Raw genomic sequence first — 55,161 nt, 5'->3', positions numbered from 1 at the left:
CCAGCACTACCAGGACCTCGCCCGCTACCTGCGGCAACGTGTCCGGGAGCACCCCCTGCTGGAGCTGTGCACCAGCGGCCCGCTGCCGGTGGTCTGCTTCCGCCTGGCCGCCCGCCCGGAAGCAGGCCGACAGGGCCGGACGGACCCGCACGCGGCGGTGGCCGCCCGCGTCCAGGCCCGCGGCCACGCCTATCTGGCCACGGTCAGCCACGACGGGCAAACGGTCCTGCGCGCCTGCGTCTGCAACCACCTCACCACCACCGACGACGTCGACACCCTCCTCCACGAGGTCCTGGCCGCTGCCGACCACCTCCGGACCGTCTAGGGCCTGTCCGGCGGATCGTGGCCGGGGTCGGGCATCGTTGAAATTATTCATTCAGGATCTTGATGTCTGTTCATCTCTATGCCAGATTCAGCGCAGCCCACTGGTCGACGGAGAGGTCACCGACATGCCGGTCCAGCACGCCCCCGGGGAACGACTCGCCATGGAACGCCGCACCATCGAGGTCATCCCGGACGCCGAGCGGCACGGTACGCCGCGCAGCCAGTTCACCCTGTGGTTCGGCGCCAACATGCAGATCACCGCGATCGTCGACGGCGCCCTGGCCGTCGTCTTCGGCGCCGACGCGCTGTGGGCGATACCCGCGCTGCTGCTCGGCAACGTGCTCGGCGGCACCGTGATGGCGCTGCACTCCGCGCAGGGCCCGAAGCTCGGCGTACCGCAGATGATCTCCAGCCGTGCGCAGTTCGGCGTGTACGGCGCGGTCCTGCCGCTGCTCCTGGTGATCCTCATGTACCTCGGCTTCGCCGCGACCGGTAGCGTGCTGGCCGGGCAGGCCGTGTCCGAGATGCTGCACATCGACAACACGAACGCCGGCATCCTGATCTTCGGTGCGCTGACCGCCGTGGTCGCCGTCACCGGCTACCGGCTCATCCACATCGCCGGCCGCATCGCCACCGTCGTCGGCGTGCTCGGCCTCGGCTACCTGCTGGTGCGGGTCTTCACGCAGTACGACGTCGGCGCGCACGTCGGCACCAAGGGCTTCGATGCCGCGACCTTCCTCCTCGCCGTGGGCCTCGGCGCCGGCTGGCAGCTGACCTTCGGCCCGTACGTCGCCGACTACTCGCGCTACCTGCCGCGCGACACCAGCACGCGCGCGACGTTCTGGTCCACCTTCGCCGGCTCCGTCATCGGCTCCCAGTGGTCCATGACGCTCGGCGCGCTCACCGCGGCCGTCGCGGGCAAGGCCTTCCTGACCGACCAGGTCGGCTTCCTCGGCGAGCTGGCGGGCCCGGCGTTCCTCGCGGTGCTCGTCTACCTGGTGATCGTGGTCGGCAAGCTGACCGTGAACTGCCTGAACGCGTACGGCGGTTTCATGTCGATCCTGACCACCGTCACCGCGTTCGACGGCCGCTCCCGGATCTCGGCCGCCGCGCGCGCCGCGTACATCGTCGGCTTCACCGCGGTGTCCGTCGTCATCGCGCTCGCCGCCAGCGCCGACTTCCTCACCAACTTCAAGAACTTCGTGCTCCTGCTTCTGATGGTGTTCACCCCGTGGAGCGCGATCAACCTGGTCGACTACTACCTGATCTCCCGCGAGCGCGTCGACATCCCCGCGCTGTACGACCCGGAGGGCCGTTACGGCCGCTGGAACGTCACCGCGCTGACCTGTTACGTCGTCGGTGTCGTCGTGCAGGTCCCGTTCCTGGCCACCAAGCTGTACACCGGCGCGCTCACCGAGCGGCTCGGCGGCGCCGACATCTCGTGGATCGTCGGCCTCGTGGTCACCTCGGTCCTGTACAGCCTGTGGGCGCGGCGCACCGCCAACCCGCCCGCAGCGACCGTCCACCCCGCCGAGACCGGCGACCCGGCCGAGGCCGTCAACCCGGACGCCCCGGTCGCCACGGCCGGCTGACCAGGCGTCACCCGAGGGGCGTGACATCCGCCCACAAGGCGACGGCGTCGGGCGCGAGCGGCACGACCGCTCCGCCCGGCGCCGGCTCGTCCGCGTCCCACCACAGACCCTGACCGGACGCCAGGACGCGCCCGGCGGTCCCCGCCTGCCACCGTCCGTCCAGGACGTAGAGCACCCCGGCGTGCCCGGCGGGCGGCGCGACCGGGCCGGTGACCCGCTCCACCCGGGCCGTCGAGCGTCCGCGCCGCACCATGATGTTGAGCACCCGGCAGGCGCCGCCCGGCAGTTCGGCGGCGAGCGCGAGGTCCCCGGAGAACGCGAACGGCTCGCCCGCCCGCGCGAGGAGCCGGTCGAACGCCCCGGGGGCGGTCAGCCGCACGCCGGCGCCCGACAGCAGGGTGAGCGTCCGGTCGATGCCGGGGAACGCCGAGAACGGCCCGTCCCGGTCGATGTCGGCGATGCTCGCGCGCCACCCGAACTCCTCGTCGCCCACCGGCGCCGAGACGATTTCCCTGGTCGCGCCCCCGCCGTTGCGCCACCGGCCCGCCGTCAGCGTCTCGACATCGAAGTGGTGCATGGGGCGGGCTCCTGACGTCGGTCCGGTACGGATGTGGATCATACGGTCAGGTCGCGGGAGAGCCGTGTCCGCGCGAGTGGTTGACGAAAGGTCTGGACCAACCTACGGTCTCCTGCAGCGCGCGCCATGCCTAGGACCACCCCCCCCACGTCCCAAGGAGCACGCATGCCAGGCCCTCGGATCACCCGTGTCCTCGGAGCGGGGCTCGTCACCCTGCTCGCCGCCGCCACCCTCGCCGCCCCCGCCGCAGCCGACAGCGCGCGGCCCGAGCGCACCGCCGTGTCCGCTCCCGCCCCCGCGGCAGCCGCCGCGGACACCTGTGCTCCCAAGCCGAAACCCGCCGGGAAGGTGCTCCAGGGGTACTGGGAGAACTGGGACGGCGCGGCCAACGGCGTGCACCCGCCCTTCGGCTGGGCGCCCATCGACGACCCCCGCTTCACTGCCCACGGCTACAACGTCATCAACGCCGCCTTCCCCGTGATCCGTTCGGACGGGACGGTGCTGTGGGAGGACGGCATGGACAGCACCGTCCGCGTCGCCACCCCGGCGGAGATGTGCCGCGCCAAGGCGGCCGGCGCGACCATCCTGATGTCCATCGGCGGCGCCGCCGCCGGAATCGACCTGAGCTCGCGCGCCGTCGCCGACCGCTTCATCGCGACGGTCGTGCCCCTCCTGCAGAAGTACAACTTCGACGGGATCGACATCGACATCGAGACCGGCCTGGTCGGCAGCGGCGCGATCGGCACCCTCTCCGCCTCGCAGGCCAACCTGGTGTACATCATCGACGGAGTCCTCGCCCGCATGCCCGCCGGCTTCGGACTGACGATGGCGCCGGAGACCGCGTACGTCACCGGCGGCAGCGTGGCCTACGGGTCGATCTGGGGCGCGTACCTGCCGATCATCAAGAAGTACGCCGACAACGGGCGCCTGTGGTGGCTCAACATGCAGTACTACAACGGCAGCATGTACGGCTGCTCGGGCGACTCCTACTCCGCCGGAACCGTCGCCGGGTTCGTCGCCCAGAACGACTGCCTGAACCGCGGCCTCGTCATCCAGGGCACGACGATCCGCGTGCCGTACGACAAGCAGGTGCCCGGCCTGCCCGCCCAGCCGGGCGCGGGCGGCGGCCACATGGCGCCGTCGGCCGTGGCCCAGGCCTGGAACCACTACGGCGGGGCGCTCAAGGGCCTGATGACCTGGTCGGCGAACTGGGACGGATCGAAGAACTGGACCTTCGGCAACAACGTCAAGGCACTCCAGGGCCGCTAGGAGCGGCGTCACCCGGCCCGCCCCACCCGGGGCGGGCCGGGTGACGCCTTCGCGGTTTCCGCAGGTCGTACCGGTGCCGCGACGCCCGCCGGGGTTACGGTCGGCGCCATGGAAGGTGAACGTCAGGGCTGGCTCCGGTGTCTCCTCGCCGGAGCCGTGTTCGTCGTGTGCATGGCCGGAACCACACTGCCGACGCCGCTCTACCCCCTCTACCAGGAGAAGTTCGGCTTCTCCGAGCTGACCGTCACCGTCGTCTACGCCGTGTACGCCTTCGGGGTCATCGGCGTCCTCCTCCTGGCGGGCAACGCCTCGGACACGATCGGCAGGCGTCCGACGCTGCTCTGGGGCCTGGGGTTCTCGGCGGCCAGCGCCGTCTGCTTCCTCTGCGCGAGCGCGGTGGGCTGGCTGTACGCGGGCCGGCTGCTGTCCGGTCTGTCGGCCGGACTCTTCACGGGCGCCGCCACCGCGTACGTCATGGAGCTGGCCCCGCGCGGCGGCGCGTCCCGGGCGACCTTCGTGGCGACCGCCGCCAACATGGGAGGTCTCGGCTGCGGCCCGCTGCTCGCGGGCCTGCTCGCCGAGTACGCCCCCGAGCCGCTGCTCCTGCCGTTCGCCGTGCACCTCGTCCTCGTGCTCCTCAGCGTCCTCGTCGTGCTGAGGCTTCCCGAGACCGTACGCGAGCGCCGGCCCCTGTCCGCCGTCCGGCCGCAGCGGCCCGCGCTCCCCGCCCAGGTGCGAGCGGTGTTCGTGCCGGCGGCGATCGCGTCCTTCGTGGGCTTCGCCCTCTTCGGCGTGTTCACCTCGGTCAGCCCCGCCTTCCTCGCCCGCTTCCTGCACGTGGACAACCACGCCGTCAGCGGTCTGGTCGTGGCCCTGGCCTTCTTCGCCTCCACCGCGGGACAGCTCGCCGTCGGCCGCGTCGGCGTGGCGCGCTCGCTGCCCCTGGGCTGCGCCGTGCTCTTCGTCGGCCTCGTCCTCCTGGCGGCGGCGCTCTCCACGGACCTCCTGGTGTTCGTCGTCCTGTCGGCCGTGGTCGGCGGCGTCGGACAGGGCCTCGCCTTCCGCGCGGCCCTGTCCTCCGTCGCCGCCGCCGCGCCGGAGGACCGGCGCGCGGCGGTCATCTCGACCCTGTTCGTCGTCGCGTACACGGGCATCTCGATCCCGGTGATCGGCGTCGGGCTCCTGGCCGACCCGCTCGGACTCGAAGGGGCGGGACTGGTCTTCATCGCCTGCATGCTGGTGCTCGTCGCCTCCGCCGCCGTCTACCTGATCCGACGGCCGGTGCGGGTGGCGAGCCCCTGACCGCCCGCGCTCACCCCGGCGCCGATGCCAGGCCCAGGTCGGCCGCCAGCCGCGTACGGTGCCAGGCCGGCGGGCCGAAGAGCAGGGACGAGCCGTGGGCGCGCTTGAAATAGCGGTGCGCGTCGTGTTCCCAGGTGATGCCGATGCCGCCGTGCAACTGGATCATCTCGCCCGCCACCACCGAGAACGCCTCCGAGCAGGCGGACTTCGCGGCGGCCGCGCAGCGGGCCGCGTCCGGCGCCCCCTCGGCCGCCGCGAACGCGGCCCCGAGCGCCACCGAACGCGCCGACTCCACCAGGACGTACGCGTCCGCGAGCCGGTGCTTCACCGCCTGGAACGAGCCGATGGGCCGGCCGAACTGCACGCGCTGCCCCGCGTAGGCGACGGTGAGTTCGAGGCAGCGCGCGGCGGCGCCGACCTGCTCGGCGGCGAGCGCCACGCAGGCCGCGTCGAGGACCTCCCGCAGCACCCGCTCGCCGTCGCCCTCCGCCCCGACCAGCCGACCCTCCGCCCCGGCGAGGACCAGACGCGCCTGCCCCCGGGTCGAGTCCATCGTCACCGTCGGCGTACGCTCCACGCCCGCGCCGTCCCCGGACACCTCGAAGAGCGAGACCCCCGCGCCCGTCCGGGCGGCCACGAGCAGCACCTCGGCCCCGGCGCCGTCGAGCACGTGCTCCTTGACCCCGGTGATCCGCCAGCCACCGCCGGGCGCGGGCAGGGCCTCGGCCCGTACCGCCGCCGGGTCCCAGGAACCGGCCTCGGCCCAGGCCAGGGACCCCACCACGGCACCGGAGGCCAGTCCCGGCAGCAACTCCGCGCACGCCGCCGCGTCGCCCGAGGCGAGCAGCGCCCGCACCACGAGCACGGCGGAGCCGAGGAACGGGACGGGGCTCAGCTCCCTGCCCAGCTCCTCCATCACCACATGGACCTCACGGGCCCCACAGCCGGCGCCGCCGTACGCCTCGGGAACGGCGAGCCCCGCGACGCCGATCTGCTCGGTCAGCGGACGCCAGGCGGCGTCCCCCGCATGGCGCCCGAGCAGCGCCCGTACAGCGGACCGCAGTTCCTCTTGTTCCTCCGTCAGCCTCATGCGCTCTGCTCCTTCCCGTAGGGCTCGACACGACTCGGTACGGCAGCGGGGGCGGGGCCCGCCGCCGGGTCCTCCAGCGACAGGTCCCGGCCCCGGGTCTCGGCGACGCGCCACACGGCCAGCGCGGTCACCAGACCGCAGGCGAGCGCGAGGACCGCGAGGGGAGCGCTCCGCGCGCCGCCCGACGCGGAGAGCAGGCTGCTCGCGAACAAGGGGGTGAAGCCGCCGCCGATCAGCGCGGCCAGCTGGTAGCCGAGGGAGGCACCGGTGTACCGGACCCGTGTGCCGAACAGCTCGGAGAGCAGCGGGCCCAGCGGCGCGTACATCGCCGACTGCACCACCTGGCCGAGGACCATGCCGAGGACCAGCAGGGCGGGGGATCTGGCGTCGACCAGGGCGTAGACCGGGAAGGCGAGCAGGACGACACCCGCCGCGCCGCCCAGCACGACGGCCCGGCGGCCCACGCGGTCGGAGAGCGCGGAGAAGAACGGGATCGTCACCAGGCCCGTGACCGAGGTGAGGACGAGACCCGTCATCACCTCGGAGGTGGCGTACCCGATGGCCGTCGCATAGGTGAGCATGTACGTGCTGATCAGTGCCGTCAGGGCGAAGGGGCCGATGCCCACGGCGCACGCGAGCACGAGGTTCCGGGGCCTGCGCAGCACCTGTGCCAGCGGCACGCCGGGTTCCTGGCCCGCGCCCTCCGTCCGCGCCGCCTGCCGGAACAGCGGGCTCTCGGTGATGCTGACGCGCACGTACAGGCCGATGGCGAGGAGCACGGCGCTGAACAGGAACGGGACGCGCCAGCCCCAGGCGAGGAAGGACTCGCGGGGCAGCAGCGTGGTCAGGGTGACCGCGACCGTGGAGAGCAGGAAGCCGATCGGTGACCCCATCTGCATCACCCCGCTCCACAGGCCGCGGCGCTTCGGGTCGGCGTGCTCGACGACCATGAGCGTGGCGCCGGCCCATTCCCCGCCGATCGCGAGGCCCTGCACGACGCGGAGGAGGACGAGGAGGACGGGCGCCGCGACGCCGATGGCGCCGTACGTCGGCAGCAGCCCGATCAGCAGGCTCGCCACCCCCATGAGGACCATCGTCAGGACCAGCATGGACTTGCGGCCGAGCCGGTCGCCGAAGTGGCCGAAGACGGCGCCGCCGAGCGGCCGCGACACGTAGCCGGCCGCCAGCGTCCCGAAGGCGGCGATCGTGGCGACGGCGGGATCGGAGCCGGGGAAGAACAGCGGGCCGAAGACGAGCGCGGCCATCGTGCCGTAGAGCAGGAAGTCGTAGTACTCGATGACCGTGCCGAGCAGGCTCGACAGCGCCACGCGGCGCAGCAGCGCGGGGTCCGACGGTCTCTCGGGGGAGTGCGGGGACGGTGCGGAGGACATGGGGGCTCCCGGGTGCGGTGGGGAAGCGGGGGGTCGGTGAGCGGTGCGATGGCGTACGGCCCGTACGCGGCTCGCTCTCCCGGGCGGGTGGGCCGGGCGAGCGAGCCGGTGGCGTCGGCGGGCGGGGACGCGGGCGCGGGCGCGTCAGGGAGCGAGGACGCGGGCGCGGCAGGCGGCGGGGGTGCCCCAGGCCTCGCGCAGGGGACGTGCCTTGCGGATCCACAGGGACAGGTCCAGCTCGTCGGTGTAGCCGACGGCGCCGTGCAGTTGCAGGGCCGCGCGGGCGGCGGCGTAGGCGGCGTCGCCCGCCGCGACCTTCGCCGCGGCGATCTCGCGCCCGGCCTCCGGGCCGTCCCCCCCGGCCAGGGCCAGCGCGGCCGAGTGGAGCAGGGGGCGCGCGAACTCCAGGGCGAGGAGCGTGTCGGCCAGACGGTGCTTCACCGCCTGGAACGAACCGATGGCGACCCCGAACTGGGTGCGCTGCTTGACGTACGCCACGGTCCGGTCGAGCAGCGCGCGGCCCAGCCCCAGGGCCTGGGCGGCAGTGACCAGGGCCGCCACGTCGGCGGCGTGCGCGGCGGCCGCGGCCACCTCGGGGCCCCTCGCCAGGACGGTGCCGCCGAGGGGCCGGGCCAGCCGGCGCGCGGGGTCGGCGGAGGGATTGACGGGAGCGGCGTCCTCCGTCACCAGCAAGGTGTCGCCCTCCACGACCAGCACGGCGTCGGTCGCGTCCGCGTCCAGGGCGTAGGGGCTGCCGGCGGCCGGCACGCACAGCGAGACCACCGCCTTGCCGGAGGCGATCCGCGGCAGCCAGGCCGCCGCCGCCTCGTGGTCGCCGAGGCGGTCGAGCAGCGAGGCCGCGGCGACCGTCTCCACGAGCGGGCCGGGGACGGCGTGGCGACCCGACTCGGTGAAGGCCACGACCAGTTCGACGGGCAGCGGGCCGAGCCCGTCGTACGGCTCCGGTACGGCGAGGGCGAAGACCCCCGCCTCCGCGAGCCGGGACCAGAGCGCACGGCCCGGCGCGGTGTCACCGGCGGCCCAGGCACGTACGGCCCCCGGGGTGTCGGACGCCGTGAGCATGGCATCCAGCGAGCGGGCGAACTCCCGCTGCTCGTCGTCGAGGAGGAACCGCATCACCGGCGTCCCTTCGGCAGGCCGAGCAGCCGCTCGGCGATGATGTCGCGCTGGATCTCGTTGGTGCCTGCATAGATCGGCCCGGCGAGCGAGAAGGTGTGGCCCTCGGCCCAACTGCCGTGGGCGGGGGCCTCGGTGGCCTCGTCGGACAGCTCGCCGTACGGGCCGAGGACGTCGAGCGCGGTCTCGTGGAGCGCGATGTCGAGTTCGGACCAGAAGACCTTGTTGAGGCTGGACTCGGCGCCGAGCGTGTCCCCGTCGGCGATGCGGGAGGCGTTGGCGTAGGTGAACAGGCGGTAGGCGCGGGCCCTGATGACCGCGTCGGCGACCCGGTCGCGCAGGGCGGTGTCGGACGGGTCGGCGCCCTCCCGCCACAGCGCGGCAAGCCGCTCGGCGGCGGCCGTGAAACGACCGGGGCTGCGCAGCGTGAGCCCCCGCTCGTTGCCCGCCGTGCTCATGGCGACCCGCCAGCCCTGGCCCGGTGCGCCGATGACGTCCTCGTCGGGCACGAAGACCTCGTCGAGGAAGAGTTCGGCGAAGGCGGGCTTGCCGTCGAGCCGCCCGATGGGCCGTACGGTCACCCCCTCCGCGTCGAGCGGGAACATCAGATAGGTCAGGCCCTGGTGCGGCCTGCCCGCCTCCGGGTCGCTGCGGAAGAGGCCGAAGGCGCGGTCGGCGAAGGCCGCCCGGGACGACCAGGTCTTCTGCCCGCTCAGGAGCCAGCCGCCCTCCGTGCGGACGGCGGTGGAGCGCAGACTCGCGAGGTCCGAACCCGACTCCGGTTCGGACCAGGCCTGGGCCCAGATGACCTCGCCGGACGCCATGGAGGGGAGGATCCGGGACCGCTGCTCGTCGGTGCCGTGCTCGAAGAGGGTGGGGGCGAGGAGGTTGATGCCGTTCTGGCTGACCCGGCCGGGCGCGCCGGCCGCGAAGTACTCCTCCTCGAAGATCAGCCACTGAAGGACGGAGGCGCCCCTGCCCCCGTACTCCGCGGGCCAGGAGACCACCGACCAGCGGTCCGCGAAGAGGGTCCGCTCCCACTCCCGGTGGGCCGCGAAGCCGTCCTCCGTCTCCAGTGAGGGCAGGGGGACGGCGGGCACGTGGGCGTCGAGCCAGGCGCGGGCCTCGGCCCGGAAGGCGTCCTCCGCCGTGGTGAAGTCGAGGTCCATCAGGCTCCCGCCGCCTTCATCGCCCGGATGTCCATGCCGCCCAGCGCGTCGGGGGCGGTCTCCGCGTTGTGCGCGTGCGCGAGGTGGTGCAGCCCGAACACCGAGTCCATGCCGGTGTGCATGCCCTGGAGGTCCTCGGCCTGGTTGACCGCGCGCTTGGTCAGGGCGAGGCCCATGCGCGGCATCTCGGCGATCCTGTTGGCCAACTCCATGCTCCGGTCGGTCAGTTCCTCGCGCGGGACGACGCGGTTGACCATGCCGACCTCGTAGGCGCGGCGGGCGCTCATCCGGTCGCCGGTGTACAGGAACTCCTTCGCGATGCGCGGGGGCATCACCCACGGGTGGGCGAAGTACTCGACGCCCGGGATCCCCATGCGGACGACCGGGTCGGCGAAGAACGCGTCATCGGAGGCGACGATCAGGTCGCAGACCCAGGCGAGCATCAGGCCGCCCGCGACGCAGGCGCCCTGCACCGACGCGACCATGGGCTTGGGCAGTTCGCGCCAGCGCCGGCACATGCCCAGATAGACCTCGGACTCGCGGGCGAAGCGGCTCTCCGCGCCCTCCTTGTCCGAGTGGTCCCACCAGAGACCGGCCCTGCGCGCGAACGGCAGGTGCGCGTCCCGCTCGGGGGTGCCGATGTCGTGTCCGGCGGAGAAGTGCTTCCCCGCCCCGGCGAGTACGACGACCTTGACCTCGCTGTCGTCGGCCGCGCGGTAGAAGGCCTCGTCCAGGGCGTACGTCATCGCGGAGTTCTGGGCGTTGCGGTAATCGGGCCGGTCCATGGTGACCACGGCGACGGGGCCGAGGCGTTCGTACCGGACAGGCGACGTGGACGTCGATGGGGACGTCGATGGGGATGTCGATGTGGTGCGGGCAGCGGACACTCGCCCTCCTTCCCTAACAAGTGTTTGGTAGGTTAACGTACGGCCATGAGCAACGTCGAGGAGTTCCGCGCAGAGTTCCGCAGCTGGCTGCGCGCCCACCTCACCGGCGAGTTCGCCGCCCTGCGAGGGCGCGGAGGACCCGGTCGGGAACACGAGGCCCATGCCGAACGCCTCGCCTGGGAGCGGCACATGGCCGCCGAAGGATGGACCTGCGTCGGCTGGCCGAAGGAGTACGGCGGACGCGGCGCGACCCTGGAACAGCAGGTCGCCTTCCACGAGGAGTACGCCCTCGCCGACGCCCCCGCCCGCGTCGGACACATCGGCGAACAGCTCCTCGGACCCACCCTCATCGCCTTCGGCACGCCCGAGCAGCGCGAGCGCTTCCTGCCGCCGATCGTCGCCGTCGAGGAACTGTGGTGCCAGGGCTACAGCGAGCCGGACGCCGGGTCGGACCTGGCCAACGTACGGACCCGCGCCGAGCGCGACGGCGGGCAATGGGTGGTCACCGGCCAGAAGATCTGGACGTCACAGGCGCACGAGTCCGACTGGTGCTTCGTCGTCGCCCGCACCGAACCCGGATCGGTCCGCCACCAGGGCCTCTCCTATCTGCTCGTCCCCCTGCGCCGGCCCGGAGTCGACATCCGGCCCATCGTGCAGCTCACCGGCACCTCCGAGTTCAACGAGGTGTTCTTCGACGGCGCCAGGACGGACGCGGCGAACGTCGTCGGCGCCCCCGGCGGCGGCTGGAAGGTGGCCATGGCCACCCTCGGCTTCGAGCGGGGCGTCTCCACCCTCGGCCAGCAGGTCGGCTTCCGCCGCGAGCTGGAGGCCGTCATCGACCTGGCCCGGCGCAACGGCGCGGCGACGGATCCCCTGATCCGCGACCGCATCGCCCGCGCCTGGATCGGCCTGGAGACCATCAGGTTCAACGCCCTGCGCATGCTCGGCGGCGTCGCGGCCGGCGCCCCGGGCCCCGAGGCGTCCATCGGAAAGATCTTCTGGGCCACCTGGCACCGCGAACTGGGCGAACTCGCCATGGACGTCTGCGGCGCCGACGGCATGCTCGCGGCCGGCGAACCGTACGACCTCACCGACTGGCAGCGGCTCTACCTCTTCTCCCGCTCCGACACCATCTACGCCGGCTCCAACGAGATCCAGCGGAACATCATCGCCGAGCGCGTCCTCGGCCTGCCCAAGGAGGTCCGCCCGTGACCCGCACACCACCCCCCTACGTCCCGGGCCACGGGCTGCTCGCCGGCCGGAGCGCCGTGGTCACCGCCGCCGCCGGCGCCGGCATCGGGGGCGCCACCGCCAGGCGGCTCCTGGAGGAAGGCGCGCGCGTCGTCCTCTCGGACGCCCACGCCCGCAGACTCAAGGAGTCCGAGGCCGAACTGGCCGCGGAGTTCGGAGCCGACCGCGTCGCCGCCCTGCCCTGCGACGTCACCGACGAAGCCCAGGTGGCCGCCCTCCTCGACCTCGCGGAAGAGCGCCACGGACGCCTCGACATCCTCGTCAACAACGCCGGCCTCGGCGGCACCGCCGACCTCGTCGACATGACCGACGAGCAGTGGGACAAGGTCCTCGACGTCACCCTCAACGGCACCTTCCGCTGCACCCGCGCAGCACTGCGCCGCCTGAAGACCGCGGGCACCGGCGGCGTCGTCGTCAACAACGCCTCCGTGGTCGGCTGGCGGGCCCAGAAGGGCCAGGCCCACTACGCCGCGGCCAAGGCCGGCGTCATGGCGCTCACCCGCTGCGCCGCCCTGGAGGCCGCCGAGTACGGGGTACGGGTCAACGCCGTCTCCCCGAGCCTGGCCATGCACCCGCACCTGGCGAAGGTCACCACTCCCGAACTCCTCGAAGAGCTCACCGCCCGCGAGGCCTTCGGGCGGTACGCCGAGCCCTGGGAAGTGGCCAACGTGATCGTGTTCCTGGCCAGCGGGTACTCCTCGTACCTGACCGGCGAGGTCCTCTCGGTCAGCAGCCAGCACCCATGAGCCGCAGACCGTGGTGAGCCCGGCGCCCGAGCGACGCCACGAGCTCCTCGCCACCGCCGCCGAGGTCTTCGCCGCCCAGGGGTACAACGCCACCACCGTGCGCAAGATCGCCGACGCGGCGGGCATCCTCGCGGGCAGCCTCTACTACCACTTCGACTCCAAGGAGTCGATGCTCGACGAGATCCTCTCCGGCTTCCTGAACGAGCTGTGGAGCAGGTACGACACCGTGCTCGCCGCGGGCCACGGCCCCAGGGAGACCATCGAGGCCCTCGTCACCGAGTCCTTCCGCGAGATCGACCGGCACCGCGCCGCCGTCGCCATCTACCAGAGGGAGTCCCGGCACCTCCGGGAGCAGCCGCGGTTCGGCTACCTCGACGACTCGCAGCAGCAGTTCGAGAAGGCCTGGCTCGGCACCCTGGAACGCGGAGTGGCCGCCGGGGTGTTCCGGGCGGACCTCGACATCCGGCTGACGTACCGCTTCGTGCGCGACACCGTCTGGGTCGCCGCCTCCTGGTACCGGCCCGGGGGACAGCACAGCCCGGAGGAGATCGCCCGCCAGTACCTGTCCGTGGTGCTGGAGGGCATCGCACTCCGTACACGACACGCACGCGTGACACAGGAAACGTGACACAGGAAAGAGGAGCGGCCATGGCCGAGGCATACATCATCGAAGCGGTGCGCACCCCCGTCGGCAGGCGGAACGGCGGCCTCGCCGCCGTCCACCCCGCCGACCTCGGCGCCCATGTGCTCAAGGCGCTGATGGAGCGCGCGGGCGCCGACCCCGCGGCCGTCGAGGACGTCGTCTTCGGCTGCCTCGACACCGTCGGCCCGCAGGCCGGTGACATCGCCCGCACCGCCTGGCTGGCCGCCGGCCTCCCGGAGGAGGTGCCCGGCGTGACCGTCGACCGACAGTGCGGATCCTCCCAGCAGGCCCTGCACTTCGCCGCGCAGGGAGTCCTGTCCGGCACCCAGGACCTGGTGGTCGCGGGCGGCGTGCAGAACATGTCCCTGGTCCCCATCGCCTTCGCCAGCCGCCAGGCCGCCGCGCCGCTCGGACTGACCGACGGCCCGTACATCGGCTCCGAGGGCTGGCGGGCCCGCTACGGCGACCAGCCGGTCAACCAGTTCCACGGCGCCGAGCTCATCGCCACGAAGTGGGGCATCTCCCGCCGGGACATGGAGGAGTTCGCCCTGCGCTCGCACCAGCGGGCCGCGCGCGCCATCGACGAGGGCCGCTTCGAGCGGGAGATCGTGCCGTACGGCGACGTGACCACCGACGAGGGCCCGCGCCGCGACACCACCCTGGAGAAGATGGCGGGCCTCAACCCGGTGGTCGAGGGCGGCCGGCTGACCGCCGCGGTCTCCTCGCAGGTCTCCGACGGAGCCTCGGCGATGCTGATCGCCTCCGAGCGGGCCGTACGCGAGCACGGCCTGACGCCGCGCGCCCGCGTCCACCACCTGTCCGTACGGGGCGAGGACCCGATCCGCATGCTGTCCGCCCCGATCCCGGCGACGGCGTACGCGCTGAAGAAGGCCGGGATGACGCTCGACGACATCGACCTCGTGGAGATCAACGAGGCCTTCGCCTCGGTCGTCCTCGCCTGGCTGAAGGAGACCGGTGCCGACCCGGAGAAGGTCAACGTCAACGGCGGGGCCATCGCCCTCGGCCACCCGCTCGGCGCGACCGGCACCAAGCTGACGACCACCCTGCTCCACGAACTGGAGCGCACCGGCGGCCGCTACGGCCTCCAGACGATGTGCGAGGGCGGCGGCCAGGCCAACGTCACCATCATCGAGCGCCTCTGAACGACGGCCCCTGAACGACGGCCCCTCATGCGACATGCCCGCCGGGTGACGACACCCCGGCGGGCATGTTCATGAGGTCGGCCGCTCAGCCGCTCGGCCGCTCAGCCGCTCAGCCGCTCAGCCGTTCAGCCGGTGGCGCGCGGCAGCGACCGCAGCGTGGCCCGCGCCTCCGCCATGATCCGGTCGACGAGCTCGGCGCACGACGGCAGATCGTCGATGAGCCCCGCGACCTGCCCGGAGGCCATCACCCCGAGATCGGTCCGGCCCTCCACCATCGACGCCTTGAGCAGCATCGGGGTGTTGGCCGCGAGCAGGATCTGACTCCAGGTCATGTCCTTGCCGTGCTTCATCGCCAGACCGTCACGGACCATCCGCGCCCAGCTCATGTCCGTCTCGCGCCGGAAGGCCGCGGCGTGCCGCACCGCCCGCAGCAGCGACGCGGCCCGGCCCGAGCGCTCCAGCGCGTCGACGAGCTCGGAGCGCAGCATGCGGTGCGGCAGACCGTCGACGGCGGTGGTGACGGTGACGTCCTGGACCGTGGCGGCCAGATAGCGGGCCTTCACCGCGTCCGGCACGGTCGAGTCGGAGGTGAGCAGGAAGCGGGTGCCCATGGCCACCCCGGCCGCGCCGTGGGCGAGGGCCGCGACCAGGCCGCGCCCGTCGCGGAAGCCGCCGGCCGCGATCACCGGGATGTCCACGGCGTCCACGATCTGCGGGAGCAGGACGGTGGTCGCGACGCTCCCCGTGTGACCGCCGCCCTCGCCGCCCTGCACGAGCACCGCGTCGGCGCCCCACGCGGCGACCTTCTCGGCGTGCCGCTTGGCCCCGATGGAGGGGATGACGACGACGCCCGCGTCCTTGAGCCGCGCGATCAGCTCGCGCGACGGGGCGAGGGCGAACGAGGCGACCCGTACACCCTCGTCGATGATGATCTTCACGCGCTCGCCCGCGTCCCCGGCGTCGGCGCGCAGGTTCACGCCGAAGGGCGCGTCCGTACGGGACTTCACCTCGCGCACCGCCGAGCGGAGCTGCTCGACGGTCATGGTCGCCGACGCGAGGATCCCGAGCGCGCCCGCCGCGGCGGTGGCCGAGACCAGCCGGGGACCGGCCACCCACCCCATGCCGGTCTGGACGAGGGGGTGCCGCACCCCGACCAGTTCGGTGAGGGGGGTGGCGATCGTGACGTCGCTCATGCGGGGACCTCGCGGTCGCGCAGCCCCTTCGGGTCGATCTCCTCGCGGATCAGCCGCAGTTCCTCCGCGGTCGGCTCACGGGTGTAGGGCACCTCTTCGGGGATCGTGAGCCCGAACCCGGTGGCCTCCGTGACCTGTTCGACGGTGACACCGGGGTGCAGCGAGCGCAGCCGCATGGTGCGGTCCGGGGTGTCGAAGTCGAAGACCCCCAGATTGCTGACGACTTCCGGGATGCGGTGGTAGCGGGTCGCCGAGGGGCCGGCCGCGGCGGCGCGGTCGTAGCCGACCCCGGAGACCATGTCGACCCGCTCGACGAAGACCCGCGCCGAGTGCTTGGGGACCCAGTAACTCGTCGGGTTGTTGAGGGTGTTGACGGGCGCGCCCCGGACGCCGAGCAGCTGGCGCTTGGGTCGCGCCCAGTCGCCGATGCAGCTGATGTTCTGGTTGCCGTACCGGTCGATCTGGCTCGCGCCCATCATCACGTGCCGCCGCCCGGTGGTGACCAGCGCCAGGTGCTGGCGGTACGGCAGCCAGCCCTCCACCACCCGGGGCGGGGCACCGACCGCCGGCACGTCGCCGATGAGCAGCGCCTCGCCGTCGGTCAGGAGCAGGTCGGGGGAGAAGGTCAGCCGGGCGAGCCGGGCCCCGATCGTCGGGACGGTGCCCATCGGGCTGGCCAGGATCTCGCCCGCGTCCCGCCACGCCTCGGCGCACGCCACGACGCAGTACTCGGCCCGCGTCGCCGTCGTCGCTTCCGTCGTACGGCTGCCGCTCATGCTTCCTCCTCGTGGAACGCCGCGACCGCGGCCTGGTACGCGTCCTCGTCGCCAGACAGGAACCGCTCGGTGAAGACCCGCCAGGCCTCCGGGTCGCGGGCGGCGGTGACGTAGGCCCGCTGGAACGTCTCGTCGCGGTCGTAGTCGGGGGCGCAGGAGGTGAAGTGCGCGCCGTTCGGGGTCTCGACGACGCCGCTGACGAACGCGCGCTTCACGAGCAGGGACTGCGGCCCGGAGTCCTTCAGCAGCTCGGAGGTCTCCACGACCCGCTCGCACGAGACGTACGCGGTGTCCGCGGCCTCGCAGAAGAGGTCGTCGAAGTACGGGTCGGGGCCCAGGTACTGCCCGTTGCCGTGCACGTCGGCGCGGTTGAGGTGGACCAGCGCGGCGTCCAGGCGCAGCGCGGGGACGGCGACGAACTCCTCGCGGTCGTCGTACGGCGAAGTGACCGTCCGCAGCGAGGGGTTGACGCTCATCAGGTCCGATCCGAGCCCCGCCCGGACGGGCATGAACGGCAGCCGCTGCGCGGCGGCGGTCAGCCCCCACATGACCATGGCCTCGTCCAGCTCCACCATCTCGAACGCACCGCTCTGCCGGGCCGCGACGAAGTGCGGCTCCAGGGGCACCGAGTCGAGGGTGGCGAAGGCGGCGACCAGCTTGCGGACCTTCCCGGCGGCGGCGAGCAGCCCGACGTCCGGGCCGCCGTACGAGACGACGGTCAGATCGGTGAGGTCCGAACGCAGCAGCACCCGGACCAGAGCCATCGGCTTGCGCCGCGAGCCCCAGCCGCCGATGCCGATCGTCATCCCGCTCTCCAGGCGGCCGACGACCTCCTCGGCGGTCATCGTCTTGTCCCTGCTCACGACTGCTCCTCCTCGATCGTCTCGTCGGACTTGTTCGCTTCGTTCGCTTCGTTTGCTTCGTTCGCCTTGTCCGTCTCCTCCGGCGTGCTCGGCTTCCCCGCGCCGAAGGTGTCCCGGACCCGGTCGGCGACACCGCTGAGATTGGCCTCGAAGGTGAAGCCCTGCTCGAAGCGGTAGCTGCGGTGGACGTCCACCGGGTCGATGCCGTTGATCGCGGCCTTGGCGAGCCGGATCAGCTGACCGTCCTTGGCCGCGATCTCCCGGGCCACCTCGAGGGCCGCCTCCCGCAGCCCTTCGCGCGGGACGACCCGCCACACCGAGCCGTGCCCGTGCAGCTCCTGGGCGGTGACGGTGCGGGAGGTGTAGTACAGGGCCCGCATCAGATGCTGGGGGACCAGCCGCGAGAGGTGGGTGGCCGCGCCCAGCGCGCCCCGGTCCAGCTCGGGCAGACCGAAGGTCGCGTCGTCGGAGGCGACGACGACGTCGGCGTTGCCGGCCAGGCCGATCCCGCCGCCCAGGCAGAAGCCGTGCACGGCGGCGACCACCGGCACCTCGCAGTCGTAGACCGCGCCGAACGCCTCGTAACAGCCGCGGTTGGCGCCGAGGAGGGCGTCGTGCCCGGTCGTGCGCTGGATTTCCTTGATGTCGACGCCGGCGTTGAAACCGCGGCCCCCGGCGGCCAGGACCACGCAGCGCACCTTGGGGTCGGCGCCGGCGGCGCGTACCGCGGCGGCCAGGTCGTACCAGCCCTGTACGGGGAGGGCGTTGACCGGGGGGAAGTCCACGGTGACGACGGCGATGCCCTCTTCCGGGGCGGAGGTGGAGACACCCATGAGCAGATCAGCTACCTTTCCACCTAACGTTTGTTAGGTGGAAGATAGCAGCGGTTCGCGCGCTGCGGGAGGTGCCCATTGACAGCGATCATCGATCTGTCGGGATCCGTCGCCGTCGTCACCGGCGGAACACGGGGTGTCGGCGCGGGAATCACCCGCGCCCTGCTGGAAGCCGGCGCGGAGGTCGTCACCTGCGCGCGCCGGCCTCCCGACGAGCCCGTCGAGGCGGCGGGACGCACGGCCCGCTTCCTCCCCGTCGACCTGCGCGACCCGGACGCGGTCCGCGGCTTCTTCGACCGGGTGCGCGACGACCACGGACGGCTCGACACCCTGGTCAACAACGCCGGCGGAACCCCGTTCCGGATGCTCGACGACGGCGGAGCCGAGCGACAGGCCCGGGTCGTCGAACTGAACCTCGTCGCCCCGCTGACCGCCTCCCTCGCCGCGTACGAGGTGATGCGCCACCAGACCGGGGGAGGGGCGATCATCATGATCGGCAGCGTCAGCGGCACCCGCCCGTCACCCGGCAGCGCGGCCTACGGAGCCGCGAAGGCGGGCCTGGACAACCTCGCCCGCTCCATGGCCGTGGAATGGGCGCCCCGGGTGCGGGTCAACACGGTCGTCCTCGGCATGGTGCGCACCGAACTCTCCCACCTGCACTACGGGGACGAGGAGGGCGTCGCCGCCGTCGGCCGCACCGTACCCCTCGGCAGGCTCGCCGAGCCCGCCGACATCGGCGACGCCTGTGTCTTCCTCGCCTCCGACCGCGCCGCCTACATCAGCGGTGCCAGCCTCCACGTCCACGGCGGCGGGGAACGCCCCGGCTTCCTCGACGCCGCCACCGTCAACCGAAGGAACACACCATGACAGGACTCTGCAGCGGACGCGTCGTCATCGTCACCGGGGCGGGTCGCGGCCTCGGCCGCGCGCACGCGCTCGCCTTCGCCGCCGAGGGCGCCCGGGTCGTCGTCAACGACCTCGGAGTCGCCGCGGACGGCAGCGGAGGGGGCGGGGGCCCCGCCCAGCAGGTCGTCGACGAGATCACCGCGGCGGGCGGGGAGGCCGTCGCGCACGGCGGTGACATCGCCACCGCCGACGGCGCGGCCTCGCTGGTCGCCACCGCCCTTGAGGCCTTCGGCCGCCTCGACACCCTCGTCAACAACGCCGGATTCCTGCGCGACCGCATGTTGGTCAACCTCGACGAGGACGCCTGGGACGCCGTCATGCGCGTCCACCTCAAAGGCCACTTCCTGCCGCTCAAGTACGCCACCGCGCACTGGCGCGCCGAGGCCAAGGCCGGCCGGACGCCCGAGGCGCGGGTGATCAACACCAGCTCCGGAGCCGGGCTCCTCGGCAGCGTGGGCCAGGGCAACTACGCCGCCGCCAAGGCCGGAATCATCGGCCTCACCCTCGTCGCCGCCGCCGAGTCCGGCCGCTACGGCGTCCAGGTCAACGCGATCGCCCCCGCCGCCCGCACCCGCATGACCGAGCAGACCTTCGCCGAGACGATGGCCGCCCCCGAGGGCGACGCCTTCGACGCGATGGCTCCGGAGAACGTCTCCCCCCTCGTCGTCTGGCTGGGCTCCGCCGCCTCGGCCGGGGTGACGGGACGGGTCTTCGAGGCGGAGGCGGGCCGGATCACCGTCATGGAGGGCTGGCGGCCCGGGCCGACGGCCGACAAGGGCGCCCGCTGGACCCCGTCGGAGGCGGGCGACACGGCCCTGAAGCTCCTCGCGGACGCGGAACCCCCGCAGCCCGTGTACGGAGCACGCTGACCGACCTCCGACCCTGCGGGGCGGGCTCGCGGCCGAACGCCGCCGGCCCGCCCCGCAGCGCGTTCCGCAGGGCGTCACGTGGCGCTTTCCGCAGGGCGTTCAGCTGCTCCGGGGGCCTTTCCCGCTCACCGGGAAATCGCGCTCCCCGCCGTCATCGGGACCCGCCTAGCCTCGCCGGACAGCCCCAACCGCCCGCAGGAGGGACCCGCCATGCTCACGGACCGCCAGAGACACGAGGCGGCCGAGCTGCTGCGCTCCGCCGAACACGGCGTCACGCCGATCGCCCCGCTGACCTCGGCCTTCCCCGGCATCGACACCGAGGACGCGTACGAGATCCAGCTCGTCAACATCCGGCACCGCCTCGCGGCGGGTGCCGAGGTGCGCGGCCACAAGGTCGGCCTGTCGTCCCCCGTCATGCAGCGGATGATGGGCGTCGACGAACCGGACTACGGCCATCTGCTCCACGACATGGAGCTGCGCCCCGACGTCCCGGTCCCCGTCTCCCGCTACTGTCACCCGCGCGTCGAGGTCGAGGTCGGCTTCGTCCTCGGCGACGACCTCCCGGGCGAGACGTGCACCGCCGCGGACGTGCTCGCCGCGACCGAACGCGTCGTGCCCGCCCTGGAACTGATCGACAGCAGGATCCGCGACTGGCGGATCACCATCGCCGACACCATCGCGGACAACGCCTCCTCCGCCGGATACGTCATCGGCGAGGGCCGCGACCCCCGCGAGCTCGACCTGAAGGCGATCGACGCGCGGCTGACGGGCGGCGGCGAGTTGCTGGCCGAGGGACGCAGCGACGCCGTGCTCGGCGACCCGACCCTCTCCGTCGCCTGGCTTGCCCGGACGGTGGCCCGCTTCGGGGTGTCCCTGAAGAAGGGACACGTGGTGCTGCCGGGCTCCTGCACCCGGGCCGTCGACGTGACGCCCGGAGCGACCTTCACCGCCGAGTTCACCGGTCTTGGCTCGGTCTCCCTGCCCTTCATCTGAGGTGATGATCATCAACACCAGGACCCAAGCGACCGCGGCGATCGTCGGATCCGGCAACATCGGCACCGACCTGCTCTACAAGCTGCTCCGCTCCGCACACGTCGAACCCCGCTGGATGATCGGCGTCGACCCCGACAGCGAAGGCCTCGCCCGCGCCCGCCGCGCCGGCCTGGAAGCCAGTCACGAGGGCGTCGACTGGCTCCTCGCCCAGGACGAGAAGCCCGACATCGTCTTCGAGGCCACCAGCGCCTACGTCCACCGGGCCAACGCCCCGCGCTACGCCGAGCTCGGCATCAAGGCGGTCGACCTGACGCCGGCGGCCGTCGGCCCCGCCGTCGTCCCGCCCGCCAACCTCCGCGAGCACCTCGACAAGCCCAACGTCAACATGATCACCTGCGGCGGACAGGCCACCATCCCCATGGTGTACGCCGTCTCCCGTGTCGTCCCCGTGCCGTACGCGGAGATCGTCGCCTCGGTGGCCTCCGTGTCGGCCGGACCCGGAACCCGCGCGAACATCGACGAGTTCACCCGTACCACCTCGCGCGGCATCGAGACGATCGGCGGCGCCGCGCGCGGCAAGGCGATCATCATCCTCAACCCCGCCGAGCCCCCCGTCATCATGCGGGACACCGTCTTCTGCGCGATCCCCGAGGACGCCGACCGGGACGCCATCGCCGTCTCCGTCAAGGAGATCGCCGAGCAGGTCGCGGCCTACGTCCCCGGCTACCGCCTGCGCACCGAACCGCAGTTCGACGACCCGAGCCCCGAGAACGGCGGCATGGCGCGCGTCGCGATCTTCCTGGAGGTCGAGGGCGCGGGCGACTACCTGCCGCCCTACGCCGGAAACCTCGACATCATGACCGCCGCCGCCACCAGGGTCGGCGAGGAGTTCGCCAAGGCGCTCCTCGCGCCTAGGCCGTGTCCGGAAAGTCCCGCCTGAGTCGCGACGCCTGGCACGCACGCTCGCCGCGTTGCCGAAATGCCCACGTAGTCCCCCGTGGCCCTCCGGGCACGGGAGGTACCCCCACCGCGTCGACTCCCTCCTCCGCCTTGCGATCCACGACACCAGACGCCGCTCCCTGATCCGGCCTGATCGACAAGGCACCCTCTTTCGCGTAAGGAGCCCACCGCATGCCCTACTCGGACACCCTCGACATCCGCGTCACCGACTCCTCGCTGCGCGACGGCTCGCACGCCAAGCGGCACCAGTTCACCGGCGAGGACGTACGCTCCGTCGTCGCCGCCCTCGACGACGCCGGCGTCCCGGTCATCGAGGTGACCCACGGCGACGGACTCGGCGGGTCCTCCTTCAACTACGGCTTCTCGAAGACGCCCGAACAGGAACTCATCTCGATCGCGGTGGAGACCGCGCGGCAGGCGAGGATCGCCTTCCTCATGCTCCCCGGACTCGGCGTCAAGGACGACATCCGGGCCGCCCACGACAACGGCGCGAGCATCTGCCGCATCGCCACCCACTGCACCGAGGCCGACATCGCGGTCCAGCACTTCGGACTCGCCCGCGAGCGGGGCCTGGAGACCGTCGGCTTCCTGATGATGGCCCACTCGACACCGCCCGAGAACCTGGCGCGGCAGGCCCGGATCATGGCCGACGCGGGCTGCCAGTGCGTGTACGTCGTCGACTCGGCCGGCGCCATGGTCATGGACGACGTCACCGCCCGCGTCGAGGCCCTCGTCGCCGAACTCGGCGACGACGCCCAGGTCGGCTTCCACGGACACGAGAACCTGGCCCTCGGCACCGGGAACTCCATCGCCGCGATCAAGGCCGGAGCGCTGCAGATCGACGGTTCCACCCGCCGGCTCGGCGCGGGCGCGGGCAACACCGCGGTCGAGGCGCTCGTCGCCGTCTGCGCCAAGATGGGCATCCGCACCGGCATCGACGTCCTGAAGATCATCGACGCGGCGGAGGACGTCGTCCGCCCGGTCATGGACGAGGAGTGCCGACTCGACCGGCTCGCCCTGCTCATGGGCCACGCCGGGGTCTACTCCAGCTTCCTCAAGCACGCCTACCGGCAGGCCGAGCGCTACGGCGTCTCCGGTGCCGAGATCCTCCTGCGCGCGGGCGAACGCCGTCTCGTGGGCGGCCAGGAGGACCAGCTCATCGACATCGCCGTGGAACTCGCCGCGCGGAACTGAACCTCCACACACGAAGGGACAACGAGATGACTGCTCTCCACGACGAGGTCAGGGTCATCGAGGCGGGCAGGCCGCCGGCGCGCTTCGCCAGGGGCTGGCACTGTCTCGGCCTCGCCGAAGACTTCAAGGACGGAAACCCGCACGAGATCGAGGCCTTCGGCACCAAGCTGGTGGTCTTCCAGGGCGAGGACGACGGACAGCTGCACGTCCTGAACGCCTACTGCCCGCACATGGGCGGCAACCTCGCGCACGGCACCGTCAAGGGCGACGCCGTCGCCTGCCCCTTCCACGACTGGCGCTGGGCCGGCAACGGCCGCTGCGCCGGCATCCCGTACGCCCGCCGCGTCCCGCCCCGCGCCAGGACCCGCTCCTGGACCACACTGGAGCGGAACAAGCAGCTCTTCGTCTGGCACGACCCCGAGGGCAACCCCCCGCCGCCCGAGGTCACCGTCCCCGAGATCGCCGGCATCCACGGACCCGACGCGGACCAGTGGAGCGACTGGACCTGGAAGACCCTCCGGGTCGAGGGCTCCAACTGCCGCGAGATCGTCGACAACGTCGTGGACATGGCGCACTTCTACTACGTCCACTACGCCTTCCCTGAGTACTTCAAGAACGTCTTCGAGGGGCACGTCGCCACCCAGTACATGGAGAGCAGCCCCCGCGGCGACATGGAACTGGGCACCCTCAGCGCCGGCCGCCTGCGCTCCGACGCCTCCTACTACGGCCCCTCCTACATGATCGACCATCTCTACAGCGACGTCGGCGGCGGCGTCGAGATGGAGGTCGTTCTCATCAACTGCCACTACCCCATCGACGCGAACAGCTTCCTGCTCCAATACGGGGCGATCGTCAAGCGGCTCCCCGGGATGACCGGGGAACAGGCCGACGAGGCCGCACGGCTCGCCGCCGAGGGAACGGCCGTCGGCTTCGAGCAGGACGTGGAGATCTGGAAGAACAAGACCCGGATCGACAACCCCCTGCTCACCGAGGAGGACGGCCCGGTCTACCAACTGCGCCGGTGGTACGAGCAGTTCTACGTCGACGTCGCCGACGTCCAGGACGGGATGACCCGCCGCTTCGAGTTCGAGATCGACACCCAGCGCGCCAACAAGGCCTGGCACGCGGAGGTCGAGGAGAACCTGGCCCGCCGCGCGGCGGCGCCGGGGACCGGAGCCTGACGTGCGACCGGTGGAGTGCGCGACCTGCGGCAACCGGGTCCTGTGCGAGAAGTTCAGCCCGGCCCACACCTCCGTGCAGTGGACCGCCGACGCGGCCGTCGTCTGCGCGGAGTTCCGCGACCGGGTGAGCGAGGGCGCGACCAGCGCCCGGATCCGGACCTGCCGGGCGCTGCGGTCCAGCATCGACCGCGCGGTGGCGGACGGAACCCTGGAGGTCGCCGATGCCTGACAGGACCACGGGGACGGCGCGCACCCACCGGCTGCGCGTCGTCCAGGTGATCGCCGAGACCGCCGACGCGCACTCCCTGGTGCTCCAGCCGCCGCCGGAGAGCGCCGGCCGCTTCACGTACCGCCCCGGGCAGTTCCTCACCGTCAAGCTGCCGGGGGCGGACGGGAAGCCGGCCGCCCGCTGCTACTCCCTCGCCGGCTCACCCCACACTGGCGAGCCCCTGAAGATCACCGTCAAACGGGTGGCCGGCGGGCACGGCTCCAACTGGGTGTGCGACCACCTGACGGCGGGGGACGAGCTGGAGGTGCTGCCCCCGGCCGGCACCTTCACCCCCGACTCCCTCGACCACGACCTCCTCCTCGCCGCCGGCGGGAGCGGCATCACCCCGGTGCTCTCCATCGCCAAGTCGGCCCTCGCCGAAGGACAGGGCCGGGTCGTGCTCCTGTACGCCAACCGCGACGAGTCCTCGGTCATCTTCCGCGACGAACTGCGCGAACTGACCGCGCACCACCCCGACCGGTTCCTCGTCGTCCACTGGCTGGAATCGCTCCAGGGCCTGCCCCGAGCGGACCGGCTGGCCGCCGCGCTGGCGCCGTACGCCGACCGCGAGGCCTTCGTCTGCGGCCCGGAACCGCTCATGGACGCCGTCGAGCAGGCGCTGCGCGCGGTCGGCACGCCGGGCCACCGCATCCACCGGGAACGCTTCTTCTCCCTGGGTGGACACGTCTTCGACGCCCCTGCCCAGCCGGACGGCGGCAATACGGCGGACGACGGCGGCAGCACGGCGGAGACGGAGGTGAAGGTAGAGGCGGAGGTGGAGGTGGAGCTCGACGGTGAGACCCGCACCCTTGCCTGGCCTCCGGCCACGCCGCTGCTCGACGCGCTCCTCGCGGCGGGCGTGGACGCCCCGTACTCGTGCCGGGAGGGCGCGTGCAGCGCCTGCACCTGCCGGGTCGTGGCGGGCGAGGTGAAGATGCTCCGCAACGACGTCCTGGACGACGAGGACGTGGCCGAGGGATACGTCCTGGCCTGCCAGGCCCTGCCGCTCACCGACAGGGTCGCGATCACCTACTCCTGACACTCCTTCGTCCCGACGACGTCCCCGGCGGACACCCACAGGTGTCCGCCGGGGACGTCGTCGTCACATCCACTCGCTGAAACGCAGCCAGGTCATCATGTTGTCCATCGACGGCTGCGGGAAGTCGGGAGCGGCCACCGCCCCGGCCGGCTGCGGCTGCTTCTCCGTGAGGCGCCCCGGACCGAACATCGCCTGCCACACGGATCGGGCGCAGCCGCGCACGGCGGGCGCGATGCGTTCCAGCTCGCGGTGGACGCCGTTGCCGGACACCGAGATCGCGGCGATCGCCCGGCCCGCACCGCGCAGCGGCGCCGCCACGCAGAAGACCCCTCGGAACCCCTCCTCGTGGTCGAACGCCACCCCGCGCTCCCGCGCCATCGCCAGCTCGCCCCGGAAGGACTCGGGGCGGGTGATCGTACGCGGCGTGCGCGGCCGCAGCCCGTGCCGGATCACCTGCTCCGTCACGGCGGGGTCGCTGAAGGCCAGGATCGCCTTGCCCGACGCCGTGCAGTACGCCGGCTGGCGCCCGCCCGTCCGCGAGGGCACGCCGGAGTCGTCGGACCCGCCGATCCGCTCCAGATAGACCACCTCGGCGCCGTCGAGCACCGTGAGGTGGACCAGATGGCCCGTGGACTCGTGCAGGGCGTGCAGATGGGGCAGCGCCGCCCGGCGCAGCCGGTTGTGGTGCGAGGCCATCGCACCGAGCTCCAACATGCCCATGCCGAGCCGGTAGTCCCGGCCCTCGCGCTCCAGCCAGCGCAGCTGCACCAGCTGATCGAGAATGCGGTGCGCGGAGGACCGGCGGATGCCGGAACGCTGCACGACCTCGGTCAGAGTGAGTCGGGGCCCCGCGCTCTGGAAGGCGCTCAGCACCTTCGCCGCCTTCTCCAGCAGGGACAGCGGCGGACATTCGGCCTCGACCGCGGGCGTCGTCATCGGCACCTCCCACACGGACGGCAGACAGCCCTGGCCGCGTCCGTAATCTCCGGTATTGCGTGGAGATTGCCAGAGGATTCCGGCGACTGGGAAGAGGGTGTTCCGTCTCGGAACAGTAACGCGTAGTTTCCCTAGCGTCATTCCGTCGCCCCACGGCGGTCTCAGGATCCGAGAGGCACGCACATGCGCGACGACGACGTTCTCGCGGCGGTCCGCGCCCTCGCCCCCGCCCTGCGCGAGCGTGCCGCCGACACCGAGGCCCTGCGCCGCGTGCCCGACTCCACGATCGAGGAGCTCGCCCGGGCCGGCTTCTTCCGGCTTCTCCAGCCCCGGGCCTTCGGCGGCCTCGCCACCGGCCCGGACGTCTTCTACGCCGCGCTGCGGGAGATCGCCCGGGCCTGCGGCTCGACGGGCTGGGCCGCGGCCGTCCTCGGCGTCCACCCCTGGCACGTGGCCCTCTTCGACCCGCGGGCCCAGGACGACGTGTGGGGCGCGGACCCCACCACCCGCGTCTGCTCCTCCCACGCCCCCACCGGCCAGGTCACCCCGGTCGACGGCGGCTTCCGGCTGTCCGGCCGCTGGCACCTCTCGGCAGGCTGCGACCACGCCCGATGGGCTCTCCTCGGCGGTCTCGTCACCGACGCCGAAGGACGGCCGGTCGACATGCGGACCTTCCTGGTGCCGTGCGCCGACTACCGCGTCGACGACGTCTGGGACCCGGTCGGCCTGCGCGGCAGCGGCAGCAACGACATCGTGGTCGAGGACGCCTTCGTCCCCGACCACCGGACCCTCGGCTTCGGCCCGGTGACCGCGCTGCGCGCCCCGGGGCATGAGGCCAACCCCGAGCCGCTGTACCGGCTGCCGTACGCCGCGGTCTTCACCACCGCGATCTCGACCGCCATGGTCGGCATCGCCGAGGGCGCGTACGACGCGTACGTCACGGCGGCCCGGGCGAGCTTCCGTGCCTCCGCCGGCCAGCGGGTCGCCGAGGACCCCTTCGCGCAGGTGCGCGTCGCCCGCGCCGCGAGCGACATCGACGCGAGCCTCCTGCAGTTGAGCCGCAACACGGCCGACCTGTACGCGGTCGCCCGCGACGGACGGGATCCGTCCACGTCCCTGCGCGCACGGGCCCGCCGCGACCAGGTGCTCGCCACCGAACGGGCCATCGCGGCCGTGGACCTGCTGATGGAGAACGCCGGGGGCAGCGCCCTGCGCGGGGGCGACGACGTCCTCCAGCGCGCCTGGCGCGACCTGCACACCGGCCGCGGTCAGGCGGCCAACGACGTGGAACGGGCGCTGGTCCTCTTCGGCCAGGACGCCCTGGGCATCGCGGTCCACGATCCGATGCTCTGACCGCCACTGCCACTGCCACCGCCACCGCCGTCACCGCCACCGATGTCCACGACCGCCACCGCCGCCGTCCACGACGGCCACCGCCGTGGATCACACCCCGTCACCGTCGTATACGACCCCGCCACCGCCGCGTACGGCCCCTCCACCGCGCCGCGTCCGCCGCTCCTTCCCGCTCAGTGGGAGCACCGCATTTCGCCGCGCGACACCGCGTCGTACGGTCCTGGCACTTCCCCCACCACGACCCGAAAGGGGATGCCCCATGGCCGACGACGTCCTGGCAGCGATCCGTGATCTCGCCCCCGCTCTGCGCGAGCGCGCGGCCGAGGCCGAGGCCCTGCGCCGCGTGCCCGACGCGTCCATCAAGGAGATCGAGGACACCGGCTTCTTCCAGCTGCTCCAGCCCAAGGCCTTCGGCGGCCGGGCGGCGGACCCGGTGGTCTTCTACACGGCGGTCAAGGAGATCGCCAAGGCGTGCGGCTCGACCGGCTGGGTCGCCTCCGTGGTCGGCGTCCACCCCTGGCACGTCGCCCTGTACGACCCGCGCGCCCAGCAGGAGGTGTGGGGCGAGGACCCCAGGACCCGTATCGCCTCCTCGTACGCCCCCACCGGCAAGGCGACCGCCGTCGACGGCGGCTTCCGGCTCTCCGGCCGCTGGCACTTCTCCTCCGGCTGCGACCACGTCCAATGGGCCCTGCTCGGCTGCCTCGTCCCCGACGCCGACGGCAACCCGGTGGACATGCGCACCTTCCTGATCCCCCGCTCCGACTACCGCGTGGACGACGTGTGGGACACCGTCGGCCTGCGCGGCAGCGGCAGCAACGACGTCGTCGTCGAGGACGTCTTCGTCCCCGACCACCGCGCCCTGAGCTTCGGACCGGTCACCGCCCTGAAGGTGCCCGGCCACGAGCTCAACCAGGAACCGCTGTACCGCCTGCCGTACGCCGGCGTGTTCACCACCACCATCACCACCCCGATCGTCGGCATCGCCGAGGGCGCCTACGACTCGTACACCGAGGCCACCCGGCAGCGGTTCCGCGTCTCCTACGGCCAGAAGGTCGCCGAGGACCCCTTCGCGCAGGTCCGCATCGCCCGCGCCGCGAGCGACATCGACGCGAGCTGGCTGCAGATCACCCGCAACATCGGCGACATGTACGCGCTCGCGCAGCGCGGCGAGGAACTCCCGATGGAGCTCCGCACCCGTACCCGCCGGGACCAGGTCCTCGCCACCGAACGCTGCGTCGCGGCGGTCGACCTCCTGATGGAGAACGCCGGCGGCAACGCCATGCGCACCGGCCCCGGCCCGGTCCAGCGCGCCTGGCGCGACGCCCACACCGGCCGCGGCCACGCGGCCAACGACCCCGAGCGGGCCCTCGTCATGTACGGGCAGTGCGCGCTCGGCATCGACATCCACGACACCATGGCCTGAGAGGCGCCCCCGATGGCAGCGGCAGAACTCACCCACGCGTCGACGTCCCGCACCGCCAAGGCGGCGGGACTCACCCTCCACTTCCACGAGGCCGGACCCGCGGGACCGCACCCGGCACCCGTCGTGATCATGCTGCACGGCGGCGGCCCCGGCGCCTCCGGCTGGAGCAACTTCGGCCGCAACCTCCCGGTCTTCGCCGAGCACTTCCGTACGATCCTCGTCGACCAGCCCTGCTACGGCCGCTCGGACAAGCCCGTACTCGACAAGGACTACTTCAGCTACAGCGCCGCCGCCGTCGCCGCGCTGATGGACGAACTGGGCATCGAGCGGGCGCACTTCGTCGGGAACTCGCTCGGCGGCGGCACCGCCGTCCGCATCGCCCTGAACCACCCGGACAAGGTCGCCAAGCTCCTTCTGATGGGCCCCGGCGGCGTCTCCGTCAACCTCTTCGCCCCCGACCCGACCGAGGGCATCAAGCGCCTCTTCGAGTTCAGCGCCTCCCCGGAGCCGACGAAGGAACAACTCCGCGCCTTCCTCGGCGTCATGGCCTACGACCGGTCGATCGTCACCGACGAACTCGTCGAGGAACGCTGGGCCTCGGCGAACGATCCCGACACCAGGCTCGGCAATGCCCGGATGGGCGCCTCGTTCGCCAACCCCGCCTGGGCCGAGGACACGATGCTCTGGCGCGAGGCCCACCGGATCACCCAGCCGGTGCTCCTCACCTGGGGACGCGAGGACCGCGTCAACCCCCTCGACGGCGCGCTCGTCGCCCTCAAGACCATCCCCGACGCCCGCCTGCACGTCTTCCCGCACTGCGGCCACTGGGCCCAGGCCGAGCAGGCCGACGAGTTCAACCGACTCGCCCTCGACTTCTTCTCCCACTGACACCACGAACGGAAGAGGAACACCACCATGGACATCCGTGCTCTCGGATACCTGCGCCTGGAGACCACCGACCTCGACGCGTGGCGCCGCTACGCGCTCGACGTCCTCGGCATGGTGCAGGCGGCCGGCACCACCGACGACACCCTCCTCCTGCGCGTCGACGACCGCGCCTACCGCATCGCCGTCCAGGCCGGCGACGGCGACCGGCTGCTCGCGGCCGGCTGGGAGGTGGCCAACGCCGCCGCGCTCGCCGGGGCGGCCGCCGCACTGGAGGCGGCCGGCGTCGCCGTCAAGGCCGCCGACGACGCCGAGCTCGCCGAGCGCCGCGTCCAGGGCCTGATCCACCTGACCGACCCCTGCGGCAACCCGCTGGAGATCTACTGGGGCCAGGCCCAGGACCACACCCCGCTCGGCACCCCGTACGGCAACCGCTTCGTCACCGGCGACCTCGGCCTCGGCCACGTCGTGCTCCCGGTCCCGGACATCGAGGCCGCCCTCGACTTCTACGAGAACCTCCTCGGCTTCCAGCTGCGCGACTCCATGAAGCTCCCGCCGCAGGCCGTCCCGACCGCCGCCGAGCAGCGGGACTTCCACTGGATGCACTTCCTGAGCCCCAACAGCCGCCACCACAGCCTCGGCCTCTACCCCGGCGCCCTGCCGCCCGGCATCGTGCACTTCATGGTGGAGCTGGAGACCCTCGACGACGTGGGCCGCGGCCTGGACCGCACCAAGGCCGCCGGCATCCCCATCGCCTCCAGCCTCGGCCGCCACACCAACGACCGCATGGTGTCGTTCTACGCCCAGGCCCCCGGCGGCTTCCAGGTCGAGTACGGCTGGGACGGCCTGATCGTCGACCCCGCCACCTGGGTCGCCAAGGAGATCACCGCCGACAGCTTCTGGGGCCACCAGTGGAACGGCTGATCGACCCCGCCGACTTCCGGGACGTCCTCGGCCGCTTCGCCAGCGGCATCACGGTCGTGGCGGCACTCGACGGAGGCGAACCCGCCGGCTTCGCCTGCCAGTCCTTCGCCTCGCTCTCCCTCGACCCCCCGCTGGTCATGCTCGCCGTCGGCAACTCCTCAACGAGCTGGCCGAGGATCGAACGGGCGGGCCGGTTCTGCGTCAACATCCTCGCCGAGGAGCAGCGGGACACCTGCGCCGCGCTCGGCCGCAGCGGCGCCGACAAGTTCGCGGACGTGCCCTGGAACGTCAGCGAACACGGGACCGTCCGCATCGACGGAGCCCTCGCCTACGTCGAGTGCGAGCTGCACTCCGTCCACGAGGCCGGTGACCACTCCCTGGTCACCGCCCAGGTGGTAGCGCTCGACGCCCGCGAGGACGGCCGGCCGCTGCTGTTCTTCCGCAGCCGCTACGCCGTCGGGGCGTTCTGATGCCCCTCGACGTCGAGAAGGCGACGTCCGCGCAGCCCGTGCGCACGGACGTCGTCTGGGACGCGCGCGACGTGCGGCTGTACCACCTGGCGCTCGGCGCGGGCGTCCCCGAGACCGACCCGCGCGAGCTGCGCTACGTCTTCGAGGGACACGAACGGGGGCTCCAGGTGCTGCCCACGTTCGGAGTGGTCGCGGGCGGCACGGGAGGCGTCGGACTCCAGGTCTTCGACCTGCCGGGCGTCGACATCGACCTGGCGGGCGTCCTGCACGGCGGCCAGGAGATCACCGCCCGCCGCGCGGGCCACGACCGGCCCGTCCTGCACGGCCTCTGCCCCTTCGGAATGGCGGTCAAGGCCGTCACCGACCGCCTCCTCGGCGCCGACGCGAGCGCCGTGGCCGGCTGCCGCACCCGCTTCGCCGGCGTGTTCCACCCGGGGGAGACGCTGCGGCTGCGCGTCTGGGACACGGCCGACGGCTACCGGCTCACGGCCACCGCCGCGGAACGCGACGACGCGCCGGTCCGCACCGACGCCCGTATCACCCCCCGCTGACCAGGGAGAGCCCGATGACGAGGGAGAACCCGATGAACGACACCTGGGACCACACCTACGACGTGGTCGTGGTCGGCTCCGGCTCCGCCGGGATGGCCGCCGCGATCACCGCCCGGCTGCGCGGGCTGACCGTCCTCGTGGTGGAGAAGACCGACGTGTACGGCGGCTCGACCGCCCTGTCCGGCGGCGCCATCTGGGTGCCGAACAACTTCCACCTGGACGCCGCCGGGCTCGGCGACACCCCCGAGAAGGCCCGCGCCTACCTGGACGCCACCGTCGGCGACCGCGTACCCGCCGCCCGCAAGGACGCCTACGTCGCCCACGGACCCCGGATGGTAAGGGAGTTCCACGACCGCACCGCCGTCAGGTTCGTCTACACCCCCGGCTACTCCGACTACTACCCGGAGCGCCTCGGCGGCTACCCGCAGGGCCGCTCCATCGAACCCCGCATCTTCGACTTCAAGAAGCTCGGACCGGAACAGCGCGCCACCATGCGCAGGGCCGGCCTGCCCACGTACGGCCTCACCATCACCTCCAAGGACTTCCGTGGGCTCAACATGGCCGGCCGCACCTGGGCCGGCCGGCGGACCGCCGCCCGCGTCGGCGGCCGGGCCGTCAAGGCCCTGCTCACCGGGCAGCGGCTGCTCTCCCTCGGCGAGGCGCTGATCGCCCGCATGCGGCACTCCCTGGACACCCTCGGCGGCGAGCTCTGGCTCGCCACGCCGCTGACCGGCCTGGTCGAGGAGGACGGCCGCGTCACCGGCGTCCGCGTCGTCCGAGGCGGCCGCGACCTCACGGTCCGGGCGACCGGCGGCGTCGTCCTCGCCTCCGGCGGCTTCTCGCACGACCAGAACCTGCGCGAGAAGCACCTCCCGGCACCCACCTCCAGCGCGTGGAGCGCCGCCGCCGACGGACAGACCGGCGACGCCCTGGAACCGGCCACGGCGCTCGGCGCCGGGACCGACCTGATGGACAAGGTGTGGGGCGCGCCGTCGGTCGTGGTGCCCGAGGGCAAGCCGTTCTTCCTCGTCGCCGACCGGGGCGTCCCCGGCATGGTCATCGTCGACGGAGCGGGGGACCGCTACGCCAACGAGGCCGCGCCCTACCACGAGTTCGTCGACGCCATGTACGCCCACGACAAGCCCGGCGCGAGCACCGTCCCGTCCTGGCTCATCCTCGACGCCACGGCCAGGTCCCGCTACCTCTTCATGGGCCTGCTCCCCGGCCAACCCTTCCCCAAGCCGTGGCTGGAGAGCGGATTCGTCAAGAAGGCCGCCACCGTGGAGGAACTGGCCGCACGGATCGGCGTCGCCCCCGAGCGGCTGCGCGCCACCGTGGACCGCTTCAACGGCTTCGCCCGCGCCGGCCGCGACGAGGACTTCCACCGCGGCGACAGCGTCTACGACCGCTACTACGGCGACCCGACGCTCCCCAACCCCAACCTGGCGCCCCTGGAGAAGGGGCCCTTCCACGCGATCCCCGTGCACCCCGGCGACATCGGCACCAAGGGCGGCCTCGTCACCGACGCGACGGCCCGCGTCCTCCGGGAGGACGGAACACCGATCGCCGGCCTGTACGCCTCCGGCAACGTCTCGGCGGCGGTCATGGGCGAGACCTACCCGGGGCCCGGCGCGACCATCGGCCCCGCCATGACCTTCAGCTGGCTCGCCGTCAACGACATCGCCGGCCCCCGCGCGGACGAGGAGAGCCGCTGATGGCCGTCGACCTCACCGGAAAGGTCGCGCTCGTCACCGGCGCGGCCCGCGGCATGGGCGAGGCCGAGGCCCGCCTCTTCGTCGCCCTCGGGGCGCGCGTCGTCCTCACCGACGTACGCGAGGCCGAGGGCGAGGCGACCGCCGCCTCCCTCGGCGCCGCCGCCCGCTTCGTACGCCACGACGTCACCGACGAGCACTCCTGGGCCGCCGCCGTGGCCACCGCCGTCGACACCTTCGGCCGGCTCGACGTCCTCGTCAACAACGCCGCGATCTACTCCACCTCACCCATCGTCGACGAGGACCCGGCCCGCCTGGAGGCGCTCCTCCGGGTCAACCTCATCGGCCCGTTCCTCGGCATCCGCGCCGCGGCCGGGGCGATGCGGGCGAGCGGCGGCGGGTCCGTCGTCAACATCTCCTCGCAGGCCGGCCTCCAGGGCATCTGGGGACACGGCGCGTACGGCGCCGCGAAATGGGGGCTGCGCGGCCTGACCAAGACCGCCGCGCTCGAACTCGGCGCCGACGGCATCCGCGTCAACTCCGTCCACCCCGGGGCCATCGCCACCGCGATGACCGCCCACCTCGGCACCACGGCCCACCCGGCCGCGCCGCTCGGCCGCGTGGGGGAGCCCGACGAGGTCGCGCACCTCGTCGCCTTCCTCGCCTCCGACGACGCCTCCTACCTCTCCGGCGCCGAACTCGCCGTGGACGGCGGGGCGTCGGCCGGCCGGATGCCCGCCCTGCCCCCGAAGGGAGCGAACGAATGACCCGCCCCGCCCCCGAGGTCCAGGCGTTCATCGACCTCGCCGCCGCCCACTTCCCGCCCCTGGGCACGGAGATGACGGACGTCACCGAGGTACGGGCCTTCCTCGCCGCCCGGCAGAAGCCCGCCGTCACCCCGCTCCCCGTCGCCCACGTCGAGGACCGGGACGCCGACGGCGTGCCCGTACGCGTCTACGACCCGGCCGCCCAGGAGAACGCCCCCGTCGTCCTGTTCTGCCACGGCGGCGGCTTCACCCTCTGCGACCTCGAAAGCCACGACGGCTTCTGCCGCGCCCTCGCCCTCGGTACGGGCGCCACCGTCGTCGCGGTGGACTACCGCCGCGCCCCCGAGCACCCCTTCCCCGCCGCCCCCGAAGACGCCTACACGGCGCTCCTGTGGGCGGCGAGGACGCTCCCCGGCCGCCGCATCGCCGTCGCGGGGGACAGCGCCGGCGCCAACCTCGCCACCGTCCTCACCCTCCTCGCCCGCGACCGGGGCGGCCCCCGCATCGCCTGCCAGGCGCTCTACTACCCGATGCTCGACCCCACCCGCTCCCGGCCGTCGCACCGCGAGAACGGCCAGGGGTACTTCCTCACCTCCGACCACCTGCGCTGGTATTGGGACGCCTACCTGCCGGAGCCCGCCGACCGGACCGCCCCCTACGCCGCCCCGCTGGCCGGCGCCGACCTGTCCGGGCTCCCGCCCGCCCACCTCGTCACCGCCGGCTTCGACCCCCTGCGGGACGACGGCCTCGCGTACGCCGCGGCCCTCACCGCCGCCGGCGTCGCCGTGGAGGCCCACCACTACGCCGGGATGTTCCACGGCTTCCTCTCCATGTCCGCCGAGGCCCTGCCGGAAGCCGCCGAGGCCCGCGCGACCGCGTTCGGCGTCCTGCGCACGGCACTCGCCCCGCACTGACACGCACCACCGCGCCCGCGCACGCCCGATGCCCCCGCCCCCTCCTGGTCCGGAGGGGGCGGGGGCATCAGGCCGTGTCCGCGCGGGTCAGCCCGTGAGCAGGTCGAGCCGTGTCCGCGCGGGTCAGCCCGTGAGCAGGTCGAACCCCTTGTACCCCGAGTCCGCCACGTCCGCGATGATGTCCCCGTACACCCCGAACCCCCCGATGAACGGCATGAACACCCGGGGCTTCCCGGGGATGTTGGCCCCCAGGTACCAGGAGTTCGCCGCCGGGAACAGCGTGGCGTCCGCCCGGTCGCGGCACTGCGCGACCCACTCCTCGACGGCCTCCGGGCTCGCCTCGATCCCCCGGTAGCCGTACGCGTCGAGGTGGCGCAGACAGTCGATGAGCCAGTCACCGTGCTGCTCGGCGCACAGCACCACGTTCGCCATGACGGACGGGCTGCCGGGACCGGTGAGGTTGAACAGGTTCGGGAAGCCGTCGACCCCCAGGCCCAGATAGGTGCGGGGACCCCCGCTCCACACGTCCCTCAGCCTCCGGCCGCCGCGCCCCCGGATGTCGATCCGGTCGAGCGCGCCGGTCATCGCGTCGAAGCCGGTCGCGAACACGATCGCGTCCAGCTCCACCCGCGTGCCGTCGGTCAGGACGATCCCGCCGCCGTCGACCCGGTCGATCGCGTTCTCGCGCAGGCTCACGAGGCGCACGTCGTCGCGGTTGAACGTCTCGTAGTAGTGCGAGTCAGTGACGATCCGCTTCGTGCCGATCGGGTGGTCGGTGGGGACCAGCAGGTCGGCGGAGTCCGGGTCGTCGACGAGCGCGCGGACCTTCTCCTCCCAGAACACGCGCGCCGCGTCGTTGGCCGCCCGGTCCGTGAGCTGGTCGGGGAACGTCTTGGAGTACAGGACCCCGCCCAGCTCCCAGCGCTTCTCGAACGCGGCCCGCCGCTCCTCCTCCGACACCTCGAACGTCCCGGACGGGTGCGCCGCGTGGGGCGAGCCGCCGCCGCTGAGCCGGGAGAGCCGCCGCCGCTCGGCGTACCCCGCCTTCTGCCGCCGGCGCGTCTCCTCGTCCAGCGGCGCGTTCCCGGCCGGCATGCTGTAGTTGGCGCTGCGCTGGAAGACCGTCAGATGCGCCGCCTGCTCGGCGATCAGCGGGATGGCCTGGATGCCGGAGGAGCCTGTGCCGATCACGCCGACGCGCAGACCGGTGAGGTCCGCGCCCTCGTGCGGCCAGGCGCCCGTGTGGTAGGTGGCGCCGCCGAACTCCGCGATCCCCGGGATGTCCGGTACGTGCGTGCTGGAGAGGCAGCCGACGGCGTACACGCAGAACCGCGCCGAGACCACCTCCCCGCCGTCCGTGCGCACCGTCCAGCGCAGCGCCCTCTCGTCCAGCTCGGCCGAGAGGACCGACGTGGAGAAGGTGTAACTGCGGCGCAGGTCGAACCGGTCGGCGACATGGCGCAGATAGCGCATGATCTCCGGCTGCGTGGCGTACTTCTCGCTCCAGTCCCACTCCTGCTGGAGGTCCTCGTCGAAGGAGTACGAGTAGTCCACGGACTCCACGTCGCAGCGGGCGCCCGGGTAGCGGTTCCAGTACCAGACGCCGCCCACGTCGTCCCCGCGCTCGAAGCCCCGCACGCGGTAGCCGAGGCCTCGCAGCTTGTGGACGGCGTACAGGCCGGTGACGCCTGCCCCGACGACCACGATGTCGACGGAGTCGGTGATGCTGTCGTTCACGTTTCGTACTCTCCTCATCCGGTGGTGGTGGTGCGGCGGCGCAGAGCGGCCTTGTCGACCTTTCCGGCGGCGTTGTGCGGGAGCGCCGCCACGGAGTGGAAGGCACGCGGCGCCTTGAAGTTGGCCAGCCGCTCCCGCGTGTAGGCGGAAAGGTCCGCCGCGTCGATCAGGGTCCCCGCCGCCGGCACGCAGTACGCGACGCCGACCTCCCCGAGCCGCCCGTCCGGCGCGCCCACGACCGCCGCGTCCAGGACGTCCGGATGGCCGCGCAGCACCTGCTCCACCTCGGCCGGGTACACGTTGAACCCGCCGACCACGAACATGTCCTTGAGCCGGTCGGTGATCCGCAGGAACCCGCGCTCGTCGAGGACGCCGACGTCCCCGGTGTGCAGCCAGCCGTCCGCGTCGACCGCCTCGGCGGTGGCCTCGGGGTCGTCGAGGTAGCCGTGCATGACGTGATCGCCGCGCGTGAGGATCTCGCCGGGCTCCCCGGGCGGCGCGTCGATCCGCAGCTCGGTGCCCTCCAGGGCCGTTCCGGAGGTACCCGCCAGGGCCTCGGGGGACTCGTGCGGCCGGCAGATCGCGACCACGCCCGTCGCCTCCGTCAGCCCGTACGCGGTGCTGATGTTCCGCGCGCCGATGTCCGTCCTGATCCGCTCGATGAGCGCGGTGGGGATGTTCGCCGCCCCCGTGACGGCCATCCGCATCGACGACAGGTCGTACGCCGCGCGCCGCGGGTGGTGGACCAGCGAGGTGAAGACGGTGGGCGCGCCGGTGAGGACGGAGATCCGCTCGTCCCGCATCCGGCCGAGGACGGTCTCCGCGTCGAAGACCCGCTCGGGGACGATCGTCGCCCCGTGCAACAGGCAGGCGAGCACACCCGCCTTGTAGCCGAAGGTGTGGAAGAACGGGTTCACGAGAAGGTAGCGGTCGCCGCGCCGGAGCGTGACCGCGCGCGCCCACGCGTCGTACACGCGCAGGTTCTGCGCGTGGGTGGCGGGGACGCCCTTGGGCCGGCCGGTGGTCCCGGACGTGAAGAGGACGTCGGCGGTGTCCCCGGGCCGGACGGCGGCGCTCCGGGCCAGCCGCTCCTCCCCGGTCACCCGGTCCGCGCCCACCAGGAACCCGTCCCATTCCGCGGAGTGCAGGGCCACGGTCCTGTCGAGCAGCGGGAGTTCCTCTCCCGACTCCGCGAGCACGGCCCGGTAGTCCGTCCCGAGGAAGTCGTCCTCGGTGAAGAGGAGCCGGGCGCGGGACCGGCGCAGGATGTCGGCGGCCTCGGCCGCCTTGTAGCGGGTGTTCACCGGGACGAGCACTCCGCCCGCCGCCACCGCGCCCAGCGCGGCCACCACCCAGCGGGCGCTGTTGGGCGCCCACACGGCGACCGGGTCGCCCGGCCGCACCCCCTGGGCGATCACCGCGCGTGCCACCCGGTCGACCCGGTCCCGCAGCTCCGCGAACGACCACCGGTCCTCGCCGAAGACGAGGGCCTCCTCGCCCCCGTATCTCTCCGCGGCCCGGTCCGCGAGCCGGGCGACCGTCTGCGCGCCTGTCATGATCCGTCACGTCCTCCCTGCCGCCCCGCCCCTCGTCGGGGCCGGGGCCCGGAACCACAGCGGACCGGAGCCTGGCAGGGAGAGGCGGCCCGGCGCAGCAGCCAGTTCCCGCTCACCGGGAAGGTGCCGGAGGTTCTTCACCTCCGGCGCCCGCCGGTGCCGGGAAGGGCTCGGCGCGAGAGGCTCACCGCGAGGGGCTCGGCGGGAGGCGGATCCCTCAGACCGTGGCCAGCAGCGCCGCGATCGCGTCGAACCCGCGGCGCCGGGCATGCCGCAGGGGCGTGACGCCGTCCGCGTCGGCGAGTTCCCGGTCGGCACCGGCGGCGAGGAGGAGCTCGACGACCTCCTGGTGCGGGCGACCGCCGTCCCCGAGGATCACGGCCTCCAGCAGGGCCGTCCAGCCGAGGTCGTTGACGTGGTCCACGTCGATGTCGGTCTCCCGCAGCACCGCCCGCACATAGGCGACGTGACCACGCTCGCTCGCGGGGATCAGCGAGACCCCGCCGAAACGATTGCGCACCGCCGGATCCGGGCCCCCGGGAAGCAGGGCGCGCATCATCGCGACGCTTCCGGTCACGCCGGTCACGAGCCACGCGCTGTCGTGACGGCGGTCCTGGGCGTTCGGATCGGCCCCGGCCGCGACCAGCACACGGGCCGCCTCGACATGACTCCCGAGCGCGGCGAGCAGCAGCGGGGAACGCAGTTCCTCGTCCCGGGCCTCCACCCGGGCCCCCGCGTCCAGGGCGGCGCGCACCTCCCCGGCGTCGCCCCGGCGGGCGGCAGCCAGGAGGCGGCGGTCGTGGTCACCCATGGTCACTCGCCGAGGGTGGCGATGCCGGCCTGGGCGAACTTCTCGTCGAGGTCGCCGGAGGGGGCGCCGGCGACGCCGATGGCGGCGATGGGGGCGCCCTTGGCGGTGACGGGGGCGCCGCCCGCGAGGAAGAGGGTGCCGGGGATGTCCTTGAGGGTGGGGGCGTTGGTGAGGCGCTTGGCGAGTTCGGAGGTGGGGGCGTTCCAGGAGACGGCGGTGTACGCCTTCTTCACGGCGGACTCGTAGGACTGGGGTCCGGCGCCGTCGCCGCGGAGGGTGACGATCGTGTTGCCGTTGCGGTCGACGACGGCGACGGAGACGCGCTGGTTCTCCTTCTCTGCGGCGTCCAGGGTCGCCTGCGCGGCCTTCGTCGCGGCCTCGATCGTCAGGTGCGTCGACTCCGTCGTGTTCTTGTTCTTCGCGTCGGCCGTGACCGCGGCGGGGGCGGCGGCCGGGGTGGCGGCGTTGGCGGAGACCGCGCCGAAGGTACCGGCGGCCAGCGCGGCGGCGGCGACCGTACCGGTCAGGACACGGGTGCGCAGGGACAGCTTCTTCACGATCATCAGCTCCTTGGGACGGCGCCCCCTGAGGGGCCTCGGGAAGCTCTGCGTTCCCGCTCTGCACTCCATCCTGGTGCCGCCCGGGGCCCCGGACGGTCGGCCTACGGGCTGCCTCCGGCGGCCCCTGCGGAGGACCCGGGGGTCAGCCGATCGGTTGATGCGGAATGGATCTCTCCGGATAGCCTGGCCCTGGGGGAAGCGGCCGGCGGCAAGGAGCGAAGCAGTGCGGACACACGAACGGCCACCCCTCGACACGGAGGCGGCCGACCCCGACGCCCGCTGGCTCGCCACCGTGATGCACGTGGCGTTCTTCGTCCTCCTGTGCTCGTCGCTGACCCGGTACCTGATCGTCCACCCCGGCGCCCCCTCCACGCCCTGGGTGATCGCCCTCGCCGTCGTCCTGGCCCTCCTGTACGTCCTGGGCCCGGTCCTGGGCCCCCGGCGGCCCGCGGCGTCCGGCGCGCCCACCACCGCCCCCGCGCTCTGGCTGACGGCCGTGATCGGCACCTGGCTCACCCTGGTGGTGCTGGCGCCGAGCTTCGGCTGGTGCGCGGTCCCGCTCTTCTACACAGGCCTGCGTTCCCTGCGCACCCGGCCCGCGGTCGTCCTCGTCGCGCTCCTGACCGCCGCCGTCGTGGCCGCCCAGGTCAAACTGCGGCTGCGCTTCGGCTTCGACCCCAACCTGCTGTTCTCCCCACCGGCCGTCGCCGCCGTCGCCACGGCGGTGTTCATCCACTCCCAGCGGCAGGCCGACCGGCTCCGGACCGTCATCACCGACCTCGTCCGCACCCGCAGGGAACTGGCCGCGACCGAGCGCCGCGAGGGCACCCTCGCCGAGCGCCAGCGGCTCTCCATGGAGATCCACGACACCCTCGCCCAGGGCCTGTCCAGCCAGCAGATGCTCCTCCAGGCCGCGGACCGGCTCTGGGACAGCGACCCGGCGACCGCCCGCCGCCACATCCGTACCGCCGCCTCCATCGCCGAACACAACCTGGCCGAGGCCCGCCGCTTCGTCCACGACCTCGCCCCCGCCGACCTCGCCGACGGCACAAGCCTCGACGACGCGCTGCGCACCCTCGCGGACCGGGAGACCTCCGACACCCTCCACGTCCGCTTCCACCAGGACGGCACCCCCACCACGCCCCTCCCCGAACGCGTGCAGTCCGCGCTGCTGCGCATCGCGCAGGGCGCCCTCGCCAACATCCGCGAGCACGCCGACGCCACCGCCGCCGCCCTCACCCTGACCTACCTCGACGACCAGGTGGTCCTCGACATCGCCGACGACGGCCGCGGCTTCACTCCCACCGACAGGCCCGGCGTCGTACGCGGCCACGGCCTGCCCGCCATGCGCGCCCGCCTCCAGCAGCTCGGCGGCACCCTCGCCGTCGAGTCGGCCCCCGGCGAAGGCACCGTGCTCTCCGCCGCCGTCCCCCTCCCGTCCTGAGGGGCCGGCACCGTGGCCGGCCGCCGAAAATCCCGTGCCGTGCCGTCGGCGGCGGTACAGACTCGCCGCATGGTGCAGATGGAAGCGTTCCGGGAAGCGGTCGGCGACTGGGCGAGCGGCGGCCCCGGCGAGCCGGCGAGCGAGCTGGCCGAGCGTCTTGACGTACGGACGGCGGTGCTGCTGGAAGGCCTGAGCGACCTCGCGGCCGTCGAGGCCCTGGCCGCGCGGCGCGGCCGGGACCTGGCCGCCGAGGGCGTGTGCGTGCTGTCGATGGGCGGGGCGATGAACATCGCCCGCTACGCCGGCCTCCTCGGCCCGCCCGGCCTCGGCCTGCGCCTGGCAGGCCTGTGCGACGAGCGCGAGCAGCCCTTCTACGACCGGGGCCTGACGCGGGCAGGGGCATCGGGGCGCGACATCTACGTGTGCGCGGCGGACCTGGAGGACGAGTTCATCCGCGCCCTGGGCACGGCGAGGGTCGAGGAGATCATCCAGGCGGAGGGCGACCTCCGCCCCTGGCAGACCTTCCTGCACCAGCCCGCGCAGAACGGCCGCCCGCGGCACCAGCAGTTGCGGCGCTTCCTCGGGACGAAGAAGGGCCGCAAGATCCGCTACGGAACCCTCCTCGCCGAGGCCCTCGACTCAGGGCAGGTACCGGCCCCGCTCGACGACCTCCTCGCGAGCGTGTGACCGCGAGCCGAAAACCGGTTGATCGGCAGGGGCTCTTCGGGCAGTCTCCGGCGGATGACGTCCCACCTCCACGCGCTGAGCTTCGACGCGAACGACCCCGCCCTCCTGGCACGTTTCTGGGCTGGTCTCCTGGGCTGGGAGGTGAGCGCCGCCTCCGACGACGGCATCGTGCTCCTCCCGAACGACGACACCGGCTTCCGGCTCCGCTTCCTCCCCACCCAGGAGAAGAAGGCGGTGCAGAACCAGCTGCACTTCGACATGACGAGTACGTCCCTCGACGACCAGCAGCAGGTCGTGGCGAGGGCGCTCGAACTTGGCGGCCGGCACCTCGACATCGGCCAGACCGGGGAGGAGGGGCACGTCGTGCTCGCCGACCCCGAGGGCAACGAGTTCTGCGTCATCGAGCCGGGCAACACGTTCCTCGCCGACTGCGGATTCATCGGAGCGCTCAGCTGCGACGGCACGCAGGAGGTCGGGTACTTCTGGAGCAAGGCGCTGGACTGGCCGCTGGTCTGGGACCAGGACCAGGAGACCGCGATCCGCTCGCCGCACGGGGGACCGAAGGTCACCTGGGGCGGCCCGCCGCTGAACCCGAGGCACGGCAGGACCCGGCTGCGCTTCGACCTCGCTCCGCCGGCCCACGGTGACCTGCGGGCGGAGGTCGACCGGCTGGTCTCCCTCGGCGCGACCCGCATCGACACGGACGGGAACGACACCGGCGGGGTGGCACTGGCCGACCCCGACGGCAACGAGTTCCGCGTGCTGACGCCCCGCTGAGAAGGCGTCCCCGGGCGGCGCGTCCTCAGGACGCGTCGCCGAACTCCTCTTCCGGCTCGCGCGGTTCGTCCTGGACCCGCAGGCCCGCCACCCATAGCGGCATCATCCAGTGCGCGGCGAGCACCCCGACGAGGGCCGGGGTCACTGCGGCCCGGAGCGGCGCGTCCGCCAGGACGCCGTAGGCGCCCGTACCGAACGCGGCGGCCACGAGCAGCCAGAGCGTGAGCCGGTGGGCCACGGCCCGCACCCGGTCCCGCTCGACGAGCTGCCGCTCGTCCAGCATCCGGCCGCGCAGTTCGAGGAGTCCTCGCGTGGAGCCGTTGAGCGCCCCGGTGAGCACGACCCACGGGAGCAGCGTCGCGGCGACCGCGACGGCCAGGATCCACCCGGAACCGAAGACCGTGCCGATCCACGCGGCCACCCCGACGCCGGTGAGGACGACATGGGCCCCCACCAGCAGCCGGCGCCGCCCCGCCGTGGCGTACACCGCCGCTGCCCGGCGGTCGTTCATCACGGCGTACATCCGCCGGTCGTAGCGCGTCGCGGTCATCACTGCTTCCTCCCGTAGACCTCGTCGGTGAGCGGCTGGAACGGCTCCAGGGAGAACAGCGCCTCCACCGGCAGCCGGAAGAACCGGGCCACTTTCAGGGCCAGGTCGAGGCTGGGGTTGTACTGGCCGCGCTCGATGTAGCCGATGGTCTGGTAGTGGACGCCCACTGCCTCGGCCAGTGCCTGTCGCGACACCTTCCGCTCGGCCCGTACAACCGCCAGCCTGTTGTGCACCTGCTCGCTCATGTATAAGAAGTACTACATCTGAGAGCAGGGCTGCAACATGCAAACGGTGAGGCAGGAGCGAACGCCCCTGCCCCACCGATCACGTGCCGTGTGGCGTCCCGACGCCGCCGACGCTTCCCGTCAGGCGGTCAGCCCCGCCAGCCTCCGCCGGTCGAGCGGCGACGCACGCCGGTCGAGGCGCTGTTCGAGGAGGTGGCGGGCGGTGTCGCTGTGCCCCGCCTCCACCAGGGCGTACAGCAGGGTCTCCTCGACGACCTCGCGCTGGGCCGCGCTGCCTCCCACCCGGCGCAGCGAGGGCAGCAGTCCGCGCAGTTCGCGCACCGCCGTCGCCCACTCCTCCTCCAGTACGGCTTCCAGCGCGCCGCACAGGGGGACGATGACCTCCCGCTGCACCGGGTCCGCGCCGGCCGCGTGGGTGCTCAGCCGGCGGAGCGCCGGGAGATCGCCCGCGGCGGTGAGCGCGACGGCGCTGTGCAGGGCCGTGAACGCGGTCGAGGGACGCTCGACGAGCTCCCGGGCGACCGCGTCGAGCACCCCGTCGACGGGGACGCGGCCGGTCCAGTTCCGCGACATCCTGGCCCGCCACAGCAGCGATCCGGAGTCGACCAGGGCCCGCACCCCGTTCACCTGACCCGGGGCCAGCTGGGCGAACCACCGGCGGCGCACGGCCGCGGAGTCGTCGAGGGCCAGCTCGTGGAGCGCCACGTGCCAGGAGAAGTGCGCCCGGTGCACGGCACCCCGCCCCTGGCCGCCGATCCAGCCGTCGAGCCAGTCCCGGCCGACGCCGTGCTCACCGGACTCGTAGTGGACATGGGCGAGCGCGTGCACGGCGTGGCCGGAAGCGGGTTCCGCGGCGAGCGCCGCCCGGGCGAGCTCACCGGCCTCCCCGATCCGCCCCTGCTCCTGCCGGACGAAGGAGAGGAGCGAGGTGTGGAACCAGTGCCCCGCGTAGGCGGGCGCCGTCCGTTCCACCAGCCCCAGGGCCAGCGACCCGTCGAGGTCCGCGACACCGGAGAAGGCGATGGTCGGCACCGCGATGCCGAGCGCGAACGCGTCGTCGGGATAACGGCCGAGGTGCTCGACGAGCGCCGTGTCGCCGTCCCCCGGCATCCCGCCCGCCGCGTGGGTCTCGTGTTCCGCGATCCGCCGGGTGACGACGTCGACGAACGACCGCTCCCGCTCGTCCCCGCGCTCCCGCACACTGCGCTGGGCGTCCGCGAGCTCCCGGGCGACGTCGACGTCCGCCCCGCACTCGTGCCCGAGCAGGGCGAGCGCGGCGTGCCCGAGGGCGAACCCGGGGTCCAGCTCGGTGGCGCGCGCGAAGGCCTCGGCCGCCTTCGCCCGTACGGTGATCACCCGGCCGAGCCCGCAGCGGAAGGACGCCGCGGCGGCGGCATGCGTGGAGAGCGGCAGCCCGAACTGGTCGGTGGGCCGGCGGCGTGCCGACCGGGGAGCGCGGGCCAGCGGGGCGAGCACGGCCTCGGCGACCTCCTTGGCCTGGGCGCGGATCTCGGGGATCGCGGTCGTCTCCCACAACTCGCCACGCCGGGGCGCCCCCAGGGTGAACAGCGGCCGCCCGGCCTGGCCTTCGGCGTCGAGCAGCCGACCGCCGTCGGTGGACACACCGATGCCGAGCGGCCCGGGGACGGCGAGGCCGTCGGCCAGCAGACCGCCCCACAACGGATCGCCGTCGGCCCGCAGCCCCGGCCCCGTACAGTCCACCACCCAGGCCGCCCGGATCTCCCGTCCGTCGTCGAGCGAGACGACGAGGCCGCCGTCCCGCCCCGGCGCCACGGAGGCGACCCGGCCCGCGTGGACGCGGAGCCTCCGCGCGGCACGCGCCCGCGCGACCGTCTCCGCCGTGGACGGAGCCATGCGGTGCCGGTGCACGTTCCACGGGGTGGCGTCGCGGCCGAGGAACTCCGTCCGCTCGTCGTCGGAAAGTCCCTGCCAGAGCCGTACGATCTCGGGCCGCAGCCCGTCGAGTGCGGGCCGCCAGTCGCCGTGGACCCGCCGCGTGGCGGCGAAGTGCCGTGTCACCTCCCGGCGGAGGCGGTGGAAGGGCATACCGGCGAGGCCCGGCGGCGGCGGTACGGCGGGCAGCGGGGCGACCGCGTGCGGCTGGGGGAGCAGCCCGCCGCGGGACACGGCGTGCACCGTACGGCCGGGACGGTCGAGGACGAGCGCGAGGTCGACGGCGGTGAGCCCGGTCCCGACGAGGAGGACGTCGTCGGCCGCGCCGACCGCGTCGAGCGCGCCGGGGGACCAGGGGCGCGCGACGAACCGGTCGGAGGCGACTAGCTCGGCCGGCGCCCAGCCCGCCCGGCCCGCCGCGGGCCCGGTGGCGAGGACCACGCTGTCCGCCGTCACCGTGCCGCCGTCGGCCAGCCGGAGCTCCAGCCGCCCCCCGGCCGCGTCGGCGCACCCCGTCGCGCGGGTGCGCAGCCGCCGTACGGTGACCGTGCCGTGCGCGGCGATGACGGCGCGCCCGAGCGTGTCGGCGAGGTACGAGCCGTAGCGGTACCGGGAGGCGAAGTCCGCCGCGGTGACGGTGGATTCGCCGTGACGACACAGCCAGCGCCGGAAGTGGCCCGGGTCGTCCGGATAGCAGCTCATGCCGCCGACGGGCACGTTGAGCCGGTGCTCGGGGACCTCGGTGGCGTACGCGACGCCCCGGCCCGCCTCCGGCGCGGGGTCGACGAGGACGAGGTCGAGCGCGGTGCGGCGCCGGGCCGCCGCCTCGCACAGCTGGACGGCGACGAGCGCACCGGCCGCGCCGGCGCCGACGACGGCCACGGTGGGCCGCGAGGACCGCCCGGACTCAGGTACCACGGACACCACGGAGACCTCCGAACCAGGGGGTGGGCACTGCACGGCCAATGTTCACTATGTCGATGAACAAAGTGCAGTGGCAACGCCGCTTCCGGACAACAACACCGCCCGGCCACGCCCGTTGACGATCCCGACACAAGCCGCCCAGGTCAGAAGCCCGCCACTCGTGAGACATTGAGTCCGTGAGGATCTCAGCACGAACGGACTACGCCATCCGGGCCATGGCGGAGCTGGCCGGCTCCCCGGACCGCCCCCTGAAGGCCGAGGACATCGCCGGTCGCCAGGACATCCCCGTCCGCTTTCTCTTCGTCGTCCTCGGCGATCTGCGACAGGCGAGACTGGCCCGAAGCGTGCGCGGTCCCGACGGCGGTTACGCCCTCACCAGGCCGCCCGCCGAGATCACCCTCGCCGACGTCATCCGCGCCATGGACGGACCGCTCGTCAGCGTGCGCGACCTGAAACTGACGGGCCTGGAGTACCAGGGCGCGGCCGCACCCATGCCGGACGTGTGGCGCGCCGTACGGACGAGCCTGCGCCAGGTCCTGGAGAGCACGACCCTCGCGGACCTGGCGGCGGACAGCCTGCCCGAGCTCGTACGGGAGAGGGCCCGCGACTACCACGACGACGTCCGCACGTACCCGTAGCGTCCATGGCCCTCGGCCGACCGGACCCCCTACGCTCGGAGACGTGCCACCCTCCACCGACACCCCGCCCGAGCGCGGCGGATCCGCAACCGCCCGAGCGCGCCGACTGGTCGTCCTGCGACACGCCAAGAGCGCCTGGCCGGAAGGCGTCCCCGACCGGGACCGGCCCCTCGGCCCACGCGGTCTGCGCGACGCCCCGGCGGCCGGCCGCTTCCTCGCGGAGACCGGGGAACAACCCGACCTCGTCCTGTGCTCCCCGGCCCGGCGCGCCCGCGACACCTGGGAACTGGCCGCAGCGGAACTGGACGGTCCGCCGCCGACCCGCCACGACCCGCGCCTGTACGGGGCTGACGCGGAAGAGCTCCTCGACGTCCTCCACGCCGTACCCGACGAGGCCGGAACCGTCCTGCTGGTCGGACACAACCCGGGCCTCGAAGACCTGGTCCTGCTGCTCGCCGCCCACGGCGCCGGGGACGCGCTGGACCGCGTACGGACCAAGTTCCCGACCTCGGCGACGGCCGTCCTGACCTGGCACGGCACCTGGCAGGACCTCCGCCCGGGCTCAGCGCTCCTGACACACCTGGAGATCCCTCGCGGTCGACGCTCCCCGTGAGCGGCGCACGAAGGCGCGCCGCCGATCAGCCACCGGCGAGGAGCGTGTGCCCGAGAGGCGTGAGGGAGTGGAGGACGGCGACGCCGGTCCTGGTGGTGGCGACGAGGCCGGCCTCGCGCAGGACGCGCGTGTGCTGACTGGCCGCCGGAAGGGAGACGGCGGCGCGTTCGGCCAGGGCGGTGGTCGTGGCGGGCGTGCGGAGGAGCGCGAGCACCTGCGCGCGGGTCCGGCCGAGGAGCGCGGCGAGCGCCTCCGGCCGCCCGTCGGCTCCGTCCGGGGCCGCCTCGGCCGTGCCGTCGTCGTGCAGGGGATAGACCAGGACGGTCGCCGCCCCGGGGCGGTACATCACCAGCGGGCCGGTCGCGAACCAGGAGGGAACGAGGAGGAGCCCGCGACCGCACAGCGGGATGTCGTACGCCGAGGCGGACGGAAGGTGGAGCGTCGGGGGCTGCCATCTCCAGGTCGTCGCGAGCGTGGTGAGCAGGGCGTCGACGCCTCCGCGCAGGAGCATCTCGGCACGGAGCGCGCGGTCGGTCAGGGCGTCGCGGCTGATCCGGGGCCAGAGCGGTTGGACGGAGGTGTGGAAGTAGCGGCGGGTGTCGGCGACCAGGGCGCGCGTCGCGTTCGGCGATCCGTGGGCGAGGTCACGGGCCCACGGCCCGGGGCGGGTCAGGCGCCCCTTCCCGCCTGCGGCCGGGAGGATCCCGAGGTCGAGGGCGAGCTGTTCGGCCGGTGTCGAGGCGGCCGCCTCCAGCGCGTCGGTGAAGTCGTTCAGGGTCGGCTGGAGCAGGAAGTCGGGGAGGAATCCCTCGTCGGTGACGAGTTCGGCCAGGACTCCGGCCCGGGCGCCCGCGGTCCCGCGGAGGGACCGGTGCCACTGCCGGGCGGCGGGACGCGGCCGCTCCAACCGCCCGTGTCGACGGCTCCCCGAACCCGACCCCGAACTCGGTCCCGGGGCCGGTCCCGATCCCGGTCCCGGGCCCTGGCGCAGACTGAACCGCAGACTCAGGGCGGTCTCGGACAGGGCGTTGACCGCCGGGGCGAGCGTGATCCGGCGGAGATCGTCGGCCGTGAAATGAAGACGGATCATACGAGTTGATTATCGGCGCGACGGACCCTTTTACCCAGGGGTGAAAGGCGATGCGTCACCGCCGATGAGGCCGCACGCTCCCGGTGTCCACGTCGCCGACTCCTCGCAGGAGGCCGTACCGATGCGCCGCACCCCCGCACGCCGAACACCCCGCAGAGCCACCCGAACCCCCTTCCGTCCCCTGTCCCGTTCCGCTCTCTGCCTCACCGCAGCAGCGACCCTCCTGGCGGCCCTGGCGGGTACGCCGGGCCCGGCCGCCGCCCGGGACCTCCCCGCCTCCTACGTCGTCTCCCGCGCACCCGGCGTCCTCCCGGAGGGCATCGCCATCACCCCGGACGGGACCATGTACGTGTCCTCGGACGGCACGGGCGCCCTCTACCGGGGCCGCGTGGACCACGCCGACCTGAAGCCCTTCCCGGCACGCGGACTGGAGGGCCGCTCCAGCACCCTGGGCGTGCACACCGACCGGCGCGGCCGTGTCCTGTCGGTGGGCGGCGCGACGCTGACCGTCCACGACCGTCAGGGGCGACTGCTGGCCACGCGAACGGCCCCCGACGGACCGCTCGGCGCGCCCGACCTCAACGACCTGGCCGTGACGAGGGACGCGGTGTACGTGACCGACTGGGCGAACCCGGTCGTTCTCCGGGCGGAGTTCCGGGGCGGCGTCCTCGGCCCGCTCGAACCCTGGCTCGACATCCGCTCCGCGTTCCCGCAGTTCCCGGCGCGGTACTGGCTGCTGAACGGCATCGTGGCGAACGCCTCGGGCACCACCCTGCTGGTCGCGTCCAACGGCACCGAGGCCGTCTGGCGGATCGGTACGGCCGACAGGAACGTCAGCCGGCTCGACCTGGGGGAGGAGTCCTTCGGCCCCGACGGCATGGTGCTGCGGGGCCGGACCCTGTACGCCGTGCTCAACTACGGCGCACCGCACGGTGTGTACATCGCCCGGCTGGACGAGGAGCTGCGGACGGGCACGGTGACGCACCGCCTCACGGACGGCCCCTTCGACGTGCCGACCACGCTCGCACGCCACGGCTGTCGCCTGTACGTGGTCAACAGCCAGCTCGACCATCCGCCGGGCCTGCCCCCGTACACGGTGAGCGCGCTCGCCGACCCGACCTGCGGCACCGTCTGACCCGGCGCGAGCCCGGATGCCGGCGCGGGTGAGGGGGTCCGTGCCGGCGCGGGGTCGCCCCACTGGCGGGCGGTCGGCGGCCCCGCGCGCGCTCCCTCGCCGGGGTGGTTCGAGAGGGCCAGTGGGCGCAGTACGGCGGTGCCCGCGTCCCACGGGCGGGTTTCGGTCACGAAGCTGTGCGCCGCAGCTGTCCGCACCCTCTCGACGACGGAGGCCGTACACCCATGACCCCTACACATCCGAGACCCGCGCGGTGGCGCCGAAGGCCGTGGGGGAGGGCCGGGGCCTCGGCCGTCCTCACCGCGGCGCTCGTGCTCGCGCTGCCGGGTGCGGCGCTGGCCGCACCCGGGGACCTGGATCCGACGTTCGGTCCGGACGGCCGGGTGACCACGGCCTTCCCGGGATACGCGGAAGGCCGCGACATCGCGCGGCAGCCGGACGGAAAACTGGTCGTGGCGGGCCTGAGCGAGGGCGGGTTCGCGCTCGCCCGCTACCTGCCGGCCGGTGGCCTCGATCCGGCCTTCGGCACCGGCGGCCTGGTGACCAGCGACTTCGGCGGCGGCGCCCACGCGGCGAACGCGGTCGCCATCCAGCCCGCCGACGGGAAGATCGTCGTGGCGGGAACCACCGAGGTGATCGCGGAGGAGGGCGGAGGCTGCTGCTTCTTCTCCGTGGCCCGCTACCTGCCCGACGGCAGCCTGGACCCGGACTTCGGGGACGGCGGCCTCGTACGGGTCGAGGAGTTCGGCGGCTCCGCCGACGGCGCGGACGTGGCGGTCCAGAGCGACGGCCGGATCGTCGCCGCGGGCAAGGGCGGCGGTGGCGGGTTCGCCCTGGTCCGCCTCGACACGGAAGGGAACCTGGACCCGAGTCTGGGCGGTGACGGCGCGGTCGTCGCCGGCTTCACCCCTTCCTCCCCGCAGGACGCCGGCGGCATCGCCCGGAGCATGGCCCTTCAGCCGGACGGCCGGATCGTGTCGGTCGGCTACGTGGGCAGCACCGCCTTCGACATCGGCGTGGTCCGCTACCTGCCCGACGGCACCCTCGACACCGGCTTCAGCGGCGACGGCATGGTCCGCGCGGACTTCGGCGGCACCGAGTTCGGCAACGCGGTCGCGGTGCAGCCCGACGGCAGGATCCTCGCCGCGGGGTCCGGCGGTGCCGGCTTCGCGCTCCTGCGCTACCTCGCCGACGGCAGCCCCGACGCGGGCTTCGGCACCGGCGGCCGCACCTCGGTGGCCTTCCCCGGGGACGGCGGGATCGCGTACGCGATGGCCCTGCAGCAGAACGGCAAGATCGTCCTCGCCGGCCGCGCCGACGACCCCGACAGCGCCGAGGCCAACGACTTCGGCCTGGCCCGCTTCCACCCCAACGGCACCGTGGACACCGGCTTCGGCGGCGACGGCTTCGTCGTCACCGGGTTCGGGGACTTCGACGAAGCCCGCGCGGTACTCGTCCAGCCCGACGGCAAGATCGTCGCGGCCGGATACGGGGCGGGCTTCGCCTTCGCACTCGCCCGCTACCAGGGAGGCGACACCACCCCGCCCCCGCCGCCGCACGCGGACCTGTCGGTGACGACGAGCGCCACGCCCTCCCTGAGCATCGGCGACCGCGTCTCGTACACGGTGACGGTCGCCAACCGGGCGACGTCCACCGCCACCGCGACCGGCGTCACCCTGACGGACACCCTCGCCGGCGCCGGCGTGACCCTCACCTCCGCGACCCCCGCACAGGGCACCTGCACGTCGACCACGACCAGGGCGACCTGCGCCCTCGGCTCGCTCGCCCCGGGCGCGAGCACGACCTTCACGATCACGGCGGAGCCCCGCTCCACCGGCACCCTCACGCAGACGGCGACCGTCACGGCCACCCCGACGGACCCCGTCGGCTCCGACAACACGGCGACCACCAACACGTCGGTGAACAACGCGCGCGGCTGCACGATCATCGGCACCACCGGCGCGGACACCCTGAACGGCGGCTACGCCAACGACGTGATCTGCGGCCTCGGCGGCAACGACACGGTCCGCGCGAGCTACGGCAACGACACCGTCCACGGCGGCTACGGCAACGACAACCTCGACGGCGCCTTCGGCGACGACACGATGAACGGCGGCCCCGGCAACGACACCCTGACGGGCTCGTACGGCAACGACCGCCTCACGACCACCGACGGCGTCCTCGCCAACGACACCGCCAACGGCGGCTACGGCACCGACACCTGCACCACCGACCCGGGCGACGCCCGCGTCAGCTGCCCCTGACCGACCCGTGCAAGGCCACTGAGGAGCCGCTGTCACCCCCGTGGCGGCGGCTCCTGACCTGCCCTGAGCCCGCCCCTGATCCCGGCCCGGGCGTCCGGGCCGGCCAAGGCCCGCAGTTGACGCCGGCGGTGTGCGGCGGCGACGGTGGCGGGCATGGGGAGAGAACGTCGCTGGTTCGCCGTGCTGGTCTGCCTGGTCGTGGGGGGTGCCCTGACCGTGGCCCTCCTCGGTGCGTCCGACGACGGGGCGCCGCACGGGAGCGCCTCCGCCACGGCGGCGCCGGGGGACTTCGTCGACATCCGCGATGTACCGCCCGCCCGGGGCGAGCCGTCTCTTCCGGGGCCGGACGCCTCGACCGGCACGGCCGTGATCGACTGCGGCCGCAACGAGGAGGAGCACTACAACCAGGACAACCTGGTGATCTCGCCGGGCCTGCGAGGCGGCGCCCACCACACCCACGCCTACGTGGGCAACCTGTCCACCGACGCCCGCTCCACCGACGCGAGCCTTGCAGCCGCGCCCACCACCTGCCGCGGCGGCGATCGCTCCACGTACTACTGGCCGGTGCTGCGCCGTATGGACCGGCCGGCCCGGCACGCGTACGAGAAGGCGGCCGGGCACGGCAACGCGGGTGAGATCCTCCAACCGGCCGAGGTACGCCTGGAGTTCGGCGGCAACCCGGTCGGCAAGGTCGTCCCGATGCCGCGCTTCCTGCGCGCGGTCACGGGCGACGCCGTGGCGCTGACCGCCGGCAGCGACGCGAACGTGCGGGCGCGCTGGGGCTGCGCGAGCCACCCCGACCGGTTCACGACCCGCTATCCGCGCTGCCCGGCGGGTGACCGGCTGACCCGCACCCTGACCTTCCCCAGCTGCTGGAACGGCCTGGACACCGCAGGACCCGAACGCACCCACCTGGTCTTCCGGGCAGCGAACGGGGTGTGCCCGCAGGACACCTTCACGGTCCCCGAGCTGACGATCCGGCTGGCCTACGACGCTCCCGGTCCGGGTGTGCCGTTCGCCCTGGACTCCTTCCCCGAACAGCGGCACAGCCCGAAGACCGATCACGCGATGTTCGTCAACGTGATGACGGACGACCGGATGGAGGCGGTCACCGACTGCCTCAACTCGGGCCGCCACTGCCGTCTTTGAGTGTGACGCAGGTCACGTGAACCGGGGGTCCGGAGTCTGCGTGTTGGGCACGACGCAGGCAACGGAGAGACGGAGTGGGTGTGATGGCCGGACCACTGTGGCCGCGGGGCGGGCGCGGCTCGGGCGACGAGGTGTTGATCAGATCGGTGTACGAGGAACACGGGGGCGCGTTGCTCGCCTACGCGACGCGGCTGACGGGCGACCGGGCCACCGCCGAGGACGTGGTGCAGGAAACCCTCATCCGCGCGTGGCGGCATGCTGATGCCCTGGTCAACGGCAAGGGCTCGGTACGCGGCTGGCTGCTGACCGTGGCCCGCAACATCATCACCGACCGCTACCGGGCGAAGGCCGCGCGGCCCGCCGAGGTCGCGGAGTCGCCCGCGACGCCCCCGGTGGAGGAGGACCACGCCGATTCCGTCGTCGACGCGATGACCGTGCTCGGCGCACTGGACCGGCTGACGCCCGAGCACCGGGACGTACTGACCGAGCTGTACTACCGCGAGCGGAGTGTCGCGGAGGCGGCCGACACCCTGGGCATTCCCGCGGGCACGGTGAAATCCCGTTCGCACTACGCGCTCAAGGCCTTGCGCGAGACGTTCAGAGAAGGAAGCCGGACGAGCGTGCCGCAGCAGCCCGCCGGACTCAAGGAGGTGGTCGCATGAACCGGCAGCGCCATGAGGAGGAGGTCCTGCTCGGCCCGTACGTGCTCGGCGTCCTCGACGACGCCGACGCCCGGCGCGTGGAGGCTCACGCGGCGGAGTGCGAGGCCTGCCGTGAGGAGGTGGCCGCGCTCCGCGAGATGGAGACGGCGCTGGGAGAGGTGCCACCGGAGGCCTTCGTGGACGGGCCCCCTGAAGGGGGCGATCTGCTGCTCCAGCGGACACTGCGGCAGATGCGCACCGAGCGCGCGGGCGTACGGCGCCGCCGCCAGGCCTTGACGGGTCTGGCGGCGGCGGCCGTGCTCGCCGGCGTGTTCTGGGCCGGCACGGCGCTGCCCGGCACCGGCGCACCCGTCGCGCTGCCCCCGTCGCCCCCGCCGACGGTCACGGCACCACCCGCGACACCGCCGCCGGGCACCCGGGTCGCGTCGGCGGCGGACGCCGCGACCGGCGCCCGGATGACGGTACGGGTGACACCGGCGGCCGGCTGGGTCCGGGTGCACGCGGCGGTCACCGGTCTGCCGAAGGGGGAGCGCTGCACGCTGATCGTGGTGGGCCGCGACGGCAGCCGGACGACGGCCGGCAGCTGGGTCGTGGGCGCCGGAGCCCGCGAAGGGGAGGGCAAGGGCGCCGCGCTCGACGGCTCGGCGGCGGTCGCCCCCGCCGACGTCGCCGCCGTCGTGGTCGAGAACGAGGCGGGCAAGAGGTTCGTCTCCGTACCCGTGTAGAACACCGGCCGCACCACCTGAGAGCGGCGGGGGGGGGCGGGGGGCCGGCCGGGCCCGGGGGGGCGGGGGGGAGTTTTTTAAAAAGTTGTACCCGGGCCGGCGGGGGCCCGGGTTTGAGGGGGGGGC

At 73.2% G+C, this 55,161-nt stretch carries 54 protein-coding genes (1 of these 54 only partly in view); 35 read left to right on the top strand and 19 right to left on the bottom strand.

The window, feature by feature from the left end:
- Together ACFC0G_RS23685 and ACFC0G_RS23680 are read left to right on the top strand one after the other, a co-directional pair.
- Positions 1-325, top strand: the final stretch of a protein-coding gene (locus ACFC0G_RS23685; RefSeq protein ID WP_376406364.1) for a pyridoxal phosphate-dependent decarboxylase family protein. Its footprint begins 1,208 nt before the window's first position; 325 of the gene's 1,533 nt are visible here — the last part of the coding sequence; its start codon lies beyond the left edge, outside the window; it ends in the stop codon at positions 323-325.
- 124 nt (positions 326-449) lie between these two features.
- Positions 450-1,916, top strand: coding sequence for a purine-cytosine permease family protein (locus tag ACFC0G_RS23680; RefSeq protein ID WP_376406362.1), 1,467 nt, complete (start codon positions 450-452; stop codon positions 1,914-1,916).
- A 7-nt stretch (positions 1,917-1,923) separates the two neighbouring features.
- Here the strand turns inward: ACFC0G_RS23680 and ACFC0G_RS23675 are convergent, their stop codons facing one another.
- Entirely contained in the window at positions 1,924-2,493 is a 570-nt protein-coding gene (locus ACFC0G_RS23675) for a HutD family protein (RefSeq protein WP_376406360.1), read from the bottom strand.
- A 165-nt stretch (positions 2,494-2,658) separates the two neighbouring features.
- Here ACFC0G_RS23675 and ACFC0G_RS23670 point away from each other — a divergent pair, with 165 nt between their 5' ends.
- The gene (locus tag ACFC0G_RS23670; protein WP_376406358.1) at positions 2,659-3,762 is read left to right on the top strand and encodes a chitinase; all 1,104 of its coding nucleotides are present in this window, start codon (positions 2,659-2,661) and stop codon (positions 3,760-3,762) included.
- Between the two features lie 108 nt (positions 3,763-3,870).
- Positions 3,871-5,064: an MFS transporter gene (locus ACFC0G_RS23665; RefSeq protein ID WP_376406356.1), complete on the top strand. Its 1,194-nt coding sequence runs from the start codon at positions 3,871-3,873 to the stop codon at positions 5,062-5,064.
- Between the two features lie 10 nt (positions 5,065-5,074).
- On the opposite strand, the gene ACFC0G_RS23660 is transcribed toward ACFC0G_RS23665, so the two are convergent.
- The 5 genes from ACFC0G_RS23660 to ACFC0G_RS23640 form a co-directional block, all read right to left on the bottom strand.
- The gene (locus ACFC0G_RS23660; protein ID WP_376406354.1) at positions 5,075-6,154 is read right to left on the bottom strand and encodes an acyl-CoA dehydrogenase family protein; all 1,080 of its coding nucleotides are present in this window, start codon (positions 6,152-6,154) and stop codon (positions 5,075-5,077) included.
- On the bottom strand, positions 6,151-7,545 hold the full coding sequence (locus ACFC0G_RS23655) for an MFS transporter (RefSeq protein ID WP_376406352.1): 1,395 nt from the start codon (positions 7,543-7,545) through the stop codon (positions 6,151-6,153). The genes ACFC0G_RS23660 and ACFC0G_RS23655 overlap by 4 nt, the downstream gene beginning before the upstream one ends.
- Before the next feature lie 144 nt (positions 7,546-7,689).
- Complete coding sequence (locus tag ACFC0G_RS23650; protein WP_376406772.1) at positions 7,690-8,682, bottom strand: acyl-CoA dehydrogenase family protein; 993 nt, start codon at positions 8,680-8,682, stop codon at positions 7,690-7,692.
- Positions 8,682-9,851: an acyl-CoA dehydrogenase family protein gene (locus tag ACFC0G_RS23645; RefSeq protein ID WP_376406350.1), complete on the bottom strand. Its 1,170-nt coding sequence runs from the start codon at positions 9,849-9,851 to the stop codon at positions 8,682-8,684. The genes ACFC0G_RS23650 and ACFC0G_RS23645 overlap by 1 nt, the downstream gene beginning before the upstream one ends.
- Positions 9,851-10,738 carry an enoyl-CoA hydratase gene (locus ACFC0G_RS23640; protein ID WP_376406348.1) on the bottom strand — a complete coding sequence of 296 codons (888 nt, stop codon included), beginning with the start codon at positions 10,736-10,738 and terminating at the stop codon, positions 9,851-9,853. The genes ACFC0G_RS23645 and ACFC0G_RS23640 overlap by 1 nt, the downstream gene beginning before the upstream one ends.
- Positions 10,739-10,783: 45 nt before the next feature.
- On the opposite strand from ACFC0G_RS23640, the gene ACFC0G_RS23635 reads away from it, so the two are divergent.
- From ACFC0G_RS23635 to ACFC0G_RS23620, 4 genes are read left to right on the top strand one after another with little or no spacing between them, the layout of a single operon-like run.
- Positions 10,784-11,950, top strand: a complete 1,167-nt coding sequence (locus tag ACFC0G_RS23635; RefSeq protein WP_376406346.1) for an acyl-CoA dehydrogenase family protein — start codon at positions 10,784-10,786, stop codon at positions 11,948-11,950.
- Positions 11,947-12,735, top strand: coding sequence for an SDR family oxidoreductase (locus ACFC0G_RS23630; RefSeq protein WP_376406344.1), 789 nt, complete (start codon positions 11,947-11,949; stop codon positions 12,733-12,735). Before ACFC0G_RS23635 ends, ACFC0G_RS23630 begins: the two co-directional genes overlap by 4 nt.
- 13 nt (positions 12,736-12,748) lie before the next feature.
- Positions 12,749-13,363 (top strand): TetR/AcrR family transcriptional regulator, encoded by a 615-nt coding sequence (locus ACFC0G_RS23625; RefSeq protein ID WP_376406770.1) that lies wholly within the window; start codon positions 12,749-12,751, stop codon positions 13,361-13,363.
- 20 nt (positions 13,364-13,383) lie between these two features.
- Positions 13,384-14,541 (top strand): acetyl-CoA C-acetyltransferase, encoded by a 1,158-nt coding sequence (locus tag ACFC0G_RS23620; protein WP_376406342.1) that lies wholly within the window; start codon positions 13,384-13,386, stop codon positions 14,539-14,541.
- A 125-nt stretch (positions 14,542-14,666) separates the two neighbouring features.
- On the opposite strand, the gene ACFC0G_RS23615 is transcribed toward ACFC0G_RS23620, so the two are convergent.
- Genes ACFC0G_RS23615 through ACFC0G_RS23600 form a run of 4 tightly spaced genes read right to left on the bottom strand, consistent with a single transcriptional unit; the run spans position 14,667 to position 18,206 of the window.
- Positions 14,667-15,734, bottom strand: coding sequence for an NAD(P)H-dependent flavin oxidoreductase (locus ACFC0G_RS23615; protein ID WP_376406340.1), 1,068 nt, complete (start codon positions 15,732-15,734; stop codon positions 14,667-14,669).
- Positions 15,731-16,510, bottom strand: a complete 780-nt coding sequence (locus ACFC0G_RS23610) for a CoA-transferase subunit beta (protein WP_376406338.1) — start codon at positions 16,508-16,510, stop codon at positions 15,731-15,733. Before ACFC0G_RS23610 ends, ACFC0G_RS23615 begins: the two co-directional genes overlap by 4 nt.
- Entirely contained in the window at positions 16,507-17,355 is an 849-nt protein-coding gene (locus tag ACFC0G_RS23605) for a CoA transferase subunit A (RefSeq protein WP_376406768.1), read from the bottom strand. The genes ACFC0G_RS23610 and ACFC0G_RS23605 overlap by 4 nt, the downstream gene beginning before the upstream one ends.
- Before the next feature lie 14 nt (positions 17,356-17,369).
- On the bottom strand, positions 17,370-18,206 hold the full coding sequence (locus tag ACFC0G_RS23600) for an enoyl-CoA hydratase family protein (RefSeq protein ID WP_376406336.1): 837 nt from the start codon (positions 18,204-18,206) through the stop codon (positions 17,370-17,372).
- Between the two features lie 78 nt (positions 18,207-18,284).
- Between ACFC0G_RS23600 and ACFC0G_RS23595 the strand changes: the two genes are divergently transcribed.
- From ACFC0G_RS23595 to ACFC0G_RS23560, 8 genes are all read left to right on the top strand, one after another.
- Positions 18,285-19,073 (top strand): SDR family oxidoreductase, encoded by a 789-nt coding sequence (locus ACFC0G_RS23595; protein ID WP_376406334.1) that lies wholly within the window; start codon positions 18,285-18,287, stop codon positions 19,071-19,073.
- Entirely contained in the window at positions 19,070-19,981 is a 912-nt protein-coding gene (locus ACFC0G_RS23590) for an SDR family oxidoreductase (RefSeq protein WP_376406332.1), read from the top strand. Before ACFC0G_RS23595 ends, ACFC0G_RS23590 begins: the two co-directional genes overlap by 4 nt.
- Positions 19,982-20,191: 210 nt before the next feature.
- Positions 20,192-20,974, top strand: a complete 783-nt coding sequence (locus ACFC0G_RS23585; protein WP_376406330.1) for a 2-keto-4-pentenoate hydratase — start codon at positions 20,192-20,194, stop codon at positions 20,972-20,974.
- Between the two features lie 4 nt (positions 20,975-20,978).
- Positions 20,979-21,914: an acetaldehyde dehydrogenase (acetylating) gene (locus tag ACFC0G_RS23580; protein ID WP_376406328.1), complete on the top strand. Its 936-nt coding sequence runs from the start codon at positions 20,979-20,981 to the stop codon at positions 21,912-21,914.
- Positions 21,915-22,105: 191 nt separating this feature from the next.
- A complete protein-coding gene (dmpG, locus tag ACFC0G_RS23575) occupies positions 22,106-23,128 on the top strand; it encodes a 4-hydroxy-2-oxovalerate aldolase (protein ID WP_376406326.1) in 1,023 nt (340 codons plus the stop codon).
- A gap of 26 nt (positions 23,129-23,154) precedes the next feature.
- The gene (locus tag ACFC0G_RS23570) at positions 23,155-24,309 is read left to right on the top strand and encodes a Rieske 2Fe-2S domain-containing protein (protein WP_376406324.1); all 1,155 of its coding nucleotides are present in this window, start codon (positions 23,155-23,157) and stop codon (positions 24,307-24,309) included.
- A gap of 1 nt (position 24,310) precedes the next feature.
- On the top strand, positions 24,311-24,538 hold the full coding sequence (locus ACFC0G_RS23565) for a hypothetical protein (protein WP_376406322.1): 228 nt from the start codon (positions 24,311-24,313) through the stop codon (positions 24,536-24,538).
- Positions 24,531-25,616: a 2Fe-2S iron-sulfur cluster-binding protein gene (locus ACFC0G_RS23560; protein WP_376406320.1), complete on the top strand. Its 1,086-nt coding sequence runs from the start codon at positions 24,531-24,533 to the stop codon at positions 25,614-25,616. Before ACFC0G_RS23565 ends, ACFC0G_RS23560 begins: the two co-directional genes overlap by 8 nt.
- Positions 25,617-25,679: 63 nt before the next feature.
- Here the strand turns inward: ACFC0G_RS23560 and ACFC0G_RS23555 are convergent, their stop codons facing one another.
- Positions 25,680-26,552: an IclR family transcriptional regulator gene (locus ACFC0G_RS23555; protein WP_376406318.1), complete on the bottom strand. Its 873-nt coding sequence runs from the start codon at positions 26,550-26,552 to the stop codon at positions 25,680-25,682.
- A gap of 183 nt (positions 26,553-26,735) precedes the next feature.
- On the opposite strand from ACFC0G_RS23555, the gene hsaA (ACFC0G_RS23550) reads away from it, so the two are divergent.
- The 9 genes from hsaA (ACFC0G_RS23550) to ACFC0G_RS23510 all read left to right on the top strand — a co-directional run bounded on the left by hsaA (ACFC0G_RS23550) (position 26,736) and on the right by ACFC0G_RS23510 (position 35,554).
- Positions 26,736-27,905, top strand: a complete 1,170-nt coding sequence (gene hsaA, locus ACFC0G_RS23550; RefSeq protein WP_376406315.1) for a 3-hydroxy-9,10-secoandrosta-1,3,5(10)-triene-9,17-dione monooxygenase oxygenase subunit — start codon at positions 26,736-26,738, stop codon at positions 27,903-27,905.
- A 259-nt stretch (positions 27,906-28,164) separates the two neighbouring features.
- Complete coding sequence (gene hsaA / locus ACFC0G_RS23545; protein ID WP_376406313.1) at positions 28,165-29,331, top strand: 3-hydroxy-9,10-secoandrosta-1,3,5(10)-triene-9,17-dione monooxygenase oxygenase subunit; 1,167 nt, start codon at positions 28,165-28,167, stop codon at positions 29,329-29,331.
- A gap of 12 nt (positions 29,332-29,343) precedes the next feature.
- Positions 29,344-30,219, top strand: coding sequence for a 4,5:9,10-diseco-3-hydroxy-5,9,17-trioxoandrosta-1(10),2-diene-4-oate hydrolase (gene hsaD / locus ACFC0G_RS23540; RefSeq protein WP_376406311.1), 876 nt, complete (start codon positions 29,344-29,346; stop codon positions 30,217-30,219).
- A 27-nt stretch (positions 30,220-30,246) separates the two neighbouring features.
- Positions 30,247-31,140 (top strand): VOC family protein, encoded by an 894-nt coding sequence (locus tag ACFC0G_RS23535; protein WP_376406309.1) that lies wholly within the window; start codon positions 30,247-30,249, stop codon positions 31,138-31,140.
- On the top strand, positions 31,128-31,610 hold the full coding sequence (locus ACFC0G_RS23530; protein WP_376406307.1) for a flavin reductase family protein: 483 nt from the start codon (positions 31,128-31,130) through the stop codon (positions 31,608-31,610). Before ACFC0G_RS23535 ends, ACFC0G_RS23530 begins: the two co-directional genes overlap by 13 nt.
- Positions 31,610-32,161, top strand: a complete 552-nt coding sequence (locus tag ACFC0G_RS23525; RefSeq protein ID WP_376406305.1) for a MaoC/PaaZ C-terminal domain-containing protein — start codon at positions 31,610-31,612, stop codon at positions 32,159-32,161. The genes ACFC0G_RS23530 and ACFC0G_RS23525 overlap by 1 nt, the downstream gene beginning before the upstream one ends.
- 14 nt (positions 32,162-32,175) lie before the next feature.
- A complete protein-coding gene (locus tag ACFC0G_RS23520) occupies positions 32,176-33,876 on the top strand; it encodes an FAD-dependent oxidoreductase (protein ID WP_376406303.1) in 1,701 nt (566 codons plus the stop codon).
- Entirely contained in the window at positions 33,876-34,640 is a 765-nt protein-coding gene (locus ACFC0G_RS23515; protein ID WP_376406301.1) for a glucose 1-dehydrogenase, read from the top strand. The genes ACFC0G_RS23520 and ACFC0G_RS23515 overlap by 1 nt, the downstream gene beginning before the upstream one ends.
- The gene (locus ACFC0G_RS23510; RefSeq protein WP_376406299.1) at positions 34,637-35,554 is read left to right on the top strand and encodes an alpha/beta hydrolase; all 918 of its coding nucleotides are present in this window, start codon (positions 34,637-34,639) and stop codon (positions 35,552-35,554) included. Before ACFC0G_RS23515 ends, ACFC0G_RS23510 begins: the two co-directional genes overlap by 4 nt.
- A gap of 123 nt (positions 35,555-35,677) precedes the next feature.
- On the opposite strand, the gene ACFC0G_RS23505 is transcribed toward ACFC0G_RS23510, so the two are convergent.
- The 4 genes from ACFC0G_RS23505 to ACFC0G_RS23490 all read right to left on the bottom strand — a co-directional run bounded on the left by ACFC0G_RS23505 (position 35,678) and on the right by ACFC0G_RS23490 (position 40,215).
- The gene (locus ACFC0G_RS23505; RefSeq protein WP_376406297.1) at positions 35,678-37,291 is read right to left on the bottom strand and encodes a flavin-containing monooxygenase; all 1,614 of its coding nucleotides are present in this window, start codon (positions 37,289-37,291) and stop codon (positions 35,678-35,680) included.
- 14 nt (positions 37,292-37,305) lie between these two features.
- On the bottom strand, positions 37,306-38,847 hold the full coding sequence (locus tag ACFC0G_RS23500) for a FadD3 family acyl-CoA ligase (RefSeq protein WP_376406295.1): 1,542 nt from the start codon (positions 38,845-38,847) through the stop codon (positions 37,306-37,308).
- Between the two features lie 217 nt (positions 38,848-39,064).
- Positions 39,065-39,658 carry an ankyrin repeat domain-containing protein gene (locus tag ACFC0G_RS23495; protein WP_376406293.1) on the bottom strand — a complete coding sequence of 198 codons (594 nt, stop codon included), beginning with the start codon at positions 39,656-39,658 and terminating at the stop codon, positions 39,065-39,067.
- A 2-nt stretch (positions 39,659-39,660) separates the two neighbouring features.
- Positions 39,661-40,215, bottom strand: coding sequence for a heme-binding protein (locus ACFC0G_RS23490; protein ID WP_376406291.1), 555 nt, complete (start codon positions 40,213-40,215; stop codon positions 39,661-39,663).
- 298 nt (positions 40,216-40,513) lie between these two features.
- On the opposite strand from ACFC0G_RS23490, the gene ACFC0G_RS23485 reads away from it, so the two are divergent.
- The 3 genes from ACFC0G_RS23485 (at position 40,514) to ACFC0G_RS23475 (ending at position 43,126) form a co-directional block, all read left to right on the top strand.
- On the top strand, positions 40,514-41,662 hold the full coding sequence (locus ACFC0G_RS23485; RefSeq protein ID WP_376406766.1) for a sensor histidine kinase: 1,149 nt from the start codon (positions 40,514-40,516) through the stop codon (positions 41,660-41,662).
- A 69-nt stretch (positions 41,663-41,731) separates the two neighbouring features.
- On the top strand, positions 41,732-42,349 hold the full coding sequence (locus ACFC0G_RS23480) for a TOPRIM nucleotidyl transferase/hydrolase domain-containing protein (RefSeq protein WP_376406289.1): 618 nt from the start codon (positions 41,732-41,734) through the stop codon (positions 42,347-42,349).
- Positions 42,350-42,403: 54 nt separating this feature from the next.
- Complete coding sequence (locus tag ACFC0G_RS23475) at positions 42,404-43,126, top strand: VOC family protein (protein WP_376406287.1); 723 nt, start codon at positions 42,404-42,406, stop codon at positions 43,124-43,126.
- A 25-nt stretch (positions 43,127-43,151) separates the two neighbouring features.
- On the opposite strand, the gene ACFC0G_RS23470 is transcribed toward ACFC0G_RS23475, so the two are convergent.
- The 3 genes from ACFC0G_RS23470 to ACFC0G_RS23460 all read right to left on the bottom strand — a co-directional run bounded on the left by ACFC0G_RS23470 (position 43,152) and on the right by ACFC0G_RS23460 (position 46,717).
- Positions 43,152-43,676, bottom strand: coding sequence for a hypothetical protein (locus tag ACFC0G_RS23470; RefSeq protein ID WP_376406285.1), 525 nt, complete (start codon positions 43,674-43,676; stop codon positions 43,152-43,154).
- Entirely contained in the window at positions 43,676-43,921 is a 246-nt protein-coding gene (locus ACFC0G_RS23465) for a helix-turn-helix transcriptional regulator (protein ID WP_329619159.1), read from the bottom strand. The genes ACFC0G_RS23470 and ACFC0G_RS23465 overlap by 1 nt, the downstream gene beginning before the upstream one ends.
- A gap of 120 nt (positions 43,922-44,041) precedes the next feature.
- Positions 44,042-46,717 carry an FAD/NAD(P)-binding protein gene (locus tag ACFC0G_RS23460; RefSeq protein ID WP_376406764.1) on the bottom strand — a complete coding sequence of 892 codons (2,676 nt, stop codon included), beginning with the start codon at positions 46,715-46,717 and terminating at the stop codon, positions 44,042-44,044.
- Between the two features lie 218 nt (positions 46,718-46,935).
- On the opposite strand from ACFC0G_RS23460, the gene ACFC0G_RS23455 reads away from it, so the two are divergent.
- Entirely contained in the window at positions 46,936-47,397 is a 462-nt protein-coding gene (locus ACFC0G_RS23455; protein WP_376406283.1) for an RrF2 family transcriptional regulator, read from the top strand.
- Between the two features lie 43 nt (positions 47,398-47,440).
- Positions 47,441-48,010 carry a histidine phosphatase family protein gene (locus tag ACFC0G_RS23450; RefSeq protein ID WP_376406281.1) on the top strand — a complete coding sequence of 190 codons (570 nt, stop codon included), beginning with the start codon at positions 47,441-47,443 and terminating at the stop codon, positions 48,008-48,010.
- Positions 48,011-48,035: 25 nt separating this feature from the next.
- Here ACFC0G_RS23450 and ACFC0G_RS23445 read toward each other — a convergent pair whose 3' ends face one another.
- The gene (locus ACFC0G_RS23445) at positions 48,036-49,100 is read right to left on the bottom strand and encodes an ArsR/SmtB family transcription factor (protein ID WP_376406279.1); all 1,065 of its coding nucleotides are present in this window, start codon (positions 49,098-49,100) and stop codon (positions 48,036-48,038) included.
- A gap of 64 nt (positions 49,101-49,164) precedes the next feature.
- Between ACFC0G_RS23445 and ACFC0G_RS23440 the strand changes: the two genes are divergently transcribed.
- From ACFC0G_RS23440 to ACFC0G_RS23420, 5 genes are all read left to right on the top strand, one after another.
- A complete protein-coding gene (locus tag ACFC0G_RS23440) occupies positions 49,165-50,235 on the top strand; it encodes a hypothetical protein (RefSeq protein ID WP_376406277.1) in 1,071 nt (356 codons plus the stop codon).
- Positions 50,236-50,459: 224 nt separating this feature from the next.
- Positions 50,460-52,499 (top strand): calcium-binding protein, encoded by a 2,040-nt coding sequence (locus tag ACFC0G_RS23435; RefSeq protein WP_376406275.1) that lies wholly within the window; start codon positions 50,460-50,462, stop codon positions 52,497-52,499.
- Between the two features lie 153 nt (positions 52,500-52,652).
- Positions 52,653-53,648 (top strand): DUF1996 domain-containing protein, encoded by a 996-nt coding sequence (locus tag ACFC0G_RS23430; protein ID WP_376406273.1) that lies wholly within the window; start codon positions 52,653-52,655, stop codon positions 53,646-53,648.
- A gap of 83 nt (positions 53,649-53,731) precedes the next feature.
- A complete protein-coding gene (locus ACFC0G_RS23425; RefSeq protein WP_376406271.1) occupies positions 53,732-54,310 on the top strand; it encodes a sigma-70 family RNA polymerase sigma factor in 579 nt (192 codons plus the stop codon).
- On the top strand, positions 54,307-55,035 hold the full coding sequence (locus ACFC0G_RS23420; protein WP_376406269.1) for a zf-HC2 domain-containing protein: 729 nt from the start codon (positions 54,307-54,309) through the stop codon (positions 55,033-55,035). The genes ACFC0G_RS23425 and ACFC0G_RS23420 overlap by 4 nt, the downstream gene beginning before the upstream one ends.
- Positions 55,036-55,161 lie beyond the last annotated feature (126 nt).

The sequence above is a fragment of the Streptomyces sp. NPDC056169 genome, from assembly GCF_042268445.1.
Lineage (GTDB): Bacteria > Actinomycetota > Actinomycetes > Streptomycetales > Streptomycetaceae > Streptomyces.
The sequence above is the reverse complement of the archived record's forward strand: the minus strand, read 5'-3'. Positions and strand labels throughout refer to the sequence as shown.

Excerpts from the sequence above, each read along its gene's own strand:
- ACFC0G_RS23680 (WP_376406362.1), top strand. The coding sequence starts at position 450 with ATGCCGGTCCAGCACGCCCCCGGGGAACGACTCGCCATGGAACGCCGC.
- ACFC0G_RS23675 (WP_376406360.1), bottom strand. The coding sequence starts at position 2,493 with ATGCACCACTTCGATGTCGAGACGCTGACGGCGGGCCGGTGGCGCAAC.
- ACFC0G_RS23670 (WP_376406358.1), top strand. The coding sequence starts at position 2,659 with ATGCCAGGCCCTCGGATCACCCGTGTCCTCGGAGCGGGGCTCGTCACC.
- ACFC0G_RS23665 (WP_376406356.1), top strand. The coding sequence starts at position 3,871 with ATGGAAGGTGAACGTCAGGGCTGGCTCCGGTGTCTCCTCGCCGGAGCC.
- ACFC0G_RS23660 (WP_376406354.1), bottom strand. The coding sequence starts at position 6,154 with ATGAGGCTGACGGAGGAACAAGAGGAACTGCGGTCCGCTGTACGGGCG.
- ACFC0G_RS23655 (WP_376406352.1), bottom strand. The coding sequence starts at position 7,545 with ATGTCCTCCGCACCGTCCCCGCACTCCCCCGAGAGACCGTCGGACCCC.
- ACFC0G_RS23650 (WP_376406772.1), bottom strand. The coding sequence starts at position 8,682 with ATGCGGTTCCTCCTCGACGACGAGCAGCGGGAGTTCGCCCGCTCGCTG.
- ACFC0G_RS23645 (WP_376406350.1), bottom strand. The coding sequence starts at position 9,851 with ATGGACCTCGACTTCACCACGGCGGAGGACGCCTTCCGGGCCGAGGCC.
- ACFC0G_RS23635 (WP_376406346.1), top strand. The coding sequence starts at position 10,784 with ATGAGCAACGTCGAGGAGTTCCGCGCAGAGTTCCGCAGCTGGCTGCGC.
- ACFC0G_RS23620 (WP_376406342.1), top strand. The coding sequence starts at position 13,384 with ATGGCCGAGGCATACATCATCGAAGCGGTGCGCACCCCCGTCGGCAGG.
- ACFC0G_RS23615 (WP_376406340.1), bottom strand. The coding sequence starts at position 15,734 with ATGAGCGACGTCACGATCGCCACCCCCCTCACCGAACTGGTCGGGGTG.
- ACFC0G_RS23610 (WP_376406338.1), bottom strand. The coding sequence starts at position 16,510 with ATGAGCGGCAGCCGTACGACGGAAGCGACGACGGCGACGCGGGCCGAG.
- ACFC0G_RS23605 (WP_376406768.1), bottom strand. The coding sequence starts at position 17,355 with ATGACCGCCGAGGAGGTCGTCGGCCGCCTGGAGAGCGGGATGACGATC.
- ACFC0G_RS23600 (WP_376406336.1), bottom strand. The coding sequence starts at position 18,206 with ATGGGTGTCTCCACCTCCGCCCCGGAAGAGGGCATCGCCGTCGTCACC.
- ACFC0G_RS23590 (WP_376406332.1), top strand. The coding sequence starts at position 19,070 with ATGACAGGACTCTGCAGCGGACGCGTCGTCATCGTCACCGGGGCGGGT.
- ACFC0G_RS23585 (WP_376406330.1), top strand. The coding sequence starts at position 20,192 with ATGCTCACGGACCGCCAGAGACACGAGGCGGCCGAGCTGCTGCGCTCC.
- ACFC0G_RS23580 (WP_376406328.1), top strand. The coding sequence starts at position 20,979 with ATGATCATCAACACCAGGACCCAAGCGACCGCGGCGATCGTCGGATCC.
- dmpG (WP_376406326.1), top strand. The coding sequence starts at position 22,106 with ATGCCCTACTCGGACACCCTCGACATCCGCGTCACCGACTCCTCGCTG.
- ACFC0G_RS23570 (WP_376406324.1), top strand. The coding sequence starts at position 23,155 with ATGACTGCTCTCCACGACGAGGTCAGGGTCATCGAGGCGGGCAGGCCG.
- ACFC0G_RS23560 (WP_376406320.1), top strand. The coding sequence starts at position 24,531 with ATGCCTGACAGGACCACGGGGACGGCGCGCACCCACCGGCTGCGCGTC.
- ACFC0G_RS23555 (WP_376406318.1), bottom strand. The coding sequence starts at position 26,552 with ATGACGACGCCCGCGGTCGAGGCCGAATGTCCGCCGCTGTCCCTGCTG.
- hsaA (WP_376406315.1), top strand. The coding sequence starts at position 26,736 with ATGCGCGACGACGACGTTCTCGCGGCGGTCCGCGCCCTCGCCCCCGCC.
- hsaA (WP_376406313.1), top strand. The coding sequence starts at position 28,165 with ATGGCCGACGACGTCCTGGCAGCGATCCGTGATCTCGCCCCCGCTCTG.
- hsaD (WP_376406311.1), top strand. The coding sequence starts at position 29,344 with ATGGCAGCGGCAGAACTCACCCACGCGTCGACGTCCCGCACCGCCAAG.
- ACFC0G_RS23535 (WP_376406309.1), top strand. The coding sequence starts at position 30,247 with ATGGACATCCGTGCTCTCGGATACCTGCGCCTGGAGACCACCGACCTC.
- ACFC0G_RS23525 (WP_376406305.1), top strand. The coding sequence starts at position 31,610 with ATGCCCCTCGACGTCGAGAAGGCGACGTCCGCGCAGCCCGTGCGCACG.
- ACFC0G_RS23520 (WP_376406303.1), top strand. The coding sequence starts at position 32,176 with ATGACGAGGGAGAACCCGATGAACGACACCTGGGACCACACCTACGAC.
- ACFC0G_RS23515 (WP_376406301.1), top strand. The coding sequence starts at position 33,876 with ATGGCCGTCGACCTCACCGGAAAGGTCGCGCTCGTCACCGGCGCGGCC.
- ACFC0G_RS23510 (WP_376406299.1), top strand. The coding sequence starts at position 34,637 with ATGACCCGCCCCGCCCCCGAGGTCCAGGCGTTCATCGACCTCGCCGCC.
- ACFC0G_RS23500 (WP_376406295.1), bottom strand. The coding sequence starts at position 38,847 with ATGACAGGCGCGCAGACGGTCGCCCGGCTCGCGGACCGGGCCGCGGAG.
- ACFC0G_RS23495 (WP_376406293.1), bottom strand. The coding sequence starts at position 39,658 with ATGGGTGACCACGACCGCCGCCTCCTGGCTGCCGCCCGCCGGGGCGAC.
- ACFC0G_RS23485 (WP_376406766.1), top strand. The coding sequence starts at position 40,514 with ATGCACGTGGCGTTCTTCGTCCTCCTGTGCTCGTCGCTGACCCGGTAC.
- ACFC0G_RS23480 (WP_376406289.1), top strand. The coding sequence starts at position 41,732 with ATGGTGCAGATGGAAGCGTTCCGGGAAGCGGTCGGCGACTGGGCGAGC.
- ACFC0G_RS23475 (WP_376406287.1), top strand. The coding sequence starts at position 42,404 with ATGACGTCCCACCTCCACGCGCTGAGCTTCGACGCGAACGACCCCGCC.
- ACFC0G_RS23470 (WP_376406285.1), bottom strand. The coding sequence starts at position 43,676 with ATGACCGCGACGCGCTACGACCGGCGGATGTACGCCGTGATGAACGAC.
- ACFC0G_RS23465 (WP_329619159.1), bottom strand. The coding sequence starts at position 43,921 with ATGAGCGAGCAGGTGCACAACAGGCTGGCGGTTGTACGGGCCGAGCGG.
- ACFC0G_RS23445 (WP_376406279.1), bottom strand. The coding sequence starts at position 49,100 with ATGATCCGTCTTCATTTCACGGCCGACGATCTCCGCCGGATCACGCTC.
- ACFC0G_RS23440 (WP_376406277.1), top strand. The coding sequence starts at position 49,165 with ATGAGGCCGCACGCTCCCGGTGTCCACGTCGCCGACTCCTCGCAGGAG.
- ACFC0G_RS23435 (WP_376406275.1), top strand. The coding sequence starts at position 50,460 with ATGACCCCTACACATCCGAGACCCGCGCGGTGGCGCCGAAGGCCGTGG.
- ACFC0G_RS23430 (WP_376406273.1), top strand. The coding sequence starts at position 52,653 with ATGGGGAGAGAACGTCGCTGGTTCGCCGTGCTGGTCTGCCTGGTCGTG.
- ACFC0G_RS23425 (WP_376406271.1), top strand. The coding sequence starts at position 53,732 with ATGGCCGGACCACTGTGGCCGCGGGGCGGGCGCGGCTCGGGCGACGAG.
- ACFC0G_RS23420 (WP_376406269.1), top strand. The coding sequence starts at position 54,307 with ATGAACCGGCAGCGCCATGAGGAGGAGGTCCTGCTCGGCCCGTACGTG.